This window comes from Geobacter sp. PheSNFMC (assembly GCF_059620965.1).
Genome location: NZ_JCAMRN010000019.1, coordinates 1 through 44,850, shown reverse-complemented (window position 1 = coordinate 44,850; position 44,850 = coordinate 1). Strand labels below are relative to the sequence as shown.

38 protein-coding genes and 1 pseudogene are annotated in these 44,850 nt (G+C 61.4%); 29 read left to right on the top strand and 10 right to left on the bottom strand.

Annotated elements, in window-relative coordinates:
* The 4 genes and pseudogenes from AC6CDK_RS06120 to AC6CDK_RS06105 form a co-directional block, all read right to left on the bottom strand.
* Positions 1-924 (bottom strand): carbohydrate porin (locus AC6CDK_RS06120; RefSeq protein ID WP_496639774.1); only part of this gene is annotated, 924 nt, incomplete at its 3' end.
* A gap of 175 nt (positions 925-1,099) precedes the next feature.
* Positions 1,100-1,441, bottom strand: coding sequence for a DUF2325 domain-containing protein (locus AC6CDK_RS06115; protein ID WP_039648413.1), 342 nt, complete (start codon positions 1,439-1,441; stop codon positions 1,100-1,102).
* Between the two features lie 32 nt (positions 1,442-1,473).
* Entirely contained in the window at positions 1,474-2,151 is a 678-nt protein-coding gene (locus AC6CDK_RS06110; protein WP_039647126.1) for a DUF3793 family protein, read from the bottom strand.
* Between the two features lie 18 nt (positions 2,152-2,169).
* Positions 2,170-2,463 (bottom strand): annotated as a pseudogene (locus tag AC6CDK_RS06105) (cytochrome C); the annotation flags it as partial.
* A gap of 351 nt (positions 2,464-2,814) precedes the next feature.
* Here AC6CDK_RS06105 and AC6CDK_RS06100 point away from each other — a divergent pair.
* Together AC6CDK_RS06100 and AC6CDK_RS06095 are read left to right on the top strand one after the other, a co-directional pair.
* A complete protein-coding gene (locus tag AC6CDK_RS06100; RefSeq protein WP_039647128.1) occupies positions 2,815-4,074 on the top strand; it encodes a hypothetical protein in 1,260 nt (419 codons plus the stop codon).
* Positions 4,075-4,106: 32 nt separating this feature from the next.
* On the top strand, positions 4,107-5,750 hold the full coding sequence (locus AC6CDK_RS06095) for a LysM peptidoglycan-binding domain-containing protein (RefSeq protein ID WP_192905895.1): 1,644 nt from the start codon (positions 4,107-4,109) through the stop codon (positions 5,748-5,750).
* 96 nt (positions 5,751-5,846) lie between these two features.
* On the opposite strand, the gene AC6CDK_RS06090 is transcribed toward AC6CDK_RS06095, so the two are convergent.
* Both AC6CDK_RS06090 and AC6CDK_RS06085 read right to left on the bottom strand, forming a co-directional pair.
* Entirely contained in the window at positions 5,847-6,557 is a 711-nt protein-coding gene (locus tag AC6CDK_RS06090) for a LysM peptidoglycan-binding domain-containing protein (protein ID WP_039647132.1), read from the bottom strand.
* A gap of 1 nt (position 6,558) precedes the next feature.
* Positions 6,559-9,372: a DUF11 domain-containing protein gene (locus AC6CDK_RS06085; protein ID WP_066358126.1), complete on the bottom strand. Its 2,814-nt coding sequence runs from the start codon at positions 9,370-9,372 to the stop codon at positions 6,559-6,561.
* Between the two features lie 194 nt (positions 9,373-9,566).
* On the opposite strand from AC6CDK_RS06085, the gene uvrC reads away from it, so the two are divergent.
* Positions 9,567-11,408, top strand: coding sequence for an excinuclease ABC subunit UvrC (gene uvrC / locus AC6CDK_RS06080; protein WP_039648415.1), 1,842 nt, complete (start codon positions 9,567-9,569; stop codon positions 11,406-11,408).
* Positions 11,409-11,484: 76 nt separating this feature from the next.
* Here the strand turns inward: uvrC and AC6CDK_RS06075 are convergent, their stop codons facing one another.
* Together AC6CDK_RS06075 and trxA are read right to left on the bottom strand one after the other, a co-directional pair.
* The gene (locus tag AC6CDK_RS06075; RefSeq protein ID WP_192905896.1) at positions 11,485-12,000 is read right to left on the bottom strand and encodes a TlpA family protein disulfide reductase; all 516 of its coding nucleotides are present in this window, start codon (positions 11,998-12,000) and stop codon (positions 11,485-11,487) included.
* 20 nt (positions 12,001-12,020) lie between these two features.
* Entirely contained in the window at positions 12,021-12,350 is a 330-nt protein-coding gene (gene trxA, locus AC6CDK_RS06070; RefSeq protein WP_039647137.1) for a thioredoxin, read from the bottom strand.
* Between the two features lie 206 nt (positions 12,351-12,556).
* On the opposite strand from trxA, the gene AC6CDK_RS06065 reads away from it, so the two are divergent.
* The 8 genes from AC6CDK_RS06065 to AC6CDK_RS06030 all read left to right on the top strand — a co-directional run bounded on the left by AC6CDK_RS06065 (position 12,557) and on the right by AC6CDK_RS06030 (position 20,242).
* On the top strand, positions 12,557-13,231 hold the full coding sequence (locus AC6CDK_RS06065; RefSeq protein WP_039647139.1) for a precorrin-2 dehydrogenase/sirohydrochlorin ferrochelatase family protein: 675 nt from the start codon (positions 12,557-12,559) through the stop codon (positions 13,229-13,231).
* Positions 13,228-14,043, top strand: a complete 816-nt coding sequence (ccsB, locus tag AC6CDK_RS06060; protein WP_039647141.1) for a c-type cytochrome biogenesis protein CcsB — start codon at positions 13,228-13,230, stop codon at positions 14,041-14,043. Before AC6CDK_RS06065 ends, ccsB begins: the two co-directional genes overlap by 4 nt.
* Positions 14,044-14,061: 18 nt before the next feature.
* A complete protein-coding gene (gene hemA / locus AC6CDK_RS06055) occupies positions 14,062-15,366 on the top strand; it encodes a glutamyl-tRNA reductase (RefSeq protein ID WP_039647143.1) in 1,305 nt (434 codons plus the stop codon).
* 68 nt (positions 15,367-15,434) lie between these two features.
* On the top strand, positions 15,435-16,391 hold the full coding sequence (gene hemC / locus AC6CDK_RS06050) for a hydroxymethylbilane synthase (protein WP_039647144.1): 957 nt from the start codon (positions 15,435-15,437) through the stop codon (positions 16,389-16,391).
* A gap of 118 nt (positions 16,392-16,509) precedes the next feature.
* Positions 16,510-18,057, top strand: coding sequence for a uroporphyrinogen-III C-methyltransferase (gene cobA / locus AC6CDK_RS06045; RefSeq protein WP_039647146.1), 1,548 nt, complete (start codon positions 16,510-16,512; stop codon positions 18,055-18,057).
* Positions 18,058-18,093: 36 nt separating this feature from the next.
* Positions 18,094-18,861: a TatD family hydrolase gene (locus AC6CDK_RS06040; protein ID WP_039647148.1), complete on the top strand. Its 768-nt coding sequence runs from the start codon at positions 18,094-18,096 to the stop codon at positions 18,859-18,861.
* Between the two features lie 27 nt (positions 18,862-18,888).
* Entirely contained in the window at positions 18,889-19,656 is a 768-nt protein-coding gene (locus tag AC6CDK_RS06035) for a tRNA threonylcarbamoyladenosine dehydratase (protein ID WP_039647150.1), read from the top strand.
* Between the two features lie 88 nt (positions 19,657-19,744).
* Positions 19,745-20,242: a ferritin family protein gene (locus AC6CDK_RS06030; RefSeq protein ID WP_039647152.1), complete on the top strand. Its 498-nt coding sequence runs from the start codon at positions 19,745-19,747 to the stop codon at positions 20,240-20,242.
* A gap of 117 nt (positions 20,243-20,359) precedes the next feature.
* On the opposite strand, the gene AC6CDK_RS06025 is transcribed toward AC6CDK_RS06030, so the two are convergent.
* On the bottom strand, positions 20,360-20,560 hold the full coding sequence (locus tag AC6CDK_RS06025; protein WP_039647154.1) for an FmdB family zinc ribbon protein: 201 nt from the start codon (positions 20,558-20,560) through the stop codon (positions 20,360-20,362).
* Positions 20,561-20,725: 165 nt separating this feature from the next.
* Positions 20,726-22,768, bottom strand: a complete 2,043-nt coding sequence (locus tag AC6CDK_RS06020; RefSeq protein ID WP_039647156.1) for a sodium-translocating pyrophosphatase — start codon at positions 22,766-22,768, stop codon at positions 20,726-20,728.
* Between the two features lie 238 nt (positions 22,769-23,006).
* Between AC6CDK_RS06020 and AC6CDK_RS06015 the strand changes: the two genes are divergently transcribed.
* The 18 genes from AC6CDK_RS06015 to AC6CDK_RS05930 form a co-directional block, all read left to right on the top strand.
* Positions 23,007-23,447, top strand: coding sequence for a Fur family transcriptional regulator (locus AC6CDK_RS06015; RefSeq protein WP_039647158.1), 441 nt, complete (start codon positions 23,007-23,009; stop codon positions 23,445-23,447).
* 28 nt (positions 23,448-23,475) lie between these two features.
* On the top strand, positions 23,476-23,586 hold the full coding sequence (locus tag AC6CDK_RS06010) for a rubredoxin-like domain-containing protein (RefSeq protein WP_039647160.1): 111 nt from the start codon (positions 23,476-23,478) through the stop codon (positions 23,584-23,586).
* A 58-nt stretch (positions 23,587-23,644) separates the two neighbouring features.
* Positions 23,645-24,097: a ferritin family protein gene (locus tag AC6CDK_RS06005; RefSeq protein WP_039647162.1), complete on the top strand. Its 453-nt coding sequence runs from the start codon at positions 23,645-23,647 to the stop codon at positions 24,095-24,097.
* A gap of 128 nt (positions 24,098-24,225) precedes the next feature.
* Complete coding sequence (locus AC6CDK_RS06000; protein ID WP_192905897.1) at positions 24,226-25,440, top strand: FprA family A-type flavoprotein; 1,215 nt, start codon at positions 24,226-24,228, stop codon at positions 25,438-25,440.
* A gap of 105 nt (positions 25,441-25,545) precedes the next feature.
* Positions 25,546-26,805, top strand: coding sequence for a lactate racemase domain-containing protein (locus tag AC6CDK_RS05995; protein ID WP_192905902.1), 1,260 nt, complete (start codon positions 25,546-25,548; stop codon positions 26,803-26,805).
* Between the two features lie 68 nt (positions 26,806-26,873).
* Positions 26,874-28,259 (top strand): FAD-binding oxidoreductase, encoded by a 1,386-nt coding sequence (locus AC6CDK_RS05990; RefSeq protein ID WP_192905898.1) that lies wholly within the window; start codon positions 26,874-26,876, stop codon positions 28,257-28,259.
* Positions 28,260-28,377: 118 nt separating this feature from the next.
* Entirely contained in the window at positions 28,378-29,643 is a 1,266-nt protein-coding gene (locus AC6CDK_RS05985; protein WP_192905899.1) for a (Fe-S)-binding protein, read from the top strand.
* 310 nt (positions 29,644-29,953) lie between these two features.
* Entirely contained in the window at positions 29,954-30,517 is a 564-nt protein-coding gene (locus AC6CDK_RS05980; protein ID WP_039647172.1) for a helix-turn-helix domain-containing protein, read from the top strand.
* A gap of 225 nt (positions 30,518-30,742) precedes the next feature.
* Entirely contained in the window at positions 30,743-32,467 is a 1,725-nt protein-coding gene (locus AC6CDK_RS05975) for an acyl-CoA carboxylase subunit beta (protein WP_039647174.1), read from the top strand.
* A 164-nt stretch (positions 32,468-32,631) separates the two neighbouring features.
* Positions 32,632-35,511, top strand: coding sequence for an ATP-binding protein (locus AC6CDK_RS05970; protein ID WP_039647176.1), 2,880 nt, complete (start codon positions 32,632-32,634; stop codon positions 35,509-35,511).
* 201 nt (positions 35,512-35,712) lie between these two features.
* The gene (locus tag AC6CDK_RS05965) at positions 35,713-36,348 is read left to right on the top strand and encodes a dTMP kinase (RefSeq protein ID WP_039647178.1); all 636 of its coding nucleotides are present in this window, start codon (positions 35,713-35,715) and stop codon (positions 36,346-36,348) included.
* A 115-nt stretch (positions 36,349-36,463) separates the two neighbouring features.
* On the top strand, positions 36,464-38,122 hold the full coding sequence (locus tag AC6CDK_RS05960; protein ID WP_192905900.1) for an acyl-CoA mutase large subunit family protein: 1,659 nt from the start codon (positions 36,464-36,466) through the stop codon (positions 38,120-38,122).
* Between the two features lie 54 nt (positions 38,123-38,176).
* Positions 38,177-38,581, top strand: coding sequence for a methylmalonyl-CoA epimerase (gene mce / locus AC6CDK_RS05955; RefSeq protein ID WP_039647183.1), 405 nt, complete (start codon positions 38,177-38,179; stop codon positions 38,579-38,581).
* A 477-nt stretch (positions 38,582-39,058) separates the two neighbouring features.
* On the top strand, positions 39,059-40,381 hold the full coding sequence (locus AC6CDK_RS05950; RefSeq protein WP_039647185.1) for a hypothetical protein: 1,323 nt from the start codon (positions 39,059-39,061) through the stop codon (positions 40,379-40,381).
* 110 nt (positions 40,382-40,491) lie between these two features.
* Positions 40,492-40,779: a hypothetical protein gene (locus AC6CDK_RS05945; protein ID WP_039647188.1), complete on the top strand. Its 288-nt coding sequence runs from the start codon at positions 40,492-40,494 to the stop codon at positions 40,777-40,779.
* 179 nt (positions 40,780-40,958) lie between these two features.
* Positions 40,959-42,476, top strand: a complete 1,518-nt coding sequence (locus AC6CDK_RS05940; RefSeq protein WP_039647190.1) for an FG-GAP repeat domain-containing protein — start codon at positions 40,959-40,961, stop codon at positions 42,474-42,476.
* A 159-nt stretch (positions 42,477-42,635) separates the two neighbouring features.
* Positions 42,636-43,952 carry an ATP phosphoribosyltransferase regulatory subunit gene (locus AC6CDK_RS05935; protein ID WP_066358141.1) on the top strand — a complete coding sequence of 439 codons (1,317 nt, stop codon included), beginning with the start codon at positions 42,636-42,638 and terminating at the stop codon, positions 43,950-43,952.
* A partial coding sequence (locus AC6CDK_RS05930) for an adenylosuccinate synthase (RefSeq protein WP_496639772.1) occupies positions 43,953-44,850 on the top strand: 898 nt, incomplete at its 3' end.

The following is a 44,850-nucleotide window of genomic DNA, read 5'->3' as shown; positions in this document are numbered from 1 at the left end:
CACATCCTCCGTGTCGGTGTCGCCGCTGCCGTAGCCGAGCCCGAAGGTGAGCGATTCGCCCAGTTTTGCCTGGAGCCTGGCTCCCGGTCCGTTGCCGGGCGCACCCAGGACCGCCGAGTTCACGAAGGCCCCGGCCAGGAACTGGCTGTTCTCGTCGTTTGCCACGCCGTTGGCGTCAAAGTAGTTGGTCAGGTCGATCTTGCCTGCGGTGAGGATCAGGCGGTCATCAAAGGCGGCATGCTCCACCCATGCCTCCCGGAAGCGGACCGTATCGCCGGTGCTGCCGGCCACGGCGTTCAGCAGCGAGAAGCTGGGCACCCTGGTGTCGATTCCGTTGCCGCCGGTCGCCTCCACGTCGATCACCGCGATGGTGTTCTCCCCCACCGTGAAGCTGAAGACCAGGTCTCCCCTGCCGACCGCATCCGCGTGGTCGGAGGGCCCGTTGCCGATGGAGCCCTGGAGGACCCCCACGAGTCCCCCGCTGAGGGAGATGTTCCTGGTGATGGCGGTGAGCCTGGTGCCCAGGTCATCCCGGCGCTGCTGGAAGGTGCGGGTGCGGGCCAGGAGCATCTCCCCGCGCAGTTCGTCCTGGAGCTCCGCCAGGAGCAGGAGGTCTTCCTTGGCCACTGCTGCCGAGCCTTCCTCCACCACTTTCTCGGCCAGCTTCTCGGTCAGCAGCTCCAGCACCACCGCCAGGTCCGTGCGGGTGTAGCACACCTGGCCCGCCTCGAATTCCTTGGAGAACAGCCCCTCCACCTGATACGTGGCGGCGAGCCGTAACATCTCCTGGCAGGCCTTGTGCTTGATCTCGACCCTTTCGGGAAGAGCTAATTCCGGATTGCGCGCCATGGCTCCCGTGGAGCCGACGACCAGGCTGCCGAGCAGCGCTAGTCCCACCACCAATGCTTTCTTCACATTCCGCATGTTCCCCCCTTGTTGTATCGCTCCGACCGGTAGACAGCGCCTTCCGCTTTACTGTCGTAAAAATGATTATCATTTTCAGTAAATTGCCGCACGCCGTCATCAGTATGCAGGCCGCCGCCCCAGGCCATGACCGTCAACGGTTTCCGCGAGCACCGCTCTTCACAAGACATTGTCGTCAGTAATGGTTTTTCCGCCGACCGTGGCCCGACCGCTCCGATTCCCCGGCATGGGCGACCGTGGCTGCAAGACAACTCAGGCAATCCCTGAGCGTGCAGACACCACACGAATGGTTCATGAAGACCGGAATGCCGTTTTGCTTCGCCGCGGCCAGGGCCTCGTTCTTCACCCGGTGGGACACCTTGTTGGTGAAGATGACCAGGGCGTCGAAGCGCTTCAGCTTGACTGCTATTTTGTTTTCCGACCGGGAGAACATACGCAGTTCCACCCCTGAACGGACCGCCTCTTCCCGATAGTGTTTCTCCAGGCGGTCCATGCCGCCGATCACCGCAATGCACACGGCCTTATCCTCCATTATTTTGAATTTCATTTTCATTCAAGGTCGGCGACTGGGTGTAACGTCCCGTCCGTCAGACAATCGAGCGCCGAGGCACAACTGTTCAGGCGCTCCGCCATCCGCGCCCGGCAGCAACGAAAGACTTCGGCAAGGCGCAGGCTCTCCCTGGGGTCGCCGAAGATCTTCCACGGTCCCTGGCAGACGAACGGAATCCTCACCAGCCCCATGAAAGCCAGCACGTCTTTGAGAGGGTAACCCAGGAACACCCCGATCTCATGAGGAAAACCATGACCGGCGATGCGTGCCGACAGCTCCGTCAGCACCTCGTCAAGCCCGCTGGCTGTGCCGTATCCCGCCCGCGCCAGCACCGCTGAGGCGCTGGGGCGCCGCAGCAGGGCCTCAAGGGTTTCCGGGCGATAGATAAGCAGCAACAGCGAATCCCCGCGGTCGGACAACTCCCGGACGCCAAGGCCGCTCTTGCCCAGTACCATCGCCCCCCACTGTTTCCAGAGGATGTAAAGATTGCGACCGCATGCGCGGCTACGGTTGGCAATGCCGATCAGGTTGGCGGGCTTTTCGCCCGCAAGCACCTCGGCCGCTTCCAGCGCGAGAAACGACGCCAGACACTCCCGGGGCTCAGCGAACCGTTCCGCCAGATCGTGCCAGACCGGCCGTCGAACACTGTGCCGCATTTCCGAAACAATCTGCCCCATGGCACCCCCTTTCCCCCGTCAGTACGTGACCGTGATGGCGTCAAGCTCTTCCCTGGCAATGCGGGGCGATCTTTTGAGATTCCAGGCACCGACCCACACCTTGAAGACCGCGAGGTTCTTTTGCCGCTCTTACTCTGTGGCACCGAGATGCTGGTACATAGTTCCCGGCGTGGCATCCTTGCTGTTTTTCCCGTCGTGAAGCCTGCGCATGATGGCTTCGGTGTCAGTCCACGCCGTATAAAAAACCAGATGACTATATGTGTCCATCCGCAGCCCCTGCCCCTTGGCAGGCCGTTTTTCCTTCTCGGCCTTGGAAGCATGATAGTCGGGGACGGCCTCTGCGCCATGCCAGCCTGCACACCTGGCATCGAAAGATCGGTTTTATGTCCGTGCGATAAGGTGCGGTAGCCGAAACCAAAACCCCATAACAATCTAACGTATCGCTGTTTTACCCGCAGCAAGCCCCACTATTGAACTTGAAAATGTTTTTCACTTTTAACAAGGTCGGCAATGTGTTGTCAATGATTTTTCGCAGCCGAAGCCCCGGAACGCATCCAACTGTGCCTACAGGGGGTCAACCGCGTTTCAATGATGTATTAAAGTGTTGATTCTCCGACGCCGGTTTCTTAGAATACGGCCAGCTTCAGGGAAAGCGGGGGACACGTGGTCACAATCCTACTCATTGCCGATCAAGCTCGGCTTGAAGGACTCTTCAGCTTCACGCAGGAGTCTTCTCAGATTCACTTCAGGATGTGTCGGACCCTGAACCAGGGCACCGAGGAGATGGCAGAAGCTGTCCCCGATTTCCTCTTCATCCAGAACCACCTGTCGGGACTTTCGGGCGAGATTCTCGCACGCCACCTGACCTCCGGCCAGACGGACGGGCGGCCCACAGTCGTTCTGTTCGGCGATGCGGCCGAGTGCGCGCCGGTGCCGGGCATAATCGACTCCTGCCTGGACCTCACTCAGGCGGATGCGGTCCTCGCCGCCGCCATTATCGGTCTCATTACCGGCGCCATGCATCGGCAAGACGAACCGGCGGTGACGGAGGCAGGGGCCGAAACGGAGGAAGCGCCGGCGACCGCCGGGGAGGCCGCCGCCCCACCCCAGGCAACACAGGCGGCCGACCATGTCCCACCGGCTCCGGAACCGGCGGAACCATCCCCCTTTGACCAGAAACTGCAGAGTGTCATGGAAGAGACCCTTCCCCCCGTACCTCTTGCCGAGATCGAGGAGCAAGTGGCCCTTGGCAGGCAGGCTGAACCTGCCCATGACGACACGCCGCAAGGGCAGCCCGTCCGCAGGCGGCCCGGCGACTCCCGGTCCACGGTCAGGCCGGTCGCTATCGGTGCGGGGGTGTTGATTGTCGCGGCAGTGGTCATCTACCTCGCTGTCTCGCTTGGCACAAGCTCCACTACGCACCGCTCACAGGCCCTGGTTGCCGAAGTTAAACCTACGACTTCCGGCACAGCGCAGCAGAAGCCAGCGTCTCCGCCACCGGCACCCGCCCCGGAGACATTGCCTCCGGCGGCTCCGGCGATCGCTCCCGCCCAGGCCCTGCCGGCCGGTATGACCGAACTGCCCCCTTTCATTCCCCGCCAGAAACCCGACCGCGCGTATGGCGATAAAAATCCCGGATGGGAGCGATACCTGGGCGCCCGCACCGAGTTCAAGGTCTACCGCGAGGCAGGAGTCATCAAGGCGATCCAGTCCATCGACCGCAGCGGTGTCGGGATCCCCGAATCGTTCATGCGCGGAGCCCTTGAACAAATGACCCGGGTACGGCAGTTCTCCATCAACGACAAGGAAACCAAGGGCTCTTTCCACGTGGAAAAGGGTACGACCACGGCTGGGGCCAGGATACTGATCTACCGGACAGCGCCCAAAGGCTCCATCAGGGCGTTCGTAGTCTATTTCCCCTGATGGCCCTGCCATCCCGCTCTCCGAGGAACCACATGAACACATGCCATTTCTACCGGGTCCCGCTACTTCGTGCCTTTCTTCTGCTCATGGCCATTGGCGCCCCGGCGTCAGCCTCCGCCACCTCGTTCGAACTCGACGTGAAGGACTTGCAGACCGTTGCCCCGGCCAAGCGCACCCCCAAACGCAAGACCGCCGCTCCGGCCGCTTCTGCCGAAACAAAGCGCGGCACCGCACCTGCCGAAACAAAGGGTGGAGTTTCCCGCTATACCGTTAAGCCGGGAGATTTCATCTTCAAGGTACTGATGCGCGAATACGGCCTTTCCAATGCGGCGGCCGAAGCGCTCATCCCGGAGATTCAGAGGATCAACAACCTGCGGAGCATCACCCGTCTTTCGGTTGGGCAGACCATCCTCATCCCCCTTGCGGGACCACGCACTACCGGGCGCGCCCAGGAGACCGGTGAACGCCGGGAGCCGGCCGAACCCGCCGTAGCAGCGCCCCCCCCTGAGGAACCGTCGGCCCAGGCAGTGGCGCCCGCCCCTGCAGCACCGCCCGAGCCGACTGTCCCTCCCGCCGTGGAAGCAGCCGCGCCCCCCCGGCCCGCGCCGGCACCGATGGTGCGAGCCGTTGAAACAGCACCGCCTGCTTACCCGGTTCCTGCCGCCGCTCCGGCATCCGCCTCTTCCTTCAGCCAGCGGCTCATCTCCCTGTGGCAGAGCCTCGTCCCCGGCCAGGAGCGGGTGGGGCCCATCTCTCTCAACGGCAAGGTGCTCTCACCCGAAGAATTCCCTCTTCTGCTCGCCGCGGATGGAGGGAAGATCCTGGTCGACATGAAGGGAGCTCTACTCCCCCGCGACAAAAATATCCTGGCTGAAAAACACTCCGATATCCGGCTGATCTCCCGCGGAACCGGCAGCGAGCGTGATTTTTTCACCGTACTGCTTCGCGCCGCGGAATTCGCCCGCGTCGAGGAAGACGCCGTCGCCACCATAGGTTCGGATCCCCAACTCACGGTCCGGGCCGACTACCGAATCACCAGACTGCCGGCAGTGGCCACGCGTGGCCCGGAGAGCGTGCTCCTCTTCCTTGAACGGAGTGGCTCCTGCCTCCCGGCGGCACTCATCTCTACCCTGGCCGACAACGGAATCACTGTTGCGGAATTCTGCCAAGCCGCCCCGCAGCCACCGTCGGTGCCGGGCTACGAGGTGAGGGGCATCACCGGCACGACCCCGTGCGAGTTGGCTGTCCAGCTCCTCGACGCCCTGACCGTGAAGCTGGAACGCAACCGGATTGTATCGGGCTCCATGGGGGAGAATGCTGAGAGCCGGTTCAGCATCCGCGTGGAAGGGTACTTTGAAAACGACGGGAAAAAATTCATCCTGAGCTGCAACGACAATGATTCCTACAACTACACACTCTTTCGCCTGCTGCAACTGGAAGGATACGGCGTCATCCAACTGGGAGAAACGGACGACTTCGCCATCGTCGCGGACAGGATCCTCACGGCTCTGCGCTATCCCCACTCCTTTGGCCGCCACGACTTTACCCATGACCGCTACACCGTATCGGTAGTGGGGTTCAGGGTGACGCGACTCGGACCGGTCAGCGGTCGGATGCTGATCATCGATCGCCCCGTGGACCCGGCATTCGCGGAATTATTACAATGGGAGCGCTAGCAGCATAGGGCAGAAAACGCAAAGAGGGGGGTGTCCGCCGGGACACCCCCCTCTTTGCATATGAACCGCCTGCCGTTCGACTGGAAGGTTGGTGCGTTACTGGCCAGCCATCTTGAGGAAGGCATCCGCGCGATAGAGTGTTGCGTCGGGGACCAGCGGCGAGGACGGGAAACGGGCCAGGAAGCGCTCGAACAGTTCAACGGACTGCGCGTAGGCCCCCGCCTTGTATGCGCTCACCCCTTTCTCGTAGAGAGAGTGCTCGCTTTCATCCGCCGTTGCCGTTTGGGGCCGGTGCGCTTCCGCCGCAGGCCGCGGGCTTGCCGGGGCCTTGGCGACCGCCGGCTTCGGCGCCCGGGCGGACGTGGTCACAGCGGGCTCCCGCGTTGCCTTCCGGCGGGTCGCGCCCGGGACCACCTTCTTCTCCCGGACGGGGCGAGGGACCGGTTTCTTTCCGGCCACGGCGGCCGGAGCAGCGGAGGGCTGAAGGCTGAACTCCGCTTTCGGCCCGACCGGGGCCACCGGCACCATGAGTTTGTTGCCAGCGTAGATAAGGTCAGGGTTCTTGATTTCGTTGAAGAGAAGTATCTGGGGATAGTACCCGCCCTTGCCGTTGTACTTGCGGGAGAGGGAATACAGAGTATCCCCCTTCTGGATGGTTATGCTCCTGACGAGCACCCCTTCGTCCGGCCCCGAAGGACGAGCACCCTCCGAAGATTGGGGCGCATAGAGAAGGTATTCCCCGCCGGCTGCCAGGGAGGCCATGGAGAGGACGAGGGAGGCGGAAACGACCCTGAGTGCGCTCTTCATATCAGTACCTGTTTCCCAACTGATCTTGATACTTCAGGACATTCTTGACCTGGATGCTCGTTCCCACGGCAGTGCCCGAACGGACGCGGAACGTGACCTTGATGGTGCGCTTCTCGCTGGCGCCCAGTTCGTCAAAGGTCCAGAGATAGTCGCCGTTGGCATTTCGGGCGAACGACGGATCGGACGCCACCAACTCCAGGTCCCTGGGCATGGTGCTCTGGAGCTCGACACTCTTGGCCATGTTCGAGCCGCGGTTCGTGAAGTTGAGCTCGAATGAGGAAACCTCGCCCGGCTTCAGGCGTCCGCCCTTGCCGCTCATGGCCAGGTCCACCACCGGCCGTGAGTAGAGAAGACGCAGCGAGGCAAGAGTTCCCCGGGTCCGGTCGGTTTCCGGCTCGAAGGCCAGGGCAACGGTGGCGGCAGTCCCGTCGCTCTCCGAGAGGGGAGTGGACAGATCGAGGATCACGTACGATTCTTCCTTGGGTGCGAGGGGGCCCACGTGGTTAATGATCGGCTCGTTGTTCTGCCGGATGCCGTCGCGGTTCAGGTCCTGGTAGACGGTATAGGCCACGTTCGGCGGAAGATTGGGCTTGATGATGACATCCTCGCGCTGGTTGCCGGTGTTGGTAACCACCAGCGGGATCGAAACCTGCTGGCCGGGGATCACCACGAGTTTCTCGCTGGCGGTCCTGACGGCCACCCCGCTTACCGGTTTGACCACAGCCGCCGCAGAGATGAACGAATCGCGGGTCTGCAGCTCGCTGTTGATCAGGTCGGCGCGCAGGAAGAGTTCCTGGCGTGCGATGGCCTCATCCTTGAGCTGGAACGTCACTTCGAACTCCCGGCTCTCCCCGGAAACGAGCCGCATGCCGTCCAGGACGAGAGCCGCCTTCATTTCCTGCTTGAACCCGGCCTCGCCAAAGTTCACCGGCTCATACTGGGGCGGATAGTTCAGGCGAAGCGCCACTCCCTGGGCAGCGGCGGTCCCGATATTGAGGAGCACGACCCGATAGGAGACCTTTTCGCCGGGAAGCACCTGATTCTTGTCCGTCTTGACCACTGCCCGCAGGAGCGGGGCCGAGGCGGTCAGGAAGATGTCCCGTGCCTGGGATGCCTCACGGTCGAGACGCGAGGCGACCTTGATCGGATAGACCAGCTTCTGCCCGTCGATAGCCTCACGGGGCACCGCAATGGAGAGTATCCCCCGGAATCGTTCTCCCGGCGCCAGGGAGGGCGTTAGGTTGATCGGCATCTCCTTCCGGCCGGCATCGGCGAACTGGGCTCCGAATTCGGGGGGGAAACCCGATTCCAGGTAGAAGCTGTCGGTGCCATTGCCCCGGTTGACCACTTCAAAGGGGATCTCGTGGCGCTTGCCGGCCTCAAGGCCCTGGGCCTGGGGCTGAATCGTGAGATCGGCATCGGCGAACTGCCCCACCTCCAGCGTGAGGACCTGGGCGTTCCTTTCGGGGAGCGCCGGAGGGGCAGCGGCAACGGCCGGGCTTGGTGCGACATGGGTGATCCCCATTTCCGCGAGCTTGGCGGCGGCAGCAGCAGCGGCCCGGGTCCCCGGGAAGCGGTCGATGAGCGATTTATACTCGGCAACGGCCTTCTCGCGCAGAGCGGCCCGCTTCTGTTCCTCGGCGCGGCGAACGGCGGCCTGTTCAGTCTCTTCCTTCTGACGGGCTGACTTCTCGGCAGCCAGGCGTTCGGCAGCCTCCCTGTCGCGCCGGGCCTGTTCGGCGGCCACGCGCTCGGCTTCGGCCTTGGCTGTCGCCGCCTGCTCCGCTGCTCTCAATTCTGCGGCAGTCTTCTCTGCGGCAAGACGCTCGGCAGCCGTCTTCTCTTCTGCTGCCTTCTGGGCGGCAACCTGCTCAGCTTCGGCTTTCTCGCGGGCTGCCTGCTCTGCGGCACGATGCTCGGCCGCCGCCTTCTCTTCTGCTGCCTTCTGGGCGGCAACCCGCTCAGCTTCGGCTTTCTCGCGGGTGGCCTGCTCTGCGGCAAGACGCTCGGCAGCCGCCTTCTCTTCCGCAGCCTTCTGGGCGGCAACCCTCTCAGCCTCGGCTTTCTCTCGGGCAGCCTGCTCTGCGGCGCGGCGCTCGGCAGCCGCCTTTTCTTGAGCGGCTTTCTGGGCGGCAAGCCTCTCAGCCTCCACCCGTTCGCGGGCAGCCTGCTCTGCGGCAAGGCGCTCGGCAGCCGCTTTCTCCTCAGCAGCTTTCCGGGCGGCAGCTTGACTCGCAGCGGTAGCGGCAGCAGTGGCGGCACCTACCGCCTCAGCAGTAGTGGTGGCGGCTCCGGCAGTGGCACCCGCCGCTTTCTGGGCAGCCTGTTCAGCAGCCTGGCGGGCAGCGGCGGTCTTTTCAGCCAGAGCCTGGCGGGCAGCCGCAGGCTCCGAAACCGCCGGCTCGGCCCCTCGCCGGGCCATTGCCGGGAGTTGCTCCCCCTTGTCGTAACGTGTTACGAGGCCGAGGAGATCGTCCTCCACAGTTCCCTTGAGAGGACTGTCGGGGTATTCCTTGAAAAACTGCGACATATAGCGGGCGGCATCCCGCTCGTACCCAGCTTTGAAGCTTGCCCGGGCAAGCCAGAAAATGGCCATGTCGCGCAACGGCGTATCGGGATACTTATCGAGGACCGTCTTCATCCGGTCGATGGCTGCCTGGTAGTCCTTCTTCTGATAGGCGTTGAAGCCGGCAATGAATATCTGTGAGTCTTCAGAGGTGACGGCAAAGGCGGGGGAGGTAAGGAGCGACGCGATTATGAGATATCCGGCAAGGCACCTGACAAAGGTAATGCGGAAGGATTTCATAAAATTCACGGGCTTAACCTTTCCAGTGGCTTGCAGGGGGTGTAAGTAATCAGTTCAGTTACATAGCATCATAACCGTGGCTTGTCAACGGGGAATGCCGGCGCGAACCCCTGTAATTACGCGATAAACGGCCCAACGGATCAACTGTGGCCCGAGGATGGCTTCGCCTTCCCAAAACTGCTGCCTGCCGCTATACTGGCATCATGTTCGACACCAGGCGACTGACAACCCTCCCCGACGCTCCGGGCGTCTACCTCATGAAGGGACACGGTGGGGACATTCTTTACGTGGGAAAGGCCAAGAGCCTCCGGAAACGGGTCCGCTCCTATTTCAGCAAGGGGGGAGAGTCGCGCTACCATATCCGGTTCCTGGTGGGACGGGTCGCCGACATCGACGTGATCGTCACCGACACGGAGAAGGAAGCCCTCCTCCTCGAGAACACCCTTATCAAGGAACACCGACCCCGGTACAACCTGGACCTGCGGGACGACAAAACCTACTTTTCCCTCCGGCTCGACATGAATGAGGAGTTTCCCCGCCTGACTATCGTGAGACGGCCGGCCAGGGACGGAGCCCGCTACTTCGGCCCCTATTCCTCCGCTTCTGCCGCCCGGGAGGTCCTCAAGCAGTTGTACAAGCTCTTCCCGCTCCGCCACTACCCGCTGGAGACCTGCCGCCGCCGCAGGCGCCCCTGCCTCTTTTACCAGCTCAGGCAGTGCGCCGCCCCCTGCCACGGGCTCATCTCGGGCGAAAACTACCAATCGCTGGCAGAAGGCGCGGCCCTGTTCCTTGCGGGGAAAAACAGCGACCTGACCCGTCTCTACCGGCAGCGCATGGCCGCGGCAGCAGCGGATGAACGGTATGAGGACGCCGCCCGCTACAGGGACCTGATCCGCGCCATCGAGGTGACCGTGGAGAAACAGAAGATGGTGGCCGGCGACAGGGACACGGACGTGGTCGGATTCTTTCGCGACGTCACAGACCTCTCCGTCTCGATTCTGTTCTACCGCGGCGGCCGTCTCATGGGGAGCCGCAACTATTTCCTGGACTGGGAAATGGATGACGCCGAGGGGCTCTCGTCATTCCTGTCCGTCTACTACAACAGGGATGTCGTCATCCCCGATGAAATCCTCATCCCCTTCACCGTGGACGACACGGATCCCCTCGGGGAACTGCTAACGGAACGGCGGGGTAAAAAGACCGTTCTCCGCCACCCCGTGCGAGGGACCAAGGCAGAACTGGTCAGGCTGGCGGCGAGAAACGCCGAGGCGTACCTGCGTGAAAAGAGGGAAAAGGACTCCGGCATGGAGCAGGTTCTCGGAGAGCTCAAGGAAAAGCTCCACCTGGCCAATCTTCCCCGACGGATCGAATGCTACGACATATCCACCATCCAGGGCCGCTATTCCGTGGGAAGCAGGGTCCGGTTTCAGAATGGCGCTCCGGACACGACGGGGTACCGCCGCTACCGGATACGGACCGTTCCCGGCACCGACGACTTCGCCATGATGCACGAAGTTCTGTCCCGGCGCTTCAGGGACGGACACGGCGGGGACGATCGGCCGGACCTCATCGTGATTGACGGGGGAATTGGGCAGTTGAATGTGCTGACCGCAATCCTGGAGGAGCTGGGGCTTCACGGCATTGATGCCGTCTCCCTGGCAAAAAGCAGGGTAGAACGAAATATGTCCGATAATGAGGTGGTCCGGAGCGACGAACGGGTCTTTCTCCCCGGCCGCCGCAACCCGGTGGTGCTCCGGCAGAACGGTGCACCGCTTCTGCTCCTGGCACGAATCCGGGACGAAGCTCATCGCTTTGCCATAACCTATCACCAGAAACTGCGCGGCAAAGGCTCGATCCGATCGATCCTGGAAGGCATCCCCGGTATCGGCGAAAAACGCAAACGTGAACTGCTGAAACGTTTCGGCAGCATCAGGGCACTGCGCGAGGCGGACCGAGAACAGCTTGCCACCGTCCCCTCCGTCTCACCCGCCCTGGCGGATGCCATCTGGAAGGCTCTCCACGGCGAAGAGTCCGAGGCTCCATAGACGCAGGCCCTGAAAACACAAGGCGGCCCCCGTGCGGGAGGCCGCCTTGTGTGCGGACAGAGTGAGCCGAAGCGCCCTACTTCTCAGCCAGCAGCTTCTTCACCAGGTCTTCCATTTTTCTCAAGGTCTCATCGGAGCCACCCATGAACTTTTCCGCCACGTTACCTTTCTTGTCGATGACGTACACCGTCGGCAGCGACCGGAGCCCGTAGTCGGTCTGGATGTCACCAGATGCCAGGGCAACGGGATAGTTGATCCGCTTGCTGACGATGAAATCCTTGACTCCCTTCTCGTCTCCCTCGTCGAGAGAGAGGCCGAGAATCTGGAGACCCTGCTTGCCGTATTTGCGATTGAGGGTTACCAGGTGGGGGATGGCATCCCGGCAAGGGGGGCACCAGGTGGCGAAAAAGTCGACCACCAGCACATAGCCCTTGTAATTGGCCAGACTGATGGGCTGGCCGGACGTGCTCACCACCTTGAGGGGAGGAGCCGGCTCACCCTTTTTGGGCAGGGCGAAGGACGGCGATGCGAATCCGCTCACAATAACGAAGGCCGCTGCCGAGACGGCCCCAAGGATACCGGTAACCTTCATAAGATTCCCTCTTGTACCGATTACAGCGCTTTTTTGATAAGCGCCTCAAGTTGGGCTTTGGGCACGGCCCCCACCACCTGATCCACGACCTTGCCCTCCTTGAAGAGGATAACGGTGGGGATGCCGCGTACGCCATACTTGCCCGGGGTTCCGGGGTTGTCATCAACATTGACCTTGCCGACCTTCACTTTTCCGTCGAATTCGTCGGCAATGGCATCGATGACTGGAGCGATGGCCTTGCAGGGGGCGCACCAGGTGGCCCAGAAATCAACGAGAACCGGAACGGGTGATTTGAGCACCTCGTTATCGAAGGTATCGTCACTGAATGTGAGGACTTTGTCGCTGGCCATGAAAGCCTCCTTTGCCGAAAAGAATAGTAGTTTTAGAATATAGCCGAGCGACCTCAAAACATCAAGGAGGAAATCGGTCGCAATCGACGCGCTTCCCACCGCCGAGTGCCGTTTCCGGCAAACGCGCCACCCTTGGCAAACGTGGTGAAATCTGCTACACCAGGACCTATTATGGCATATTTTATTGACACCGGGGAAACAAGCTCATGACATTTCTCCCCATCAACCTCAACGTGACCGGTCGTCCCGTGACCGTCGTGGGCGGCGGAAGGGTTGCCAGGCGCAAGTGCCTCTCCTTGCTGGAGGCCGGTGCCCGGGTGACGGTCATTGCCCCCCGGCTTGATGCGCAGTTGCTGGAGCTGGCCAATGACGGCTTGATCTGCCTGGCACAGCGGCCCTATGCAGACGGCGACCTGGCGGGCTCGGTGCTTGTCTATGCCGCCACCGACGATCCGGCTGTGAACCGGGCCGTGGCCGCGGAGGCCCATGACAGGGGGATTCCCGTTGACGTTATCGACGCCCCCGAACGGGGGAGTTTCATCAGCCCGGCCGTCCTCAGGCGAGGCGACCTGGTGATCGCCGTCTCCACCGGCGGCGGCGTCCCCGGCTTCGCGGCACGCGTCAGGGATGACATCGCCGGCACCATTGGCCAGGAATATGCTGAAGCCCTGCTCATACTTGGCGCGATTCGTGAAAAGCTGTTGACTGCGTCAAAAAACGCCGCATACAATAAGAACATTTTGCACGACCTGTCCGCTGCACCGCTGCCTGAAATGGTCAGATCGCGGAACTTCGAGGAACTGGACCGAACCCTCGCGCGCATCGCCGGTCCCGACTGTACCTTGGAAAACCTGGGATTCGGGAGAAAGGACTCCCCATGAACGCCGTTCTTTTTGTCGCAACCCTGCTGCTCTACCTCGCTGCGAGCGCCGCCTATCTCGCGTTTCTCGTCAAGCCGCGGGAGGTGCTCGGCAAGGTCTCCCGATGGGTACTGACCGGCGGGTTCGCTGTCCATGCCGTCTATACCGTGGACCGCTATATCGAGGCGGGCTACACGCCGATTACCAACCTCCACGAGTCGCTCTCTTTTTTCGGCCTGGCAATCGCGGGGGTTTATCTGGTTTTTGAGCGCAAGTACCGCACCATCATCCTCGGCTCCTTCATTACGCCCCTCGTGCTCTTGATCCTGATCGGCTCCACCGGCTTCCCCACGGCCATCTCGCCTCTCAATCCGGTTCTCAAGAGCCGCTGGCTCGCCATTCATACGGTCATGGCGTTCTTGGGCTACGCAGCCTTCGCGGTGGCCTTCGGCGCAGCCATCATGTACCTCATTCAGGAACACTTTCTCAAAAACAAAAAGCTCGGCGCGCTCTATCAGAAGCTTCCCTCCCTGGACGTGCTCGACGAAATCAACTACCGCTGCCTCACCCTCGGCTTCCCGCTCCTCACCTTCGCGATCATCAGCGGCGCAATCTGGGCTGAAACCGCCTGGGGCACTTACTGGAGCTGGGACCCGAAGGAAACCTGGTCCCTCATTACGTGGTTCGTCTATGCGGCGCTGCTCCACGGCCGGCTCACCACCGGCTGGCGCGGCAAAAAAGCGGCCTGGCTCGCCATTATCGGCTTTTTCGTGCTCCTCTTTACCTTCCTCGGCGTGAACCTCTTCATGTCGGGATTGCACAGCTACAAGTGAGAGAAGAGGCATACTGACATGAACATTGTTGTGGTGGGGCTCTCGCACAAAACAGCCTCCGTGGAGATTCGCGAGAAAGTCGCTTTTTCGCCAACCCAGATGGAAAACCCCCTGAGGACGCTCGTCGCCATTGATGACATCGCCGAGGCGGTAATCGTCTCTACCTGTAACCGGGTCGAACTCTACGCCTCGACCCGAGACGTGGCCGGCGGCATGGCGCGGCTCAAACGCTTCATGGGCGACTATCACGGTGTTCCCGTCGAGGTTCTTGAGCCCCACCTGTACAGTCATCACGGGGAAGCGGCCATACGGCACGTGTTCCGGGTGGCGGCAAGCCTTGACTCCATGGTCGTGGGCGAACCCCAGATCCTCGGCCAGATCAAGACCGCCTACGGCTATGCCGCGGAATTCAAGACTTCGGGCATCATCCTCAACCGTTTCCTGCACAAGGCATTTTCCGTGGCCAAGCGGGTCCGTACCGAGACGAAGATTGCTTCGTCGGCCGTTTCGGTATCCTTTGCCGCCGTGGAGCTGGCACGCAAGATCTTCGGCGACCTTTCCGACAAGACCGTCATGCTCATCGGTGCCGGGGAGATGTGCGAGCTGGCGGCAAAACACTTCCTGACCAACGGGGTACGCGGCGTCATGGTCACCAACCGGACCTACGAGCGGGCCGAACGGCTTGCCGAGGAGTTCGAGGGGAAGGCGATCCACTTCGAGGACCTCTTTGACCAGCTCCACAAGGCGGACATCGTACTCTCCTCCACGGGTGCCACCCACTACATCATCCGGCCCAAGGACATCGAAGAAGTGATCCGCCGCCGGAAGATGAAGCCCATGTTTTTCATAGACATCGCCGTCCCGCGGGATATCGATCCCAAGGTCAACGACGTGGAGAACGTCTATCTCTACGACATGGACGACCTCCAGAACGTGGTCGCCTCCAACCTCCAGCAACGGGCCGAGGAGGCCAAGAAGGCGGAAGGCATCATCGAGGAGGAGATCGGCCAGTTCTACAAGTGGATATCAAGCCTTGAGGTCACGCCGACCATCGTGGCCCTGCGCTCCAAATTCGAGGATGTCCGCCGGGCCGAGCTGGAAAAGACCCTCTCGGCCTGGAAAGACCTGCCCCCCGATGGAGCAAAGCGGCTGGAGGCACTCACTGCCGCCATCGTCAACAAACTCCTCCACCCTCCCACCGCCACCCTCAAGCGGACCGGCCAGGGGGGGAGGACCGATCTTTACGTGGACGCCCTGCGCACCCTCTTCGATCTCCAGACCGAGCTTCCGGAACCCGAAGGAAGCCTGGAGCTTGAGGAGTAACCCGCTCGGCCCCTCTGCTGCATGTATGTGCTACCCCATTAACGAGACAGTAAGGAGACCGGAAACCTATGGCACTTAACCGCCTCAGAATCGGAACCCGGGCGAGCCAGCTCGCTCTCTGGCAGGCCAATTGGGTCAAGTCCGAGCTGGAAAAACGCTACCCCGGCATGGAGGTCGAGCTGGTGAAGATCAAGACCACCGGCGACAAGATCCTTGACGTCCCCCTGGCCCAGGTGGGCGGCAAGGGCCTCTTCGTCAAAGAGATCGAGGAGGCGATGCTGAGGGGCGAGATCGACATCGCCGTGCACAGCATGAAGGACGTGCCGACCGAGTTTCCCGAAGGTCTCGGGCTGGTCTGCATCACCGAGCGCGAAGATCCCCGCGATGCTGTCATTTCCAACGGCGTGGCCTTTGCCGACCTGCCCCGGGGGGCAAAGATCGGCACGTCGGCCCTGCGCCGCCAGGCCCAGCTTCTCAAGGTCCGTCCCGACCTGGAAATGGTGATCATCCGCGGCAACGTGGAGACGCGCATCCGGAAGCTCACCGAGGACAAGCTGGACGCCGTCATCCTGGCCGCCGCAGGCCTCAAGCGCCTCGGATTCACCGATGCGGTGACCGAATATCTGCCCGTGGACCTCTCCCTGCCGGCCATTGGTCAAGGCGCCCTGGGCCTGGAGTGCCGCCTCGACGATCAGGCCGTCCGGGAAACCATCGACTTTTTCAACCACCCGGACACCGCCCACGCGGTACGGGCCGAGCGGGCACTGCTCTGGCGCTGCGAGGGGGGATGCCAGGTTCCCATCGCCGCCCACGGCCAGGTGAGCGGAGATTCCCTCGTCCTGACCGGCTTCATCGCCTCCGTGGATGGCACCCGTTCCGTCAAGGAGAGCATCTCGGGGCCGGTGACCGAGTGCGAGAAGCTCGGCATCGCCCTGGCCGAGAAGCTCCTCACCGACGGCGGGCACGAAATTCTTGCCGAGGTCTACCAGCGGGAAGTGTCCCGGGAGAAGGAAATCCCGGTCTAATCGTCCATCCGCTTCACCGTCTCCGGCCACAGGGGACATGGAGGGATTCAGAGGAAACCTGCCCGGACCTTCTTCCTCTGAAATTCTCTGTGCCCCCTGTGGTCGGCTTTTTTGCACAATGACCATGTCCACAGCGTCCCGTAACAATTGTCTTGTCTACCTCATCGGCGCCGGCCCCGGCGACCCGGGCCTCATCACGGTTCGGGGCCGGGAATGCATCGCGCGGGCCGATGTGGTCATTTACGACTATCTGGCCAACGACGAGCTCCTCTCCTTCGCCCGTCCCGATGCGGAACTCATTTATGCCGGCAAGGTGGGGGGTCAACACAACCGGGCCCAGTGGCAGATCAATGAGCTCCTGGTCCGCAAGGCGCTTGAAGGACGCATCGTGGCGCGCCTCAAGGGAGGCGACCCCTTTGTCTTCGGCCGGGGCGGCGAGGAGTGCGAGGCCCTGGTCACCGCCGGCGTACCCTTCGAGGTGGTGCCGGGAGTGACCGCGGGAATCGGGGCTGCGGCCTACGCCGGCATCCCCCTCACCCACCGCAACGTCACCACATCGGTCGCCTTTGTCACGGGACACGAGAGCCCGGGCAAGGAATCGTCGGACATCGACTGGGAAGGGCTGTCACTCGGCAGCGGCACCGTTGTGTTCTACATGGGAGTGAAGAGTCTCCCGCACATTACGGAGAACCTCATGGCCCACGGCCGGCGCGCCGACACCCCGGTGGCCCTTGTCCGCTGGGGAACCCGGCCGGAGCAGGAAGTTCTGGTGGGAACGCTGGCCGACATCGCCGACAAGGTCCGCCGCACAGGGTTCAAGGCACCGGCCATAACCGTTGTGGGCGAGGTGGTCCGGCTTCGTGAAACGCTTCGCTGGTTCGACAACCGGCCCCTCTTCGGCCGCAGTATCATGGTCACCCGCGCCGCCGACCAGGCGGGCGAGTTCAGCGCCATGCTCCGGTCCCTGGGCGCACGGGTGTTGGAGTGCCCCACCATCGCCATCGTGCCGCCCGAGAGCTGGGAAGACCTCGACAACGCCATCAGCCGCATCGATACCTTTGACTGGGCCATCTTCACCTCATTCAACGCCGTACGCTTCTTCTTCCAGCGGCTGGCCGCCGCGGGTCGCGACTCGCGCGCCCTGGGAGCTTGCCGGATCTGCGTCGTGGGCCCGAAAACGGCCGAGGCCCTTGCCCCCTACGGGATCCGGCCCGACCTGGTGGCCGCAGACTATAAAGGAGAAGGGGTTATTGACGTGCTTCGCGACGTGCCGCTGGCCGGCAAACGGGTCCTGTTCCCCAAAAGTGACCGGGCGCGGGACGTGATCCCCACGGGCCTTGCAGCCTTCGGCGCCCAGGTCGAGGCACCGATCGCCTACCGCAACGCCACGCCCGAGGCGCTCCCGGCCGGCGTTGTCGAGGAACTGGAGGCCCGGCGCGTTCACTGCGTAACATTTACCTCCTCGTCCACCGTGCAGAACCTGGCGGCCATTCTTGGCGAGAACAGAATGCTCCACCTGCTGGAAGGGGTAACCATAGCCTCCATCGGTCCCATCACCTCCCGCAGTTGCCGCGAGCTGGGACTGCAGGTCCATATCGAGCCGCAGGAGTACACCCTGGCGGCCCTCGCCGCCGAGATGGTCCGCCACGTCGCGGCACCTGCCTGAGCCACGTTCACGGGGCAGTAGAGCTGAATGGAGCCCTTGCTCACCGACACCCATTGCCACCTGGACGCCCCGCCCCTGCGAGGACGCCTCGACGAGGTCCTGGCTTCGGCTCGCCATGCCGGCGTCGACCGGATCATCGTCCCCGGCGTTGCCCCGGAGGGATGGGATGAGATCGCCCTCCTGCCCCACAGGTACTCCCGTGTTTCCGCCGCCTTCGGCATCCATCCCATGTACGCGGACCGGGCCGACGAGCAGACCCTCGCCCGGCTCGCAGAACTGGCGCGTGATGCCGTTGCCGTCGGTGAAATCGGCCTCGACTACCTCTGCGCCGTTCCCCGCCCCGTTCAACAGGCGGCCTTCAGGGCCCAGCTCCGCGTGGCGGTAGAGGCCGGTGCACCCGTTCTGATTCACTGCCGCCGCGCTTTTACCGACCTGCTTGCCATCCTGCGCGAAGAGCATATCTCCCGCATCGGCGGCGTGATGCACGCCTTTTCCGGGAGCGCCGAAATCATGGCAGAGTGCCTGAAGCTCGGGCTCCACATCGCCGTTTCAGGAGTGGTGACACGCCCAAACGCGGTCCGTCCGCTGGAAATCGCACGCATCATCCCGGCGGACCGGCTGCTTCTGGAGACCGATGCCCCCGACATGACGCCCAGCTCCCGGCACGGGTGCCCCAACGAGCCGGCATTCCTCACGGAGACGGCACAACGGGTGGCGGAGCTCCGGGGAACGACCATTCGGGAACTCGCCGCCCAGACAACCCGAAACGCCCTCTGGCTCTTCCGCCGGATCGACACAATCTAACCCGTTGCCCTGACACCGAGGTACCCCATGTCCCTTCACCGTTTTTCACGCACCGAGATCCTGATCGGCCCCGAAGGGCTTCAGCGGCTGCACGGCTCGACTGTTGCCGTGTTCGGCCTCGGCGGGGTCGGCAGCTTCGCGGCAGAGGCCCTCTGCCGTGCCGGGATCGGCCGGCTGGTCCTCGTCGATTTCGACGATATCTGCCTCACCAACGTCAACCGGCAGCTCCACGCCCTGGACGGGACCGTGGGGCGCGCCAAGGTGCAGGTCATGGCCGAACGCCTCCGCCTCATCAATCCCCGGACGGACATTGTCCCCCACAAGGACTTCTACGAGGCGGGGAACAGCGACTTCCTCCTTTCGGGGGGTCATGACTACGTGGTGGACGCCATCGACCACATCACGAGCAAGCTCCACCTGATCAGAAGCTGCAAGGAGCGGGGGCTGCCCATCGTCTCAAGCATGGGGGCCGCCAACAAGCTCGACCCCACCAGGATCCGGGCGGCGGATATTGCCCAGACGAGCACCTGCCGCATGGCCAAGGTGGTGCGAAAGCTCCTCCGCAAGCAGGGGATCACAAACGGTGTCAAAGTGGTCTACTCCACCGAAGAGTATCGCGAACAGGCCATGCCTGATGCCGGGTGCAGATCCGACTGCATCTGCCCCAACAAAGAGGAACAACGGTTCTCCTGTGAGCACCGCCGGACGATCCTCGGCAGCATCTCCTTCATCCCCAGCATATTCGGACTCACCATGGCCGGCATCGTGGTGAACGACCTGCTGGAGCCCCGTTGAAAATTGCGTTGACCGGTTGAACGGCGCATAACTGCCGCTATACTGTGTTTACACAATCGATATGATGGGATGAAAGGAGGAATACTTCATGGGCAAGGAATATTCGGTACAGGAAGCTCTTAAGCTGGCAATCAAGGGTGAAAAGGACAGCATGGACTTCTACCGCAAGGCAGCGACCGTTACCAAGAATGAACGGGCCAGGAAAGTCTTCGACCTGCTCGCCAATGAAGAAGTCGGCCACCTCAAGGCATTCTTCGACCACTACAAGGGGGGCGATTTCGGCGACATCGCTGCCTACATGGCCCAGCCGGTCGACACCAAGAATCCGACCTACATGGCGCTCGTGAAGGCCATCGATGAGGAAACCCACGAGCAGAAAGCGCTCGAAATAGCCCTGAAAGAAGAGAAGGCCTGCATCGACCAGTACACCGTCCTTGCCAAGGACATTATCGATCCCCTGGTCAAGGGAATTTTCCAACAGGTCATCAAGGAGACGGAAAAGCATCTGGCGCTGATCGAGGAGGAGTATCGGCACGTCATGACCATGGTCCACGAGTCGGACCAGGACACATACGTGCGGGAATAATCGGAAAACTCACGGGATTTCTTCACCCCCATGAACAAGAGCGGCCCAGCGTCAGGGGCCGCTCTTTTCGCGTCATGGAGTCGTGCGGGCCGAGCTCACGGCTCAGCGGAGCGGGCCTCAGCCGCCGCCAATGGAACAGGCGTGGCCGACCGCCGGCGCACCGCCGGCCGAGCTGCCCACGGCGGGGGCGGAGATGAGTCTTCTGACCCGGTCGGAACCGCACGCAGGGCAGGATGTCTCGCGCTCGCCCGTGCCCATCTTCTGGAGCAGGGAAAACGTCCCGCCACAGTCCTCACAGCGATATTCGTATATCGGCATCTGCAACCTCCTATCTGCTCTATTTATATTCAAAATATCATATATTGCGTGGTTTAATCAATGCGATTCTGGCCCTGCCACGGGACGAATAACCGGCGCGCTGGACGGAAAAAGGGCGGCCCCTTCAGAGGCCGCCCTTTTTTCAGCAGAAGATAGTGCCGCTCGTTAGCCCATCTTGGCCAGAAGCGGCACAATGAGAAGCGACACGATGTTGATGATCTTGATCATGGGGTTGACGGCCGGGCCGGCGGTATCCTTGTAGGGGTCGCCCACGGTGTCGCCCGTGACGGCAGCCTTGTGGGCTTCACCACCCTTGCCGCCGTGATAGCCGTCCTCGATGTACTTTTTGGCGTTGTCCCAGGCACCGCCGCCGGTGGTCATGGAAATGGCGACGAAAATGCCCGTGACGATGGTGCCGACGATCACGCCCCCCAGGGCCTTGGGGCCGAGGGTAAAGCCGATGATGACCGGTGCGGCGATGGGAATGATGCCCGGGATCACCATTTCCTTGAGGGCGCTCTTGGTGACGATGTCGACGCAGGCGGCATAGTCGGGCTTGCCGGTGCCTTCCATGATCCCCTTGATCTCGCGGAACTGGCGGCGGACCTCTTCAACGACCGAGCCGCCGGCCTTGCCGACCGCCTCCATGCAGAGGGCGGCAAAGTAGTAGGGCAGCATGCCGCCCAGGAAGAGACCAACGATGATGTAGGGGTCGGCCAGGCTGAACTCGATGTTCTGCCCCGCCAGCTTCAGCTCGTCCACGTAGGAGGTGAAGAGAATGACCGCGGCCAGACCGGCGGAACCGATGGCGTAGCCCTTGGTGACGGCCTTGGTGGTGTTGCCCACGGCGTCCAGGGGGTCGGTGACGGCGCGGACCGAATCGTCCAGTTCGGCCATCTCGGCGATGCCGCCGGCGTTATCGGTGATGGGGCCGTAGGCGTCCATGGCAACGACGATACCCGTCAGCGACAGCATGGACACGGCGGCAATGGCGATGCCGTACACGCCGGCGCACTGGAACGCCACGATGATGCCGGCGGCGATGACGATGATCGGCATGGCCGTGGACTTCATGGAAACGCCGAGGCCTGCGATGATGTTGGTGGCGTGGCCCGTGGTGGAGGCCTGGGCAATGTGCTTCACCGGGGCGTACTCGGTGGCGGTGTAGTATTCGGTGATCCAGAAGATGGCACCGGTGACCACCAGGCCGACGATGGCGGAGATGAAGATGCTGGTGGCGGAGTAGCCCGTGGGGTTCCCTTCGGGGAACATCTGAACCGTGACGAAGTAGAAGGCGATACAGGCGATGACGCCGGAGGCGATCAGACCCTTGTAGAGGGCGGGCATGATCTTCTGGCTGGCGCCGAGCTTGACGAAGAAGGTGCCGATGATGGAGGCGATGATGGAGATGCCGCCGAGGATCAGCGGATAGGTCACCGCGCCGGAGAAGTTGTTGAAGGCAATGGCGCCCAGCAGCATGGCGGCGATGAGGGTAACGGCATAGGTTTCGAACAGGTCGGCGGCCATGCCGGCGCAGTCGCCCACGTTGTCGCCCACGTTGTCGGCGATGACCGCCGGGTTGCGCGGATCGTCCTCGGGAATGCCGGCTTCAACCTTGCCAACCAGGTCGGCACCCACGTCGGCCCCTTTGGTGAAAATACCGCCGCCGAGACGGGCGAAGATCGAGATCAGGGAGCCGCCGAAGCCGAGGCCCACCAGTTGGCTCACGATATCCTTGACCGGAGCGCCGGGCATCAGTTGCTGCAGCACCAGATAGTAACCGGCCACACCCAGGAGCCCGAGGCCGACCACCAGCATGCCGGTGATTGCCCCGCCCTTGAAGGCCACGTTGAGAGCCTTGTGGATGCCGGACTTGGCGGCTTCAGTGGTCCGGATATTGGCGCGGACCGAAACGAACATGCCGATGAAGCCGGTCAGGCCGGAGAAAACGGCGCCGATGGCGAAACCGACCGCGGTTTTCATCCCCAGCGTGGCGAACAGGGCAATGAACATGACCACGCCGACCACGGCGATGATGGTGTACTGGCGCTTCATGTAAGCGCCGGCACCCTCCTGGACCGCTGCGGCGATCTGGCGCATCCGCTCGTTCCCCTGGGGGAGCCCCAGGATCCACTGGGCCGAGGCGAGGCCGTAGACAACGGCCGCCGCAGCACAGGCCAAGGCGAAATAGACTGCATACTGTTCCATGAACCAACCTCCTATGATAGATAGCCGAACAGGCCGTGTTTCCGCAAAAAAAGCCCCGCGTCCGCAGAGCGAAAAACGAAAAATTGTTATAGGAAACCATGCGAATTGTCAATGTTAAAATGCCTTATGCGCCCCCTGTGGCGGCAATAGTGCAAAGAGGCTTGTTGACTCGTGCAAAGCCTGATAGTATTGAACAATTATTGACGTAGACTCCCAAATGCAATAAAATACCAATCACATGGAACAGAAAATTCAATTCAAAGAATCAAAGCTTCAGGCCCTCGAAACGGGGTGCCGCCAAAACGGGTTCGCCATGACCGTCCAGCGCCGGGTCATCATGGAGGCACTGGCGGAACGGACCGACCACCCCACGGCCGATCAATTGTATGATACGGTCAAGGGCCGTCTGCGCGGCATCTCCCGGACAACGGTGTATCGTGTCCTGGAGACCCTGGTGGGCATCGGGGTCGCGCAAAAGATCAGCAATCCGGAGGCAAAGGCCCGATTCGATGCAGACACCGAGCGTCACCATCACGCGGTCTGTTCCCGGTGCCAGCGGGTAAGCGACATTCACGACCCCCAGCTCAACGCGCTTCCGATGCCGACCGGCGAGATCGGGGGGTTCACCATCACCGACTACTCCATCAACTTCAGCGGGCTGTGCGCCGACTGTCGTTAGATCAGTCTCTGACAAAAGGAGGGATTTCATGAAAAAATGGCGTTGCGTTGTCTGCGACTACATCCACGAAGGCCCCGAACCGCCCGACACCTGTCCCGTGTGCGGCGTCGGTCCTGATCAATTCGAAGAAATAACCTGAGAAGACCCGGTTTCACTGCATGACATCAAGGATCCGTTGCGCCAGGGAGGGTTGATAGATGGAGTTCGCAACACTGGAAGACATTATCCGCTTCGCCGTTCAACGGGAAGAAACCGCCTACCGCCTGTACAAGACGGCGGCAGAGAAGGCCACAAGCATAGCGGCACGCAAGATGTTCGAAGAGATGGCCCATGAGGAGGCGGGTCACAAGCACGCCTTTGAGAACCTGAACATCGAAGGTGCCGAGCGCTACACCTTTGCAGAACGGCCTGACATGAAGCTGGCCGAGTACATGGTCGACCTTCCGTTCAGGGAGGACATGGACTACCCGGAGATTCTCCGCTATGCCATGAAGACCGAGGAATCGGCCTACAAACTCTACATGGCCGCGTCCGAAATGACCGACGACCCGAAACTCAAGCGGATGCTCATGGTGCTCGCCGATGTGGAAAAGGGCCACAAGCTGAAGGTCGAAGCCCTGTACGACGAGAAAGTACTCACCGAGATGTAGCAGGAACCGGCGGCCTGGATGCAGAGACGCCTCCACGCCCCTCCGGCCCTCCCCCTTTGGTGAGGGCCGTTCATGTTTCAAGAGCACGGAATCATCACTCCCAACCGACACAGAAGGAGGTTACGCCAGTGAAAGCTGTTGAAATAAGACAAGGTGTGTTCTGGGTGGGCGCCGTTGACTGGGCGGTGCGCGACTTCCACGGTTATGAAACCCCGCGCGGCACCACCTACAACAACTTCCTCATCATGGACGAGGAAATCACCCTCATCGATACGGTGAAGTACGATTTCGCCGACCTGACCATCAAGAACATCGCCGGAATTGTCGATCCGGCACGGATCAAGAACATCATCATCAACCACATCGAAAACGACCACGCGTCCAGCCTTGACCGGATCATGGCCCTGGCTCCCCAGGCGACAATCTACATATCCGAAAAGGGTCGTAAAGGCCTTGAGCGGTTCTTCGACCTTTCAAACTGGAGCGTCAAAACGGTCAAGACCGGCGACACCCTCTCCATCGGCTCCCGCACCCTGGAGTTCCTGGAAACCCCCATGCTCCACTGGCCCGACTCCATGGTGACCTATTCGCGCCAGGACCGTATCCTGTTCACCCAGGATGCGTTCGGCCAGCACGTGGCCTCGGCCAGCCGGTTCGACGACGAATTCGAGAAGAGCGATTCGGCCGCTGAACTCGAAGACGCCGTCGTCGACTACTACGCCAACATCCTGATGCCTTTCGGCCAGATGATCAAAACCAAGATAGCGGAAATCCAGGCAAAGGGATTCGACATCGACATCATCGCACCGGACCACGGCCTCATCTGGCGTGCCAACCCGGGCAAGGTCCTCAATATGTACCTGGACATGGCCAATGGAAAAGCGAACGAATCGGTCGTCATCATCTACGACACCATGTGGCAGAGCACCGAGAAGATGGCGGTCCCCATTGCCGAGGGAATCAGGGCCGAAGGGCTCGACTGCCGCGTCGTAAAGCTGCGGGCCACCCCCATGAGCGTCGCCATCAAGGAGTTCTGGAAATCGCGCGGCGCCCTCATCGGCTCGCCGACCCTGAACAACATCCTCTACCCCTCCGTGGCCGAATTCCTGACCCACCTGCGGGGACTGCGGCCCAAGAACCGGCTCGTGGGCGCCTTCGGCAGCTACGGTTGGGGCGGAGGCGCGGTGCGGGACGCCTATGAAGAATTCAAGAAAATGGGACTGCAGGCCGTCGAGCCGGGATACCAGATACCCTATCGTCCTTCCCGGGCCGACGAGGAGGGCGCCTTCGAATTCGGTCGCACCTTTGCCCGGCAGGTCATCGAGTACCACAAGGGATTCTGACCCCCGTGGCCCCGTAAATTCGCACCGGAACGGGCGCGGCCCCGCGTGCCCCGCCTGTTCCGGCTTTCTTGCGCTTTGCTGCACGAACCTGTATCATTGAACCCCATGGACCTGAAGTACGGCGACACTTCATTCCCCCTGGCAATCCCCCCCGAGCGTCTCATGGGCGTCATCCGCCCGTCGGCGCCCGACCCGGACGGCGACCCGGCAGCCATCATCTCCGAAGCCCTGGACCGCTGCGCCGACACCATCGCCACCTTCAGGCCGGGCGAACGTGTCGTCATCGTCACCTCGGACATCACCCGCTCCACCGGGAGCGAGATCTACCTCCCGCTCCTGGTGGAGCGTCTTGCGGCCGCAGGTATCCGGGAGCGCGACATGGAAATCGTCGTGGCCCTCGGCATCCACCGCAAGCAGACGAAACACGAACATCGGCGGATCGCGGGCCCCCTCTACGGCCGGATTCGCATCACGGACCACGAGTGTGACGACCCCGGCAAGCTCGTCATGGTCGGCCGCACATCCACCGGCATCGACGTGGTGGTGAACCGCACGGTGGCGGAGGCCGACCGGGTGATCCTCACCGGAGCCATCGGCTTCCACTACTTTGCCGGCTTCGGCGGAGGACGCAAGAGCATCCTGCCAGGCGTGGCAGGCCGTGCCAGTTGCATGGCGAGCCATTTCGCCGTTCTGAATCCCGGCGAAGGCACCGGCAGAAACCCTCTGGCCACCACCGGCAACCTGGAAGGCAACCCGGTCCACCGGGCCATGGTCGAGGCCTGTGCCATGGTGGCCCCCGAATTCATCCTGAACACGGTCCTGTCCCCCGCCAAGCGAATCATCGCCGCCTTTGCCGGCCACTGGCGCGAGGCACACGAAGAGGGGTGCCGTTTCTATGCCGAACGGTTCTCCTTTCCCCTGGAGAAGCAGGCTGACCTGGTGGTCGTTTCCTGCGGCGGCTACCCCAAGGACATCAACGTCATCCAGTCCCACAAGTCCATGGAGTACGGCTGTCAGGCCCTCCGCAGGGGAGGCGTCATGATCCTACTGGCCCAGTGCCGGGACGGCTACGGCAATGCAACGTTCTTCGACTGGTTCCGGTTCCGGGACCTGGATGCCTTTGAAGCGCGGCTGCGAAGCCACTACGAAATCAACGGCCAGACCGCTTACTCGCTGCTGCAAAAGGCCCGAACCTTCAGCATCATCCTGGTTTCTGACCTTCCCCCGGAGGAGGTGCGGGCCATGGGAATGACCCCCGCCAGGACCCTCGACGAGGCCATGGCAACGGCGACGGGCCTGCTCCCGGCCGACTATGCCGCCTACGTCATCCCCGAGGGGGGGACGGTGCTGCCGATAACGATGTAGGGGCAAACCTCGTGTTTGCCCGATCTTGGGCGATCACAAGGATCGCCCCTACAAAGGACATTGCAACAATGATTGATTCCCGCATCATTCAAGAATTGAAACTAATCGTCGGCACCGACAACGTGGCGACCGACCGCCAGGATCTGCTCTGCTACGGCTATGACGCCACCCAGATGGAATTTCTCCCCGACGCCGTGGTCCACCCGGGCTCGCCGGAGGAGATCGCCGCCATCCTGAAGCTGGCCAATGCGGAGCGCTTTCCGGTCTTTCCCCGGGGCGCCGGCAGCGGCTTCACCGGCGGCGCGCTCCCCAAGGGGGGCGGCATCGTCCTGGTCGTTACCCGGCTGAACCGCATCCTCCGCATCGACACCGAGAACCTGGTCGCCGAGGTGGAGCCGGGTGTCGTCACGGAGCAGTTCCAACAGGAGGTGGAAAAGCTGGGGCTCTTCTACCCCCCCGATCCGGCCTCCCTCAAGTTTTCCACCTTGGGCGGCAACGTGGCCGAGAACGCCGGCGGCCCCCGCTGCGTCAAGTACGGCGTCACCCGCGACTTCGTCATGGGTCTGGAAGTGGTGCTTCCCACCGGCGAGATCATCCGCACCGGCGGCGAAACCTACAAGGGAGTGGTCGGATACGACCTGACCCGCCTCCTGTGCGGCAGCGAGGGAACCCTCGGGATCATCACCAAGATCATCTTCAAGCTGTTGCCGCTGCCCGAGGCCAAGAAGACCATGCTGACCATCTTCGATTCCATCGACGGCGCGGCAAAGGCGGTCTCCACGATAATCGGCAACAAGATCATTCCCACGACCCTCGAGTTCATGGACCACGCCACCCTCCAGTGCGTGGAGAAGCGCTTCAATCTGGGGATTCCGGCAGAGGGGCGGGCGGTGCTCCTGATCGAGGTGGACGGAGACCGGGACCTGATCGAAAAGCAGGCGGCACGCATCCAGGACCTGATCAGGCCCCTGGGCCTCGTGGAATGCAAGATCGCCCGGGACGCGGCCGAATCCGAGGCCCTCTGGAAGGTGCGGCGCCTGGTGTCGCCATCGTTGCGGGACGTGAATCCGGACAAGTTCAACGAGGACATCGTGGTCCCGCGCTCGAAGGTACCGGACGTCATCCGCGCCATCGACAGGATCCGGCAGAAGTATGACATTCCCATCGTCAACTTCGGCCATGCGGGCGACGGCAACATCCACGTCAACGTCATGGTCGACAAATCCGTGGCCGGGCAGGAGGAAAAGGCCCATCAAGCCATCGGTGAAATCTTCCAGGCCGCCCTGGACCTGAACGGTACCATGTCCGGCGAACACGGTGTTGGCCTGGCCAAGCAGCCTTACATCCACCTGGAGCTGAAGCCGGCCCAGGTGGCGGCCATGCAGGCCGTCAAGAAGGCTTTGGACCCGAACAACATCCTCAATCCTGGGAAGATGTTCCCGAGAGAAGATTGAAGGATAAATTCTTCTTTTCAACACAGAGCAACAGAGAAACCTTTTTCCCGAACATAGCTCAGTTGCTCGGCTGCTCTGTGTTTCATAAGGGCTTTTTATGATTCAGAAGGACTCAAACGTGTCTGCCTTGCAGCGAGTCGAAAACGAATTGAAGAAATGCGTCAAGTGCGGCGCCTGCCGCGCCCATTGCCCGGCCTTTGCAGCCTGGCAGCGTGAGCCGGCCGTGGCCCGCGGCAAGGTGGCCGTTGCCCAGCACATCCTCAAGGGGGACGTGGAGCTGGACGACCAGACCTACGCGATCATGTCCAAGTGCCTGCTCTGCGGCAGTTGCGTGGAAAAGTGCCCCAATGACGTGCCCACCGACGAGATCGTCGTCACCGCCCGGGAAGTCCTGGCCCGGCGCCGCGGGCTCACCACCTTCCACAAGGCCGTGGGGCAGGTCATTAAGAACCGCCGGCTGATGTCCTTCGGAGCCCTTGCCGCCGCAATCCTGGGGCCGCTCTTTTTCCGCAAGGTCCCCCAGACCTCGGGGCTGCGGCTCCGTTTCCCCCTTCCCTTTGTGGGAAACCGTCGCCACATTCCCCAGATCGCCCGCAAGCCCTTCATGGACCGCCATCCGGAGGTCATTCAGGGCGAGCCGGGCAAACCCCGCGTTGTCTTCTACGTGGGCTGCATGACCAACTTCGTCTACACCGAAGTGGGCGAGGCAGCCCTGGCCCTGTTCCGCCACCTGGGATGCACCGTCATCATCCCCAAGGGACAGGGATGCTGTGGTCTTCCGGGCATGTCCGGCGGCGACCTGGACACTGTCCGCGGCCTTGCCGAACAGAACCTGGCGGCCCTCGAGAAGTATGAGGCCGACTATGTCATGACTGCCTGCGCCACCTGCGGCGGGGCGCTCCACAAATTCTACCCCGCCCTCATCGGCAAGCGGCACCCGGAGCTGGCAACGCGGATCAGGGCCATTGCCGACAAAACGGTCGACGCGGCCCAACTCCTCCAGCAGCTCGGGCTGCATCCGGAGGAAACGGGGGCGGGCGAGCGCCTGAAGATCACCTACCACGACCCCTGCCACCTGCGGACCAGGAACATCACCCGCCAGCCCCGCGAACTACTGAAAGGCTCTCCCGGGGTCGAACTCGCGGAGATGGAGGGTGCCGACAAATGTTGCGGACTTGGCGGCACCTTCAATGTCTATCACTATGACGCGTCCCTGAAGATCAATGAGGGAAAGAGCGCGGCCATCGAAAAGACCGGTGCCGACGCGGTCGTCACCGGTTGTCCCGGCTGCATGATGCAGCTCTCCGACGGGCTCAAGCAGCGGGGTAACCGCACCCGTGTCATGCATACCCTTGAAGTGCTCGCCCGGGCGCTCGGAAAGTAATCGATTCAGGGGAGCGGGGGTGCACGCCCCGCTCCCCTATCCACATGCTCCCGAAAAAATCGTTCTAGTTCTCCCAATGCCCCGTTGAGACGCTCTCCCTCCCCCCCGTGCCATCGCTCACCCGCCATAAACTCTTAAGCCAAGATAAAAATTCTTTTATTGACATTACACGGTTGATTGAGGTATTACACAATCGAATAAAAACCAGTTCTATTTCTTAAAACACAACGGCGTAAAATAAAAACAAGGAACCGGTGCGCCGACACCGCTTCCGTCTGCCGACGACGTTGTGGGTGTTCCGGAGAGGTGGATGACCGAGTATAATATCGGGGCAAAAATCAAAAAGCTCCGTCTCGCCAAAAAGCTGACGCTCCAGGCGGTGGCGCGCGAAACCGGTTTTTCCCCGGCCCTCATCTCCCAAATCGAGAACAACAACGTTTCTCCGCCCATTGCCACCCTTTCGAAGATCGCCAAGTTCTTCGATGTGAAGATCAGCCTTTTCTTCTCAGAGGATGAGGAGGAGCACCGCTACGAAGTGGTGCGCCGGGGTGAACGCAAGGTCATCCCGCGCGTTATCTCCCGGGCCGGAACCAGCCAGGGCTACTCCTACGAATCACTCTCCTTCCGCAAGCAAAACAAAAAAATGGAGCCGTTTCTGCTGACGGTCACTGAAAAGGCCGCAGAAGAAAACACCTACAGCCATGACGGCGAGGAGTTTCTGTTCGTCATGAAGGGAACGGCTGAGCTTTTGCTTGAGGATGAGCGCGTCGTCCTGGAAGAGGGTGACTGCGTCTACTTTGATTCCTCCCTGAAACATCGCCTCCTTTCCAAGGACGGCAGTGAAGTACAGGTCCTCGCCGTAGTCACCCGTTGAACGGGTACCATCCGAACAGGTTCATGGGGCCGGTCCGCTACACGTGCCCCTTTTTTTATACAACTCACCGTATACGGCAGATGCATTTACGGGTCACGGCCCGCACGGGACGGGTACCCCGGGCTACTTATGTTGGAATCCATTACGCAGAGGAGGATGTGTGAATGAAGTGTGAAGCACGGCAGTCGCATGCAGCTAAATCCACGTACCGGAAGGATTGCGGAGATGTCCATGAAAGCAACTAAACCGTCATTGAACAACCCCTTTGACCCGCCCGAGAAAGTGGAGTTCACCATCCCGGGGGAGATTTCACGCACGACCGGTCCCTATGAAGAAGCCATGAAGGAAGGGTACGACCTGATCCAGCGCCCTATCAAATCGGTCAGCATCGATCAGATCGAAAAGCAGCACTTCAAAAAGCGGATGACCGTATGGGAGCGGATCAAGGTGCTCACCGACAAGGAGCCCAACGTCCTCTACCAGAACTGGGGCAAAAACCTGGACGGCGCCTCGCTGGTAACCGCCATCCTCAACATCGGCGGCCGTGATGTGGCGGTATACGGCCACGACTTTACCGTACGCGCCGGTTCCATCGACGCCACCAACGGCAGCAAACTGGCCCGTCTCTTCAACATGGCCGGCGAAAAGGGGATTCCCCTCATCGGCATGAACGACTCCGCAGGCGCCTTCGTCCCGGCCGGAGTCGGCGGTCTCGACGGCTACGCCGAGGCGTTCACGGCGCTGCGCAAGATCAGCGGCGTAGTCCCCTCCATCATGTGCATGTTCGGCTTTAATGCCGGCGGCGGCTCCTACCTGCCGCGGCAGGGGAGCTTCGTCATCCAGCCCGCCGACACCTTCTTCGGCCTCACCGGGCCCGGCGTCGTCAAATCGGTTCTCGGCGAGGACATCACTCCCGATGAGCTCGGCGGTCCCAAGGTCCACGGCAGATCGGGCGTGGCCGACCTGACCGTCTCCGACGAGGTGGCTGCCCTCCGGACAGCGGTCCGGCTCCTGTCCTACATTCCGGACAACAACAGCGTGGGCGCCCCGCTCCAGGAGACCAGCGATCCCCTGAACCGCAAGACCTGGGAGATCAACACCCTCCTGAAAAAGGCCTTCAACTCGCCGACCGGCTTCAACACGCCGTTCGACGTGTCCATCATCATCCAGCAGATCTGCGACCATGGCGACTACTTCGAACTGCAGCCCGAGCGGGCACGGGAGGCGGTAACCGCCTTCGGCCGCCTGGGGGGTCAGGTCGTGGGCTTCGTGGCCAACAACTCGGCCGTGGCCTCGGGTCAGATCGACTGCGACTCGGCGGTGAAGATCGCCCGGTTTGTCCGGTTCTGCAACATCTACAATATTCCCATCATTTTCATGGAGGACACCACCGGCTTCCTGCCGGGCCGCGAGCAGGAAAGCCGCGGCATCGTCCAGGCCGGCCGCTCCATGCTCGACGCCATCGTCGACGTCCGCACCCCGCGGATCCTGCTGATTCTCCGCAACGCCTTCGGCGGTGCCTACGCCTCCTACAACAACTACCCCACAGGCGCAGACCTGGTACTGGCCCTTCCCACAACCCGCCTCGCCGTCATGGGGCCGGCCGGCAAGGAATTCGTCTACAAGGACGAAATCCGCAAGATCCGCGGTGCCGTTGCCGACATGATCAAGAAGGGGGTTGAAGAGCGCACCAAGGCCGGCATGGAGGCCGGAGCCGCCAAAAAAGATGCGGAGAAAGAAGCGGCCGAGTGGCTGAAGGGCCAGGAAACCGCCCTGAACCAGCGATACGAAAAAGAACTGATGAATCCGAAGGAAGGTCTGGCCTTGGGCTCAATCTCCTCCATCGTGATGCCGACCGATCTGCGCCAGGTACTCGGCGAAAACATCGCCTTCCTGATGCGGCACTACAAGCCGTCGCCCATGTGCGGCCCGCAGCGCGAGTTCCACTAAGCCAATAATCACCTTCACCAACATAGAGCAACCGAGGATTACAGAGCCGACAAAAAAGTGCTGACACCCCATCGCTAACCTGTGAAATCTGTTTGATTTTCTCAGTTGCTCAGTTGCTCGGTGCTTCAAAAAGTTTTTTTATCTTAATCTGGAGATAGAAACCAATGACCGACCTGTACAATAACAACCCCCTCATTCACCGGGACCGCCGGCTGAGCACGTCCGTTTCCGAGTGGGTGCGCTCCTTTGCCTGTGAAGACCTGAAGCCGCTCATCGTCTGCCGCGGTCCCATCCGCAAGGAGGCCATGGATGTCTTTGAGGAGATGGGAATCTCCCACTACGGCATCCTCCTCTCCGAGAAGGACTCCATAGTCTACGCCAATGCCCTGGCCCCGGAACTGCGCCAGTTGACCGATTCCAACCGGGTCCACCGAGTGCCCGACTATACCGGCGCCACCAAGGAGGAGCGGGTCGAGCGGATCGGCCAGATCATCCAGATCGCCAAGGACAACGGCTACGACTCCATCTTCGCCGGTTACGGCTTCATGGCCGAAGACGAGGAGTTCGTGGCAGCCATCGAAAACGCCGGTCTCTCCTTCATGGGCCCCAACTCCTGCACCCAGGCGGACGCCGGCAAGAAGGACGAGGCCAAGCGGACCGCCCTGCAGGTAGGGGTCAGCGTTACCCCCGGCATCAACAACGTTACCGCCCGGACCCTGGTCGCGAAGCACCCGACCCGCGAGGCACTCCTGGCCCTGGCAAAGGCCAATGGCCTCGACGTGGATGTCAAGGTACTTGGAGACGCGAAGCTTTCCCTGGAAGAGCTTGCCGACGAGATCCTCTACGCCTCCTACGCCAAGGGGATCGACCTCTACTCCATTGAGGAACTCTCCGCCCAGGTGCAGGTGGAAGTGGAGAACATGTTCCGGGAGTACCCCGGCAGCCGGATCCGCCTCAAGGCCATCGGCGGTGGCGGCGGCAAGGGACAGCGGATTCTCGGCGCCTCCCTCCTCAACATCAAGAAGCCCACCGACGCCCGGATCAAGGAAGCGGCCGCCGAGGCCCCGGGCCTGGTCCGGGAGGTCCTGAACGAGGTCAAGGCCAACGGCGTGGGCGACAACAAAAACGTCCTGATCGAGCTCAACATCGAGCAGACCCGCCATAACGAAATCCAGCTCCTGGGCAATGGCGAGTGGTGCATCTCCATGGGGGGCCGCGACTGCTCCCTCCAGATGCACGAGCAGAAACTCCTGGAAATCTCCGTCACCCAGGAAGGGCTGGCAGCTGCCATCGACAAGGCCAAGAATGCCGGGCGCACCGCCGAGGTGAAGGCCCTGGAGAGCGATCTCAAGGTCCTCAAGCGGATGGAGGAGGATGCCGCCAAATTCGGTGTTGCCGTAGGGCTCGACTCCGCCTCAACCTTCGAGTGCATCGTGGACCGGGACCGCTACTACTTCATGGAGGTGAACACCCGCATCCAGGTGGAGCACCGGGTCTCGGAGCTCTGCTACTCCCTCAAGTTCACCAACCCCAAGGACAAGAACGACTTTTTCATCGTCGAATCCCTGGTTGAGGCCATGGCGCTTCTGGTGCGCCACAAGAAGCGGCTCCCCAAGCCGGAACGGATTCCCCGGTTCGGCGCCGGCGCCGAGGCGCGCCTCAACGCCACCGACGCCTCCCTCTCCCCCCACGCCGGCGGCATGATTCGCTACTGGTCGGCCCCCATCGAAGGGGAAATCCGCGATGATCAGGGAATCTGCCTGGTCAACCCCGACACCGGCATGTTCATGCGCTACAAGGTTGCCGGAGCCTACGACTCCAACATCGCCCTCCTCCTCACCAAGGGGGAGGACCGCCTCGACAGCTACCTGAAACTCTCCGAGGTGCTGGGCAAGACCACCCTGCGGGGAACCGACCTGGCCACCAACCTGGAGTTCCACTACGGCCTGGTCAACTGGTTCCTCGGCCAGAACGTCATGGCCAAGCCGACCACCCGCTTCGTGGTTCCCTACCTGACCCTGGTGGGCTTGTTGAAGGAAGAGGCCAACAAGCTCGATACCCTCTTTGCCTTCATCCAGATGAAAAAAGCCTATGCCAAGAAAATGGCCGAGCAGTTCCCCGATGACCCGAAGATCGCCAAGGAGATGTCCGCGATCCTCGATCGCAAGGGGACCCTCGTCACCCGTCCCATGGACCGGCTCCTGGCCGATCCCCACCTCCTCTCGGGGTGGCTCTCCGTCAACCGGAAGAACTTCGCCATGGAAAACGGGAAGGTGGTCTGGCACGACAACCCCTTCGTGATCCTGGGGGACACCTACGAGTACCTCAACATGTCCTATGACCCGGCAGCACCGGCCGCCGACGTCATCTGGAGCCACGATAACGACCTGCTCCAGAGGGGGCTGCGTTTTTACACCACCCTGGCCGGGAAGTTCAACCTCGGGCTCCACGAGTTCGATGCCCTCTCGGCCCTCCTGGCCAACGAGAAGCCCCAGGGCGGGTTCTCTGCCGGGGAGTGGCTTGAAATCCAGTCGGCTCACATGGGCTTCGAGGCGGGCCTCGAACTTCTCGGCATGCTCTTCATCATCGCCGAGACCGTGAAGTTCTGGGACTTCAAGGTGGAGGAAGACCTGGAGGTCACCATCCCCGACTACCTGAACGATCCGGAGTTACAGGCCAGGATGAAGAAGGTGCTGGTCCCCCCTCCGGCCACCAAGGCCGACGAGGTCGTTGCCATGTGCGGCGGCATGTACTACGGCCAGGAAGCCCCGGGCATGCCCCCCTTCGTAACCGAGGGGATGCATTTCGAGAAGGGGCAGCCCCTCTACATCATCGAAGTCATGAAGATGTTCAACACCGTCCGGGCCACCTTCTCGGGCACCATCGACAAGATCATCATGCAGGGGGCCGACGGCAGCATCGTCCAGAAGGGGCAGCCCCTCTTCAAAGTAACGCCTGACGAGAAATTCGTGGAAGTGAACCCGGAAGAACTGGAGCAGATCAAGCGCGAACGGACCGCAGCCTATCTCAAGGCTGTTCTCTAGGCGCGGGGCGGACTGATACGCAGAGGGCTCCGTGCCACATCCGGAAGCCCTCACCGTACCCGCCGACCCTGCCCGAAAAGGCGGGGTCGGCTTTTATGGGGCGCAGGACGTCAGCGGCACCCTGCGCCACAGAACCCGCAGACAGGGCGTAGCGCAGCACAGCCCCGACGAATACCACTTACCGCCATAGAGGAGGATACCGTGAAAAAAGGGAAACTGATCGTTATCGAGGGAATCAGCGGCTCCGGCCAGCAGGTCAAGGCAGGCATCGTGGCGCTCCACAGCACCCTCGTGGAGAACAAGTACGATGTCGTCGAATGCGCCAATCCCGATTCAGGCCGGGCAAAGGAACTGGGAATCGCCAACCTGCTCAACTGGCCCTTCGGCAGAACCCCCCGGGCCGACTTCTTGTTCGAGAGCGCGGTCCGGACCGAAGTATTCAAGAACGTCGTCGAGCCAGCCCTGGAGCAGGACAAGATAGTTCTCTGCAAGCAATCGAGCATTTCATCCCTGGCAAACGCCTGGGTCAGCGGCTACACCAAGCATTTCGACGTATTGCGCCATATTGACAAGATTTCCAGGGGATTTCTCTTCGAGGACGAGATCTATCCGGATCTGACCATCTTCATCGACGTACCGGCCCAGGAGGCCTTCGAGCGGGTCGAGGACGTCCTTCAGATCCACCACGAAGGGGGTATCGACTACTACAATCAGATGCGCGAGTTCTATCTCAAGGAGATTTCCCGGTGGCGCGGGGTCAGAATCGACGCCTCCGCCGACAGGCATCCTGAAATAATCAATGCCGAAATCTGGGACGTGGTCAAGAAAATCCTCTAGGCCACGCCCGTGCACCACACCGCAGCTCTGACGCCCCGGATGGGGCGTCTCTGCGTACGGTGCCATGACTCTGCAGAAAACTCAGAGACTCCCAACGCATCAGAAGGAGATATCCATGAGCATCAGCGAAAAGAAACAGGCTTGGCAGGATACTGTCGTAGCCAAGAATATTGCCAAGGCGCCCGAGCGGAAGACCGAGTTCCGGACCACCTCCGGCATCGAGATGGAGCGCTGCTTCACCCCGGCGTTCGAAGACTACCCGGGTTACGGGGAAACCCTCGGCTTCCCGGGCCAGTACCCCTTTACCCGGGGCGTACAGCCCACCATGTACCGGGGGCGTTTCTGGACCATGCGGCAGTACGCCGGCTTCGGCACGGCGAAAGAGTCCAACGAGCGCTACAAATACCTCCTCCAGGCGGGTCAGACCGGTCTTTCCGTCGCCTTCGACCTTCCCACTCAGATGGGCTACGATTCCGATGCCGCCATGGCCGCCGGCGAGGTGGGCAAGGTGGGGGTCGCCATCGACTCCCTGGCCGACATGGAAGTGCTCTTCGACGGCATCCCCCTTGACCAGGTCTCCACCTCCATGACCATCAACTCAACGGCCGCCATCCTCCTTGCCATGTATATTGCCGTGGCCGAGAAACAGGGGGTGCCGGCCGACAAGATTTCCGGCACCATCCAGAACGACATCCTCAAGGAATACATGGCCCGCGGCACCTACATCTACCCCCCTCGCGAGTCCATGCGGATCATCACCGACATCTTCGCCTACTGCAAAGACTGCGTTCCCAAATGGAACACCATCTCCATCTCCGGCTACCATATCCGCGAGGCCGGCTCCAGCGCGGTGCAGGAAGTGGCGTTCACCCTGGCCGACGGCATCGCCTACGTGGATGCCGCCATCAAGGCAGGCCTGTCGGTTGATGAATTCGCCCCCCGTCTTGCCTTCTTCTTCAACGCGCACAACAACCTGCTGGAGGAAGTGGCGAAATTCAGGGCCGCCCGTCGCATGTGGGCCACCATCATGAAGGAACGCTTCGGCGCCAAGGACCCCCGGTCCATGATGCTGCGTTTCCACACCCAGACCGCCGGCTGCACCCTCACCGCCCAGCAGCCCGACAACAACATCATGCGGGTCACCATCCAGGCGCTGGCAGCGGTGCTTGGCGGCACCCAGTCGCTCCACACCAACTCCCGCGACGAGGCATTGGCGCTGCCCACCGAGGATTCGGTCCGTATCGCGCTCCGCACCCAGCAGGTCATCGCCTATGAATCGGGCGCCGCCGACTCCATTGACCCGCTGGCCGGCAGTTTCCTCGTGGAATCCCTCACCGACCAGATCGAACGGGCCGCGTTCGACTACATCGAGAAGATCGACCGCCTCGGCGGAGCAGTGGAGGCCATCTCGCGCGGCTTCCAGCAGAAGGAGATCCAGGACTCGGCCTATGCCTACCAGCGTGCCATCGAAACCGATGACATGATCATCGTCGGGGTCAACCGGTTCACCATCCAGAACGAGCCCCAGCCCGAACTCCTCAGAATCAAGGAAGAGGTGGAGATCGCCCAGAGGAAAGCGCTCGCCGAGATGAAAACCAAGCGGGACAGCGCGAAGATCCAGGAGGCTCTCAAGGCCCTCGAAGCCGCTGCGCGGGGCACCGACAACCTGATGCCCCCCATCCTGCAGGCCGTCAAGACCTATGCTACCCTTGGCGAGATTGCCGACGTACTGAGGGGTGTCTTCGGTGTGCACCGGGAGACGGTGGTTCTGTAGCTCCATCAAGGGACGGCTCAAACGAGCCGTCCCTTCAGTGAAAAGGACACGCAAATGCTCAGTAAAATCAACCACATCGGCATCGCCGTCAAATCCCTCGACGAAGCAGCCCCCTTTTACCGCGACCATCTCGGCATGGCCTTCACGGGAACCGAAGAAGTGGCAGAGCAGAAGGTCCGGGTTGCCTTCTTCCAGATCGGTGAAACCAAGATCGAACTCCTGGAGCCCACGGCCGAAGACAGCCCCATCGCCAAATTCCTGGAAAAGAACGGCAACGGAATTCATCATATCGCCTATGAGGTGGATGATATTGAAGCGGCCATCGCGAAACTGGTCGCGGACGGAACCCGGATGATCGACAGCGCGCCCCGCGCCGGCGCGCACGGGGCGCGCATCGCCTTTGTTCATCCGAAGAGCAGCGGCGGCGTTCTCACGGAACTGTGCCAGGCAGGGCACTGAGCGTCAACCTGTGGCGGGAGGGTCTGCCGATGCAGTCTGCCACTGAATTTTCTCTTGACTTTTGTCCTGCATTGACTATAGTGGCGTAAATTTTAAAACACCATTTTGTTTCGAGGTGATGGCAACGAAACACGGCTGCAACATGGGAACAGCAGAGAGCTGCGGATGCACGTCCATGAATTACGACTATTTTGGCATTGACAGACAAGCCCTTAATGGGCGATAGTTAATCGGCTTGAGGACCTTGATGCGAATGTATCCGGATAATCGTGCGATCCTGCATATATGTAACAAGAGAAAACCCTTTCCGCGCCTGATGCATCAGGTGGTGTAAAGGGTTTGTCTTTTGGAGGGGGTACCATCGGGATACGTATCCGATACTTGATCTGAAAGGTGGTGGTCAACGGGGCTTCTTACGCATTCAAGGCAGGCTTCACCAGCAACCATGCTGTCTTATCACCAATGAAGGAGGCAATGATGAAAAAGAAGATTTTTGCAGTGGCTGCCGCCGGTGCCATGACCGCTGCGACGGCAGTTCCGGCCCTGGCGCTGGAGAACGAGTTCCACGGGATGTTCCGGGTGTTCGGGACCATTTCCAACTATGGTTCCACTAATGCTTCTGGCAGCACCATCGCTGGCGTCCTCACGCCGGACCTGTCCAGCGACGCCCCCACGCGGGGTTACATGGAGCAGCGGGCACGCCTCATGTACATCGCCAAGGCCAACGACGACCTGAAACTGGTCACTCACTTCGAGATCGACTCCCGCTGGGGCGACAACGCGTACAACAGCAACAATACCACCCGCAATAACGGTGGCGCGATCGGCGCCGACCAGACAAACCTGGAAACGAAGAACGTTTACCTGGACTTCAACATTCCGTCCACGCCCCTCAACTTCAAGGTCGGTATCCAGCCCTGGGTCGACTCCTACGGCGGCATACTCGTGAACGCCGACATGGCCGGCGCCTTGGCGACCGCAAAGTACGCCGGGTTCACCAATTCACTCGGCTGGTTCCGGTTCAACGAAGATGCAGGTTCCCTGCCCGGCAAGGCAACCCGCGACTTCATGATCCTCGACACCAAGTACAACCTCTCCAAGGACATCAGAATCGGTGGGTCCTACTACCTCCTCACTGACGACCGCGCTGCCAGCGACAACACCTATACCCACATGATCGGCGTCAACGCCGACATGAAGTTCGATCCGGTGACCGTCGGAGCGTTCGGTATGTACCAGTTCGGCGACACCCCCTCCACTGTCAACAGTGACCTGAGCGCCTTCCTCGTCGGCACTACCGCCAAGGCCAAGGTCGGCATCGGCACCGTAAAGCTTGCCGCCCTCTACGTGTCTGGTGAGCAAAACGCCAACACCGACAGCAGCGCCTTCCAGCCGATCAACTCCGAGAGCAGCTTCTACGCCGCCGACATGCAGATCATGCTCCGCAACAAGTGGAACGTCAACAATGATCGCTCGCTCGTCCAGAACATCTCCAACTTCTACGGCGCCTTTGTCGGCTACGACGCCAACATCACCGACAAGCTCTTTGCCAACGTGAACGCAGGCTTCGGCTTCGCCGCACAGACCGCCGGAAAGGGCACTGCCGCTGAACCCGACAGCAGCTATCGCGGCACTGAACTCAACGCCGAAGTCGGCTACAAACTCTTCGACAACATGACCGTCATGGCCCAGGGCGCTTACTTCATCCTCGGCGACTTCTATCAGAAGACGAAGGGTGGCGTCGACAACAATCTGGATGACCCCTATCAGGCACGCCTGATGGTGAACTACGCGTTCTAAGCGATGTGCCGCATCGGGAACTGCTTGTTCCCGATGCAGCGCTTGCAAATTCTCAACTGCCTGCTTTACTGGGCAGTACCAGTTCCATTACTTGAATCGGAGGTTAATTCATGAAAAAGATGGCAATCATGGTTATGGCCGCCTTCATGATGTCGGCCACGGTGCCGGCTCTCGCGGCAGAAATGACCAAGGAAGAGAAGGACATGTGCCTCCTGGCGTCCAAGAACTGCGGCATGGAGGTCGATTCGCTCCAGAAGAAGATCAAGAAGCTTAACGCCGAAATCAAGAAGGGCAAGAAGGTCTACTCGGCCGATGAGATCAAGAAGCTCCAGCAAAAGCTGGATGAGGCCAACAGCCTGCTCGACCAGATCCTCACCGGCACTGGCGGCGGCAACTAAGCCCAGCGCGACATGGCAGTTCCCCGAGGGGAGAGGAAACTCTCCCCTCTTTTCGTTCAACGCCTTGCATTGCCTGCATTTTCGCCACTATTGCTTTGACATGGCTGGTGCGGTTTGCAATAATCTGCCGGTCACGGCTTCAGCCTGCGCATCCAATTACAGAGCCTTCGGGGGCCACGATGAAAAAGCTTGCCATTTTTGCCTGTTCCTTGCTGCTGCTCATCCTTGCTGCCGGCATCGCATCCGCAGCCCAGATCAAGGTGTACGTCTCGGAGTTTGCCATAACCGGGGCCGCCAACAAGGATGAACTGAAGACGACCCTTCAGACGCTCCTCGCTTCTCGCCTGAGCGGTGACTCGCTGCTGTCGGTGGATTCTCCGGCCGGGGCCGATGTCCTGGTAAAAGGGAGCTACATCGCCTTCGGCAAAATCTTCAGCATCGATGCAGTGGCACGGGACGCGGGGGGCAGGGTCATCGCCCGCTCCTTCCAGCAGGGCGAGAGCCAGGATGAGTTGATCCCCGCAGTGGGCAAGCTCGGGCAAGGACTGGCAACAGAGATCGCTGCCAAGGCGGCCGCCGCACCATCCACGCCGGCGCAGCCCCTGCGCAGCATGCCGGCACCTGTCGCGCAGGACATCGAAAAACCGGAGCAGGCGAGCGGCGGCGACATCGTGCGCACCCCATTGGCCAGCGATATCGTAAAGCCCCAGGATGTTACCAGAACAGCCAGTGGCGGTTGGCTGAGTCAACGGCTCACCGGCGAACTCATGGCCATCGCCCCCGGCAAGCTCATGGCCGATGGCTCCCAGGACTTCTACATTGCCGGCGACAAGTCCCTTCGGCTGTACCGCAAGAGCGACAGCCTCAAGCTCCTGGCCGAGGTAACCTTCGGGGCGCGGGAAAAAGTGCTCGGCATCGATTCGGCCGATCTGGACAAAGACGGTATGCCCGAGGCGTATGTAACCATCATGGACGGCGAATCCCTCGCCTCCCAGGTCTGGGTCGCCGACGGCAACAACCTCAAGCGGGTTGCGGCCAAGCTTCCCTACTATTTCCGCGGCATTGCCCTGGATGGCGGGGAGCGGAAAATCTACGTGCAGCAGATGAGCAGCGACCGGGATTTTTACGGCGACATCTTTGAGCTTGCCACGTCGGGCAAATCCTACGAGGCAAAAAACCCCTTCAAACTTCCCCGGTTCGGATATCTCTATAACTTCAACCGCTTCCGTGACAGCACCGGCGCCGGCAATTGGGTGGTGATCAATGACGATGGCTACCTCATCGTCTATTCCCCGGCCGGCGAAGAGCTATGGCGCAGCAGCGACAAATTCGGCGGCAGCGAAACGTATTTCCTTCGTGAGGACCTGGCCAACGTGCGCACCACAGGCGATCCCAACCGCTGGGTATTCCTGGAGCAGCGCATCACCGTGACCCCGACGGGCGACGTAATCGTCCCCAAGAACGACGGCATGTTCGTGGTCGGCAACAACCGGGCCTACAAGAAGAGTTCCGTCTACTGCTTCGCCTGGAACGGCTCGTCGCTGGACGAAAAGTGGCATACCAAGCAAAGCCAGAACTATTTGCCCGACTACTTCTACGATCACAGCCGGCGGGAGCTGGTCAATCTCGAGATCGTCAAGAAGGAAGGTCTCCTGACCGGCGGCGCCAGCATGGTGGCGGTGCGCAAGGTTGAATGACCGCGTCCGACTGGAATGCACGCTCAAGGGGCCCTGCGGCCCCTTTTCCGCCTGTGGGCGCGGGGATATAATCATTGACATACCCCCGCTCAACTGCTAGGATTTTCGGGTTTTTCGTCCACTTACCCCTCACGGGCCCCTACAGACAGGTCAACACACGTGACTCCGATACCCCCCATAGAAGCCCCCCTTCCCAAGGGGGTGACAGATTTTCTCCCTGAAAAGGCCGACAAGATCGGCTACATCGAGGGCAAAATCCGCAAAGTCTTCGAGCTCTGGGGGTTCCGGCGGATCATCACGCCGCTCCTGGAGTTCGAGGACGTGATTGCAGCCGGCCTCGGCGACGACCTGAAGGCGAAGACATTTCGCTTCGATGACCGCCAAAGCGGCAAACTGATTGCCGTTCCTTCCGACATTACGCCCCAGATCGCCCGCATCGTGGCAACCCGCCTGAGGGGTTATCCCCTGCCCCACCGTATTTGCTACAGCGGGAGGGTGCTGCGCCATGCGGAGCTCCAGTCGGGTCGGAGCCGCGAGATCTTCCAGTCGGGCGTAGAGCTCATCGGCCTCGACTCGCCCGAAGCGGATGCCGAAATGGTTGCCATGGCAGTGGAAGCCCTCAAGGGGCTCGGTTTCGAGGACTTCAAGATCGACCTGGGACACGTGGGATTCATTCGGGGAATCATGACGGCGTCGGGGCTCGAAGTGGCGGTGCGCTGCCGGCTTCAGGAGGCCATCGGCAAGAAGGACCTGTCCGCGGTCAAGTCGATCCTGGCGGAGTCGCCCCTCCCTGATGCGGCAAAGGATGAACTGGCCGCCCTTCCCCGCCTGTTCGGCGGCCGCGAGGTGCTGGACGAAGCCGGGCGCGTGGCGACCAACGACACCTCGCGCCGGGCCCTGGACAACATCTCGCAGGTTCTGGACTTACTCGATATTCATGGAGTTTCAGACCATTTAACCATTGATCTGGGCGAAGTTCGCGGGCTTGACTACCATACCGGCCTCACCTTCGAAGGCTTCGTGACCGGCATGGGCGAGGCCGTCTGCAGCGGCGGCCGCTACGACACGCTCACGGCGCGCTACGGTTTTCCGGCACCGGCCACGGGCTTCACCTTCAACGTACTGGCGCTTCTGTCGGCCCTTGAGAAGAGGCCCGACGTGGAAGCGAGCAAGACCCGGGACATCCTCATCTTCAATCAGCAGGACGACCGGCGCGAGGCGCTCGAAATCGCCCAGCAGTTGCGGCGCCGGGGATATACCACCGCCCGCGACATCATACGCAGAAATCTCGACGATTCGCTCGACTACGCGCGCCGCATGAACATCCTCCGCATGATGGTGGTCGGCGGTGACCAGTGCGGGCCGGACGAGGTCTACCTCGTCCGCGTTGCAGACGGACAGGGACAACGGATAAAGAAGGCAGAGGTGTTCAGCGAACGGTTTTCGCTGGACGCCGGACCTGACAAGGAGTCTTAAATGGCTAACGTGGTTGTGGTTGGTGCCCAGTGGGGCGACGAAGGCAAGGGAAAGGTCGTTGACATCTATACCGAGCATGCGGACGACGTGGTCCGTTTCCAGGGGGGAAACAACGCCGGTCACACCCTGGTCGTAGGGGAGGAAAAGGTGGTTCTCCACCTGATCCCCTCGGGCATTCTCCACGAGGGTAAACGGTGCATCATCGGCAACGGCGTGGTTCTCGACCCCGAGGTCTTCATCCAGGAGATCACCCGCCTCAAGGACAAGGGCCGCCTCAAGGACGACAGGGCGCTCCTGGTCAGCGAATCGATCCACATCATCATGCCCTACCACAAGCGGATCGACATCGCCCGCGAAGCCAAGAGCGGCGAAAAGAAAATCGGCACCACCGGCCGGGGGATCGGCCCCACCTATGAGGACAAGATCGGCCGGCGCGGCATCCGGCTCATGGACCTCCTCGATCGCGACGTGTTTGCGCGCAAGCTAAAGGAAAACCTTGAGGAGAAGAACGTCATTCTCGAAAAACTCCTGGGCGACAAGCCCTTCACCTTCGAGGAGATTTACGAGCAGTACTGCGGCTATGCCGACATCCTCAGAAACTACGTGGCCGACACGAGCCTCATCCTTTACAACGACAGCAAGGCCGGCAAGAAGCTCCTCTTCGAGGGAGCCCAGGGCACGCTCCTGGACGTGGACCACGGCACCTACCCCTTTGTTACCTCCTCATCCACCTGCGCGGGCGGTGCCTGCACCGGCACTGGCATGAGCCCCCGGGACATCCATGAGATCATCGGCATATCCAAGGCCTATGTCACGCGGGTCGGCAGCGGCCCGTTCCCCACGGAGCTTCTTGACGCCGATGGCGAGAAACTGCGCCAGGTCGGCCATGAATTCGGCG

Excerpts from the sequence above, each read along its gene's own strand:
- AC6CDK_RS06065 (WP_039647139.1), top strand. The coding sequence starts at position 12,557 with ATGACATTTCTCCCCATCAACCTCAACGTGACCGGTCGTCCCGTGACC.
- AC6CDK_RS06020 (WP_039647156.1), bottom strand. The coding sequence starts at position 22,768 with ATGGAACAGTATGCAGTCTATTTCGCCTTGGCCTGTGCTGCGGCGGCC.
- AC6CDK_RS05995 (WP_192905902.1), top strand. The coding sequence starts at position 25,546 with ATGGACCTGAAGTACGGCGACACTTCATTCCCCCTGGCAATCCCCCCC.
- hemA (WP_039647143.1), top strand. The coding sequence starts at position 14,062 with ATGAACATTGTTGTGGTGGGGCTCTCGCACAAAACAGCCTCCGTGGAG.
- AC6CDK_RS06030 (WP_039647152.1), top strand. The coding sequence starts at position 19,745 with ATGGGCAAGGAATATTCGGTACAGGAAGCTCTTAAGCTGGCAATCAAG.
- AC6CDK_RS05960 (WP_192905900.1), top strand. The coding sequence starts at position 36,464 with ATGAGCATCAGCGAAAAGAAACAGGCTTGGCAGGATACTGTCGTAGCC.
- cobA (WP_039647146.1), top strand. The coding sequence starts at position 16,510 with ATGACCATGTCCACAGCGTCCCGTAACAATTGTCTTGTCTACCTCATC.
- AC6CDK_RS06025 (WP_039647154.1), bottom strand. The coding sequence starts at position 20,560 with ATGCCGATATACGAATATCGCTGTGAGGACTGTGGCGGGACGTTTTCC.
- AC6CDK_RS06075 (WP_192905896.1), bottom strand. The coding sequence starts at position 12,000 with ATGAAGGTTACCGGTATCCTTGGGGCCGTCTCGGCAGCGGCCTTCGTT.
- AC6CDK_RS05950 (WP_039647185.1), top strand. The coding sequence starts at position 39,059 with ATGAAAAAGAAGATTTTTGCAGTGGCTGCCGCCGGTGCCATGACCGCT.
- AC6CDK_RS06090 (WP_039647132.1), bottom strand. The coding sequence starts at position 6,557 with ATGAAGAGCGCACTCAGGGTCGTTTCCGCCTCCCTCGTCCTCTCCATG.
- AC6CDK_RS06110 (WP_039647126.1), bottom strand. The coding sequence starts at position 2,151 with ATGGGGCAGATTGTTTCGGAAATGCGGCACAGTGTTCGACGGCCGGTC.
- AC6CDK_RS06015 (WP_039647158.1), top strand. The coding sequence starts at position 23,007 with ATGGAACAGAAAATTCAATTCAAAGAATCAAAGCTTCAGGCCCTCGAA.
- AC6CDK_RS05970 (WP_039647176.1), top strand. The coding sequence starts at position 32,632 with ATGACCGACCTGTACAATAACAACCCCCTCATTCACCGGGACCGCCGG.
- AC6CDK_RS05940 (WP_039647190.1), top strand. The coding sequence starts at position 40,959 with ATGAAAAAGCTTGCCATTTTTGCCTGTTCCTTGCTGCTGCTCATCCTT.
- AC6CDK_RS06010 (WP_039647160.1), top strand. The coding sequence starts at position 23,476 with ATGAAAAAATGGCGTTGCGTTGTCTGCGACTACATCCACGAAGGCCCC.
- AC6CDK_RS05990 (WP_192905898.1), top strand. The coding sequence starts at position 26,874 with ATGATTGATTCCCGCATCATTCAAGAATTGAAACTAATCGTCGGCACC.
- hemC (WP_039647144.1), top strand. The coding sequence starts at position 15,435 with ATGGCACTTAACCGCCTCAGAATCGGAACCCGGGCGAGCCAGCTCGCT.
- uvrC (WP_039648415.1), top strand. The coding sequence starts at position 9,567 with ATGTTCGACACCAGGCGACTGACAACCCTCCCCGACGCTCCGGGCGTC.
- AC6CDK_RS06005 (WP_039647162.1), top strand. The coding sequence starts at position 23,645 with ATGGAGTTCGCAACACTGGAAGACATTATCCGCTTCGCCGTTCAACGG.
- AC6CDK_RS05975 (WP_039647174.1), top strand. The coding sequence starts at position 30,743 with ATGTCCATGAAAGCAACTAAACCGTCATTGAACAACCCCTTTGACCCG.
- AC6CDK_RS06035 (WP_039647150.1), top strand. The coding sequence starts at position 18,889 with ATGTCCCTTCACCGTTTTTCACGCACCGAGATCCTGATCGGCCCCGAA.
- trxA (WP_039647137.1), bottom strand. The coding sequence starts at position 12,350 with ATGGCCAGCGACAAAGTCCTCACATTCAGTGACGATACCTTCGATAAC.
- mce (WP_039647183.1), top strand. The coding sequence starts at position 38,177 with ATGCTCAGTAAAATCAACCACATCGGCATCGCCGTCAAATCCCTCGAC.
- AC6CDK_RS06095 (WP_192905895.1), top strand. The coding sequence starts at position 4,107 with ATGAACACATGCCATTTCTACCGGGTCCCGCTACTTCGTGCCTTTCTT.
- AC6CDK_RS05945 (WP_039647188.1), top strand. The coding sequence starts at position 40,492 with ATGAAAAAGATGGCAATCATGGTTATGGCCGCCTTCATGATGTCGGCC.
- ccsB (WP_039647141.1), top strand. The coding sequence starts at position 13,228 with ATGAACGCCGTTCTTTTTGTCGCAACCCTGCTGCTCTACCTCGCTGCG.
- AC6CDK_RS05980 (WP_039647172.1), top strand. The coding sequence starts at position 29,954 with ATGACCGAGTATAATATCGGGGCAAAAATCAAAAAGCTCCGTCTCGCC.